Here is a 55,605-nt window from a genome sequence, read left to right as displayed (position 1 = left end):
CGGACGGTGCCGAGATCGACCCGAGCACCCTGTTGCAGCCGCGGGTCGAGGCGGAGGTCGCCTTCGTCCTCGGCCGCGACCTGCCCTACGACCAGGTCACCGTCGCCGACGTGGTGCGGGCCACCGACCACCTGCTGCCCGCCATCGAGATCGTCGACTCGCGGATCGCGAACTGGGACATCTCCATCGTGGACACGGTGGCCGACAACGCCTCCAGCGGCAGGTACGTGCTCGGCACCAGTCCGCGCCGGCTGGGCGAGGTCGACCTGCGGCTCTGCGGTGCCGTACTGGAGCAGGGCGGCGAGCCGGTCTCCGTCGGGGCCGGGGCGGCCTGCCTGGGCAATCCGCTGCACGCCGTGGCCTGGCTGGCGGGGACCCTCGCCGCGAACGGTCGACCGCTGCGGGCCGGGGACACCGTGTTGTCCGGCGCGCTCGGACCGATGGTGGCGGTGACCCCGGGCGCGGCGTACGAGGCCCGGATCTCCGGCCTGGGCAGCGTCCGGGCCTGCTTCTCCTCGGGCCCCGTGAGCGCGAGGAGTGAGCCGGTTTTGCGAGCCCCGCAGTCGAGAACGAAAGGTGGCTCGGCATGAGCACCGGCGTGGCGGTGATCGGTTCCGGCAACATCGGTACCGATCTGATGATCAAAGTGCTGCGGCTCAGCGAGAGCCTGCGGATGGTGGCGATGGTCGGCATCGACCCGGCCTCCGACGGTCTGGCCCGGGCCCGCCGGCTCCGGGTGGCCACCACCGCCGAGGGGGTCGAAGGGCTCGTCGCGATGCCGGAGTTCTCCGACGTCGGGATCGTCTTCGATGCCACCAGCGCGGGCGCGCACCGGCACAACGACGCGGTGCTGCGCGCCCACGGCCGTCGGGTGGTGGACCTGACCCCGGCCGCCATCGGCCCGTACGTCGTACCGCCGGTGAATCTCGACGCCCACCTGGGCGAGCGCAACGTCAACATGGTGACCTGCGGCGGTCAGGCGACCGTGCCGATCGTCGCGGCCGTCGCCGCCGTCTCGCCGGTGGCGTACGGCGAGATCGTGGCCTCGATCTCCTCCCGTTCGGCCGGTCCGGGCACCCGCGCCAACATCGACGAGTTCACCGAGACCACCGCCCGGGCCATCGAGGTGGTCGGCGGGGCGGGCCGGGGCAAGGCGGTGATCGTGCTGAATCCGGCGGAGCCGCCGCTGCTGATGCGCGACACGGTCTACTGTCTGTGCCCTGATCCGGACGCCGACCGGGCCGCGATCGCCGCCTCGGTGGAGGCGATGGTGGCCACGGTGCAGCAGTACGTGCCCGGCTACCGGCTCAAGCAGCAGGTGCAGTTCACCGAGGTGGACACGTACGTGCCGGCGCTTGGCGGGTCGTTTGTCGGCCTGCAGGTCTCCGTGTTCCTGGAGGTCTCCGGTGCCGGGCACTACCTGCCCGCGTACGCCGGAAACCTTGACATCATGACCAGCGCCGCGCTGCGTACGGCCGAACGGATGGTCTCGTCGTGACCGATCTCTACATCCAGGACGTGACCCTGCGCGACGGCATGCACGCCATCGCCCACCGCTACACGGTCGACCAGGTGCGGACCATCGCCGCCGCCCTGGACGCCGCCGGGGTGGCCGCCATCGAGGTGGCCCACGGCGACGGGCTGGCCGGATCCAGTGTCAACTACGGCCACGGCGCGGCCAGTGACGCCGAGTGGATCGCGGCGGCGGCCGAGGTGATGACGAACGCCAAACTGACCACCCTGCTGCTGCCCGGCATCGGCACCATCGCCGACCTGAAGGCGGCCAAGGCCCTCGGGGTGACCAGTGTGCGCATCGCCACCCACTGCACCGAGGCCGACATCTCCGCCCAGCACATCTCCTGGGCCCGGGACAACGACATGGACGTGTCCGGGTTCCTGATGATGTCCCACATGAACGACGCGGCCGGGCTCGCCGCGCAGGCCAAACTGATGGAGTCCTACGGGGCACACTGCGTCTACATCACCGACTCCGGTGGCCGGTTGACCATGGCGGACGTGGCGCAGCGGGCGGACGCGTACCGGCAGGTCCTCGATCCGACGACGGAGATCGGCATCCACGCCCACCACAACCTGTCCCTCGGGGTGGCCAACAGCCTCGTCGCGGTCGAACACGGGGTGCGCCGGGTGGACGCCTCGCTGGCCGGGATGGGCGCCGGGGCGGGCAACGCCCCGCTGGAGGTCTTCATCGCGGTGGCCGAGCTGAACGGCTGGCAGCACGGCTGTGACGTGTTCGCGCTGATGGACGCCGCCGAGGATCTGGTGCGTCCGTTGCAGGACCGGCCGGTGCGGGTGGACCGGGAAACCTTGTCGCTCGGCTTCGCCGGGGTCTACTCGTCGTTCCTGCGGCACGCCGAGAGCGCCGCCGGGCGGTACGGCGTGGACGTGCGCACCATCCTGCTGGAGTTGGGCCGCCGCAAGATGGTCGGCGGCCAGGAGGACATGATCGTCGACGTGGCGCTGGACCTGGTCCGGGACGCCGGGAAGGACCCGCAGTGATCGACACCCTCGCCGCCCGCCTGGACGAGGCCGCCGTGACGCGGACCGCGCTCGCCCAGTTCGGTGCCGACGCCGGACTCGACGTGGCCACCGCGTACCAGGTGCAGGACGCCCTGGTGGCCCGCCGGGTGGGCCGTGGCGAGGCGGTGGTCGGGGTGAAGCTGGGCCTGACCAGCCGCGCGAAGATGACCCAGATGGGCGTCGACGAGGTGATCTGGGGTCGGCTCACCGACGCGATGCACATTCCCGACGGCGGCACGGTCGACCTGTCCGGACACATCCATCCGAAGGTCGAGCCGGAGGTGGCGTTCCTCATCGAGGGCGGCGCGATCGCCGCCGTCGCCCCCGCCGTCGAGCTCATCGACTCCCGGTACCGGGACTTCCGGTTCACCCTGCCGGAGGTGATCGCCGACAACACCTCCGCGTCCGGATTCGTCGTCGGGCCGTGGCGTCCGGTGCCCGACAACCTGGACAACCTCGGTGTGCTGATGGAGGTCGACGGTCGGGTCGCGCAGGTCGGCTCCACCGCGGCGATCCTCGGCGACCCGCGCCGCGCCCTGCCCGAGGCGGCCCGCCTCGCCGGGGATCTGCGCGACGGTTGGGTGCTGCTGGCCGGCGCGGCGACCGCCGCGGTGCCCCTGACGGCGGGCGCGCACATCCGGGTCACGGTCGAGCAGCTCGGCACCGTCTCGCTGCGGGCGTCGGCATGAGCGGGGCCCGGGTAGTCGCCGGCAAGGCCGTGCCGCGTGGCCGGTTCCCGCACGTCAAGGTCGCCGGCGGGTTCGCCTTCGTCTCCGGTACGAGCAGCCGCCGCCCCGACAACACGATCGCCGGTGCGACAGTGGACGCCCTGGGCACCACCTCGTTGGACATCGAGGTGCAGACCCGCGCGGTGATCGAGAACATGCGCGACATCCTGCGCGAGGTCGGCGCGGAGCTGTCCGACCTGGTGCAGGTGACCACCTACCTGGTCAGCATGAACGACTTCGGCGGCTACAACCGGGTGTACGCCGAGTGCTTCGACGAGGCCGGGCCGACGCGCACCACCGTGGCGGTGCACCAGCTGCCGCACCCGCACCTGTTGATCGAGATGCAGGGGATAGCGCTGCTGCCGCCGCGCTGAGGCAGCCGGCCTCGCCTCAGTCCTCCGGCAGCGAGTCGACCAGGAACACCTGGTCGGCGCCGCCGGTGCACGGCTCCGCCGCCGCCTCGGCCGGCACCTCGGTGTGGTCGTCGCGGATGCCGACGCACAGGTCACTGCCCGCCGGTCGCAGCCGGTACTCCGTCGGCGCCGCCCCGGTCGGCTCGAAGCGGAACAGTTGCGGCCAGAAGTCGGTGCGGCAGTCCTGCCAGGGCTCGATCAGGTTGCGGCCGGGATCCTCCCGCCGGACGGTGAGACAGCCGGGTCCGTGCACCGGATGGTGCCACTTGATGAAGTACAGGTCGTCCGCCACCGGCTGGAGATAGGTGTCCGGTGGGGTGGCCTCCGCGCAGGGGCGCTGGGCCGCCACCTCGTGGGGGTACCCGCCGGTGCGGTCGCGCCCTTCGGTGAGGCACAGGTGCGGGGCGCGGGCGGGCCGGAGCTGGCTCCGCCCGCCGCTGGGCGCGGCCGACGAACCACTGCCCGGCGAGGTGACCGCGCCGATCTGCTCCGTTGCGGTCCGCTGCTCGTCGTCGGGCCACCAGAACCAGGCGCCGAGGACGAGGGCGGCCAGCAGGGTACCGACGAGGAGCAGCGTCGACGCAGGTCGGGCGAACCAGCCCGAACGCGCCGGGCGGACCGGTTGCGTCACGAAGCCGTCCTCGTCGGGGCCTGCCCCGGCCGGCGGAAGGTCCTCCGGCACAGACGTGGTCGAGATCAGCTCGGGCCCGGCGTACGGGCCGGCGGCCAACCGATCCCGTGCCCGCAACCACCGTTCCACCTGATCCTGCGCCCCGCAGGCGCGGACGAATGCGGCCAGCACCTCCGGTCGCGGCAGGGTGGACCGGCGCAGCAGATCGGCAGCGGTGCTGCGGGCCAGCACGTCGCCGGCTGCGGCCGCGCGCTGTTCCAGTTGCCGGTAGGTCAGTCCGGACCGATCCTTCAGCCGGCGTAACAGGTCGACGAACCCGGCCGGGTCGGTCGCCTCCTCCGGTCGTAACTCCCCCGTGGTCATCGCCTGATTCTCCCGAGCCGTCGAAGGCCGGGCAACCCGCCCCCGCACGACTGTCCGAGGTGGTCGGACAAGACCCGGACAAGCCGCGCTGAGCTGCGCGGACACCGCACCGAGGCGAGCCGGGCATTGTCTCGGACAGCCCGGATACCTAGCGTCTTGTTCGACAGCCGACGCAGGGCCGAGGGGGCCGGCGCAGGGCCGAGGGGCTCGTGCCGAGCCCGATCACATCAATCACCACGGGGGTGGAAGCGATGCATGAGGCTGCCCGGGATCCGGTGCCGCAGACCGCCACGGCGGGCGAGTACGTCGGGTTGCTGCGGGACATCCGGCGACGCTCCGGCCTGACCTATCGGGAGATCTCCCGCCGCGCCTCAGCGGCCGGGCACTGGCTGCCGCCGAGCACCCTGGCCACCATGCTGGGGCGTACCACCCTGCCCCGCGAACAGACCGTCGTGGCCCTGCTGACCGCCTGCGGAATGCCGCCGGCCACCATCGAGCAGTGGATCGAACTGCGGCACGAGATCGACGTACGCCTCAGCCGGTCGACCCGACCGGTCGCGGGTCCGGCCCTCTCGGCGTGCTGTGGGGTGCGGCACCCCCAACGCGAACCGGAGCCGCCGGTCACCTCGTACCCCCGGCGGCTGCACCCGGCGGTGATCGCCGTGGCGGGCGCGCTCCTCGGGGCGTACGGGATGCGGCTGGCGCACCGTCGGGACGCCGCTCCCCGCCCGGTCGACGGACCGGACGGGGAGCCCTCTCACCCCGACTGACGACTCACGGTCGGAGCCGGTTGGCGTAGACGTAGGCGCCCACGGACCCGCCGACGGCCAGACCGGCCTCGGCGTCGAAGCGGTAGTGCACACCCAGGTAGATCCGGCTGAGGGCGTTCTCCTGGGCAGCCTGGTCGAAGCCCGGCATCCGCCGCACGACCCCCCGGGCGAAGGGGTCGTCCGTGGTGGCGTCGAAGGCGATGTCGTTGGTGCCGAAGTATCCCTTCATCACCGCCGCCCACGCCCCGGCGAAGGTGGCGTGTCCGGAGATGTAGGCCGGGAAGGCCGGTGAGAAGGAGACCCCGTCCACCTGCCGCGACAACGGCTCCCACCCGTTGCCGATCGCGCTCTCCGGCCGCCACAGATCGATCGGGGTCAGATACTTGGCGTCCCAGGCGGCGATGGCGGAGTCGGCCAACGCCAGGCCGACCAGCCCGAACAGCCGGGCGTTGGCCAGGATGCCGAGCTGCCGCTGCTTAGCCACGATCTGGGTGTGCGCGAACAGCTGACCCGGCGGCTTGTAGGTACCGGCCACGTCGTTGGCCCAGAAGTGGGCCAGCTGGGTCTGGTCGGCGGTGCGCAGCGTCGAGGTCCGGCTGCCGAGATCGCGTACCTCCTGCACCTGGTCGAGATACTCCTGCGTGTCGAGCAGGTCCTCGTAGTCGTCCGCGCCGGCCGGCAGCTCAGGCCGGAACTGTCGGCCGGAGGTCAGCACGAACGGGGTGACCCGACCCCAGTGCGGGGTGACCGCCGGGGTGCCGTCGGTCGGTCGCCACGCCCCGTCGACCCCGTCGGGTTGGTACTGGGTGGCGTCGCCGGACCCGTCGTTGGCGCGAGCCTGGAGGTTGGCGGCGGCGGCTGCGGCACCGACCGTCGTACCCCGAGTGGCTTCGGCGGGGTTCACCCCGGAGGGTCGGCGGGCGACCGCGGTGGCCAGGGCCGTCTCCAGGTCCGTTCGGCGCTGCGGGAAGCGGGCGACCAGTACGTCGAAGGCGGCCTGGTCGACGGCCGCGTGCAGGGACGGGGCCACCACGTCGTCCATGGTGCCCGGGTAGTTGACCGGTACCCGCACCCGGTAGGGGTTGCCGACACCGGTGACCGAGACGGCGGCGTCGTGCATGGCCGCGTGCAGGATCGCCGCGTCCCGGGCGGCGACGGTGGGTGCCGGCGTCGAATCTCGGTAGCTGTCCAGCAGCACCTCGTTCCAGTACAGGATCGGGTCGCTGACCGCGTCCACGGCCAACGGGGTCAGCGAGATGTTGTCCAGCCGGACGGTGGAGGCCGCCCGCCCACCGAAGTGGAACAGGAGCACCGCCTTCGGGTCACCGAACGGGGCGACGAAGTCGAAGGTGAACCGGCGCATCGTGGCGGTGAGGGCTACCTCCCGGTCGAACGCGGAGGTGAAGGGGGTGTCGACCCGGGAGACCGAGACCCGCACGTTGCGGCTGACCTCGGCGGAGGCGTCGAACTGCAACCGGTACGGCGTCGCCGCCGTCACCCCGAACTCGAAGTGCCCGACCAGGTCCTCCCAGACGGGCTTGCCGACCGTGTTGGCGGTGCGGATGCGCAACTGCCCGGCGTTGACGGTCGTGCTGGTCGCGGCCAGTCGGGTCCACCAGGGATCGGTGCTGCCGTTGTCGAAGGTGCCGTTGCGGATGAGGTTGCCGGATGCGGCGGCGGCCGGTTCGGAACGGACTAGGGCCGGGAGGGTGCCGGCCAGCACGACCGCCAGCACCAGGCTTAGCAGACGACGCAGTCGCCGTTCAGGGTTGATCGATCGGGTCATGGAGAGCCTTTCCGGGAATCGGCGGCGATCAGTTCCTCCGCCGGGGATTTCGGCTCACCGTATGAGCGTTTTCCCTGTTCGCAGCCATCGAACAGGCTTCGGAACAGTGCCGAACACCGGTCGTACGCCGGTGCCAGGGTGTGCCGCACCCTGGGTGGCCGGAGCCCGGGTGGCTACCGTGGCTGGCATGTCGACAACCGCGCTCGGAGCCTTCCTGACCGCCCGACGTGCCCGGTTGACCCGGGCGATGTCGGTCTGGTCTCTGCCGGATGTGCCCGTCGGCGGTCACCCACATCCCGACGTACGGATGCGGGGCCTGCTCGCCGGTGGATGCGGTCGGGGCGGGCGCGGATCGCGGTGGCCGTGCCCCCGCCGCCCGGGCCGGCGGAACACGCCGCCAGCAGCAGGAGAAGGCAGGTCCCGGTGAATACGGCCAGGTACGGCTGCCCGGAGCCGGTCGATCGGTGCGAGGTTCGGAAAAGGCGTCGCGGTCGGTGCTGGTGGCCATCTAGTCTCGGATTCGCCATGTCGACCACGGTAGGTATCCCGCCGGCAAAGAGCCTGGTCCTGGTACTCCCAGGAAGGTCGCGGCCGGGCAGGTAGCCGGACCGCGCACCCGGGCCGCAGGGTACGTGGCACTCCCCCTACGAGGTGGTTGCCTGATGTCCGATTCCTTTGTCGTCTGCTCGAACCTGAGCTTCTCCTGGCCGGACGACACTCCGGTGTTCCAGGATCTGTCCTTCACCCTCGGTGGGGGTCGCACCGGGCTGGTCGCGCCGAACGGTGCCGGCAAGAGCACCCTGCTCAAGTTGATCGCCGGTGAGTACCGCCCCGCCGCCGGGTCGGTGTCGGTGCAGGGGGTGCTGGGCTACCTGGCGCAGGATCTGCCGCTGGTCGGGGACCGCACGGTGGCCGAGGTCCTGGAGATCGCTCCCCTGGTCGCCGCGCTGCACGCCATCGAGTCCGGGGACGCCGGCGAGGAACACTTCACCACCATCGGCAACGACTGGGATGTCGAGGAACGCACCCGCGCCCAGTTGGACCGGCTGGGCCTCGGTGACCTGGCCTTCGACCGGCCCCTGCACACCCTCAGCGGTGGTCAGATCGTCTCCCTGGGGGTGGCGGGCCAGTTGTTGAAGCGGCCCGAGGTGCTGCTGTTGGACGAGCCGACGAACAATCTCGACCTGGCCGCCCGGCATCGGCTCTCCGAGGTGCTGGAGCAGTGGACCGGCTGCCTGCTGCTGGTCAGCCACGACCGGGCGCTGCTGGACCGGATGGACCGCATCGCCGAACTGGACCGTGGCGAGCTGCGGTTGCACGGCGGGAACTTCACCGCGTACGAGGCGGCGGTGCGCGCCGCGCAGGAGGTGGCGGAGAGGAAGGTCCGCACCGCCGAGCAGGACCTCAAGCGGGAGAAGCGGGAGTTGCAGGAGGCCCGGGAACGGGCCGCCCGCCGGGCCGGTACGGCCGCCCGCAACCTGAAGAACGCCGGCCTGCCGAAGATTCTCGCCGGCACCCTGAAACGCAACGCCCAGGAGTCCGCCGGCCGGGCCGACGAGGTGCACTCCGCCCGGGTCGACGAGGCCAGGGCCCGCCTGGACGAGGCGGGACGGGCGGTACGCAACGAGCAGAAGCTGATGGTGGACCTGCCGGACACCCGGGTACCGGCCGGACGCACCCTGGTGGCCGGGGAAGGGATGCAGGTCCGCTACGGCGGGCGGGCGGTGTTCGCCGGGGACGGGGTGGACCTGACCATCCGGGGCCCGGAACGGATCGCCCTGCTGGGCGCCAACGGTGCCGGCAAGTCCACCCTGCTGCGCCTGATCACCGGTGACCTGGCACCGGAGGGTGGTCGGATCAGGCGGGCCGAGGGCCGGATCGCGTACCTGTCGCAGCGGTTGGACCTGCTGGACGCCGACCGTACGGTGGCGGAGAACCTGGCCGCGTTCGCACCCCAGGCACCGCAGGAGCAGCGGATGAATCTGCTGGCCCGGTTCCTGTTCCGTGGCCCCCGGGCCCACCTGCCGGTCGGGGCCCTCTCCGGTGGAGAGCGGCTGCGGGCCACCCTGGCCTGCATTCTGGGCGGGGAGCCGGCACCCCAGCTTCTGCTGCTCGACGAGCCGACCAACAACCTGGACCTGGTCAGTGTCGGTCAGTTGGAGAGCGCGCTACACGCCTATCAGGGTGCGCTGCTGGTGGTCAGCCACGACGAGCGGTTCCTCGCGGAGATCGAGGTCAGCCGCTGGCTGCGACTCACCGAAGGACATCTGTTGGAGACCGGTCCCCCACAGGTCGACTGACGTCGTCGATCGGCAGCCTTCCCTGCCGCTGCAGGCGAATCAGCCGGTGCCGCCGCGGCAGATAATGACGATGATGATGATGCCTGCTTCCTCTCCGCCCGCCGTGCAGCCCCCGGTGATGTACCAGCAGTGGAACCTGATCACCTTCATCCACTGGCGCTACCCACCCGCTCTCATTCAGTCCCTGCTTCCGGCCGGGCTGAGAGTGGAGACCTTCGACGAATCAGCCTGGATCAGCCTGATTCCGTTCCTCATGCAGGGGGTCAGGCCACCGGGGGTGCCACGACTGCCCTGGCTGTCGGAATTCCCGGAGACGAATGTCCGGACCTACGTCCGGGATCAGCACGATCGCAGCGGCATCTGGTTCCTGTCCCTGGACGCGGCCCGGCTGCCCGCGGTCCTAGCAGCGCGGGCCAGCTACGGACTGCCCTACTTCTGGGCCGACATGACGGTACGCCGTAGCGCGGATCTGATCTCCTATCGATCCTCCCGTCGCTGGCCCGGACCCCGCGGAGCCCGCTGCGATGTGGACGTCCGCTTCGGTCCGCCGCTGGATGAGCGGGAGCGAGACGAGCTGGCTCACTTCCTCACCGCCCGCTACCGACTCTTCACGGTCGTCTTCGGTCGGCTTGCCGCCGCCGAGGCCGAACATGTCGAGTGGCCCCTGCACCGCGCCGAGTTGCTGCACCTCGACCAGACCCTGCTGGCTGCGGCGGGTCTGCCGGCGCCCGACGGACAACCCCTGCTGCATGCATCACCGGGGGTGCCGGTCAGGGTGGGAATGTGGCACCGCTGATCCTCGACGGCTCGGCGTCGATGGTTCGGGTGGTGCCGACAGCGCCGTCACCGGCGGTGCCGGCACCACCAGTGCCGTCGCCACCCACCGCCGCCTCGCGACTTCTCCTCGGCCACCTCGACCTGGGTGGCGAAGAGGGTCGTAAAGCGCTCGCCCAGCGACGGCGGCAGGGGTGTCCTGCTGACGCAGCTACGCAGCCGGGGCAGGGCGGGTCGGTCCCGGGCCGCGTCGAGCAGGGCCGCGTACATCGCCGAGGTGCCGTGGAAGACGGTGACCTCCTCACGGAGCATGAGGTCCAGTGCCGCCGGGCCGGTGAATCGGCTCAGCAGCACCAGGGTCGCCCCGGCGGCGACCGTGCCGGTCAGCGCCACCCCCTGACCGAACCGACCCCCCAACGGCAGACAACTGAGCACCACCTCGCCGTCCTCCGGTTCGCCGTCGGCCCAGGCGACCGGATCGCCGTCGGGCTCGGCGAAGAGGGCGGTGCCGCCGGGTGCGGGGTCCCCCAGGTCCTCGAGCCGGGGTACGTCGGACGGGCCCCGGGTCGGGCCGACGGAGAGCAGGGGTACCCCGGCTCGGGCGCTGACCCGCCGCCCGGCGGCCAGTTGAGAGGTGTGGCAGACCAGCAGCCGGGCGCCATGGGCCAGGTGCAGGGCCTGCGGGTCGGCCGGCACCGTGATCGGCACGGGGTTCGCACCGGCGGCCAGGGTGCCGTAGTAGACCCGGGGAAAGTCGACCACGTTCGGGGCCAACAGGGCCACCGGGTCACCCGGGCGTACCCCTGCGGCGCGGAGCCCGGCGCCGTAGCAGCGGGCCTCCCACCACAGTTCGGCGTAGGTGACCCGGACCCGGCCGTCGACCACGGCCACCGTGTCGGCGTGCCGGCGGGCGGCCCCGGCCAGCAGGGTCGCCGGGGACAGGGTGGTCATCGGGGCGGTGCGGTGTACAGCCGGCTCACCGTCTCGGCCACACAGACCGGCTTGCCGCCACCCTCACCCTCCACGGTCGCGGTCGCGACCAACTGCACCCCACCCTCGAACGAGGTGACCTGGTCGATGGTGGCGACGACCCGGATCGAGGTGCCGACCCGTACCGGGGCGGGGAACCGGACCCGGTTGAGGCCGTAGTTGATCCCCATCCGTACCCCTTCCACCCGGTACAGCCGACCGACCAGGGCCGGCAGCAGGGAGAGGGTCAGGAAGCCGTGGGCGATGGTGCCGCCGTACGGCCCGGCTGCCGCCCGTTCCTGGTCGAGGTGGATCCACTGGTGGTCGTCGGTGGCGTCGGCGAACAGGGCGACCCGGCTCTGGTCGATGGGAAACCACGGGCCGGGGCCGAGGGTCTCGCCGATCGCCCCGGCCAGTTCCTCGATGCTGGCGAAGGTCCTCATCCCAGGTGCCCTCCGATCTTGGTGTAGCCGCGCAGCAGGTCGCGGGAGATGATCAGGCGCTGCATCTCGTCGGTGCCCTCGAAGATCCGGTACAGCCGCACCTGCCGGTACCAGCGTTCGATCGGCAGTTCGCGGGTGTAGCCCATGCCGCCGTGGATCTGCATGACCCGGTCGACCACCCGGTTGACCATGCCCGCGCCGTAGAGCTTCGCCATGGAGGAGGAGTGCCGGGGGTCCAGACCGGCGTCGACCGTCCAGGCGGCCCGCAGGATCAGCCAGCGGGCGGCCTCCAGCTCGGTCTCCGAGTCGGCGATCATCCACTGGATGGCCTGGTTGGTGCCGATCTTGGCACCGAAGGTCTCCCGGGTGTTGGCGTGCTCGATGGCCATCTGGAGGGCCCGTTCGGCGATGCCGATGGCGTGCGAGGGGATGATGTAGCGCCCCTTGCCGATCCACTTCATACCCAGGGCGAAGCCCTGGCCCGGCTCGCCGAGGATGTTGCGGTGCGGCACCCGTACGTCGTCGAAGATCAGTGAGGCCGGACCCCCCTCGCCCATGGTGGGGATGAACTCCGACCGCCAGCCCATCGACCGGTCCACCAGGAAGGCGGTGGCCCCGCCGTTGCGGACGTCCCGGTCGGGGTCGGTGACCGCGATGACGATGGCGAAGTCGGCCTCGTTGCCGCCGGTGATGAAGGTCTTCTCGCCGTTGAGGATCCAGTCGTCGCCCTCGCGGCGGGCCCGGAACCGGATGTTGGCCGCGTCGGAGCCGGCGCCCGGCTCGGTGATGGCGAAGCAGGAGATCCGGTCACCGGCGATGGTGGGCAGCAGGAACTCCTCCCGCTGCTCCTCGGTGGCGTGGAACAGGATGTTGTCCGCCTCGCCACCGAAGCGGAACGGCACGAAGGTGCGGCCGATCTCCGTCCAGATCAGGGACTGGACCACGGCGGGCAGGTCCATGCCGCCGTACTCCTGCGGGGTGGCCAGGCCCCAGAAGCCGAACTTCTTCGCCTTGAGCTGCAACTCGCGCAGCTCGGAGCGGTCCAGGCCGGGCTGGTGGGCCCGTTCCCGGCGCAGCAGCTCCTGCTCCAGCGGCATGACCTCCCGGGTGATGAAGTCGCGGGCGGTGTCGCGGATGGCCCGTTGTTCGTCGGACAGCCCGAAATCCATGTGCTCACGGTTCCTCTCGGTCAGAAGGCGTTGACGCCGGTGAGCGCCCGCCCGATGAGTAGCTGCTGGATCTGGCTGGTGCCCTCGTAGAGGGTGGCGACGCGGGCGTCGCGCAGGTACTTGCCGACCGGGTACTCGTCGATGTAGCCGTACCCGCCGAAGACCTGGATGGCGTCGTTGGCCGCGCGGACGGCGGCCTCGCTGGCGAACAGTTTGGCCATCGAGGCCTCGGTGGCGAACGGCTGCCCCCGGTCGATCAGGTCGGCCACCTGCCAGACCAGCAGCCGCGCCGCGGCGGTGTCGACCGCTATCCCGGCGAGCAGTTGCTGCACGAGTTGGTGCCCGGCGATGGGTTTGCCGAACTGGGTGCGGGTGCCGGCGTAGTCGACGGCGGCGTTCAGGCAGCCCTGGGCGATGCCGACACATCCGGCGGCGACCGACATGCGTCCCTTGGCCAGGGTGCCCAGGGCCAGCCGGAAACCGGCCCCGCACTCGCCGAGCCGGGCCGAGTCGGGCACCCGTACCCCGTCCAGGGCCAGTTCGGCGGTGGCCTGTCCGCGCAGGCCCAGCTTGCCCTTGATCTCCGATCGGGACAGTCCCGGGCTGTCGGTCGGCACCAGGAAGGCCGTGATGCCCCGGTGCCCGGGGCCGCCGGTGCGGGCGAAGACGATCGCCACGTCGGCCGTGGTGCCGTTGGTGATGAAGGTCTTGCGGCCGGTGAGCAGCCAGTCGTCGCCGTCGCGGACCGCCCGGGTGGCCAGGGCCGCCGCGTCCGAGCCGCTGTCCGGTTCGGTCAGGGCGAAGCAGCCGAGCGCAGCGCCCGAGCAGAGCGCGGGCAGCCACTGTTCGCGTTGCTCTCGCGTGCCGTGGGCGGCGATCGACTTGGCGACCAGGCCGAGGGAGACCGACACGATGCCGCGTACGGCGGAGTCACCCCGGCCGAGTTCCTCCAGCACCAGGCAGTACGCGAGATGGTCGCCGCCGGATCCGCCGTGCTTCTCGTCGATGGTCAGGCCGAGGAAGCCGAGGTCGCCGAGCTTGCCGACGATGTCGGGGTCGACCGCCTCACGCCGGTCCCAGGCCGCCGCGTGCGGCACCACCTCGCGGTTGACGAAGTCGGCGGCGAGTTCCCGGACCGCGACCTGCTCGGCGGAGAGGTGAAGGTCCATGCGATTAAACTAGCGCTGCAAGTTTTATGCTGTCCAGACCCCGGTGTGGCACAGTTCCCGCGAACCACCCATCCGAAGGAGGACGCCCATGCCCCGGCCGCGACAGGCGCTGCTCAGCCGGGAGCGGATCGTCGAGACCGCCGCCGCGTTGATCGACGCCGACGGACTCGACGCGTTCTCCACCCGCCGGCTCGCCGCCGCCCTCGGCGTACGCGGGCCCTCGCTCTACAACCACTTCGCCACCAAGGACGAGATCCTCGACGCGGTAGCGGACAGCATCACCGGCCAGGTGGACGTGTCGTTCTTCGGCCAGGTCGACTGGCGCGAGGCCCTACGTCGCTGGGGGTACGCCTTCCGGGCCGCCCTGGCGGCCCACCCGAACATCGTGCCCCACCTGGCGCAGGGCCCCGGTCGACGTCCGGCGGCCCTGGCCATGGCCGACGCCGTCTACGGCGGACTGGTCGCGGCCGGCTGGCCGCCCGCCCGCGCCACCCACATCGGCGCCCTCATGCGCTACTTCGTGACGGGTTCGGCCCTCGGGTCCTTCGCCCGGGGCTTCGTGGAGGACCCTGGCCTGTACGCCGCGCAGTACCCCCACCTGAGCCAGGCCCACCGCTTGGCCGAACACCAGCAGCGGGTCGACGAGGGCGCCTTCGCGCTGGGCCTGGAGGCGCTGATCGAGGGGCTGTCGCACACCTACGAACGGCTCGTAGGTCCACTTGCCCCCCTCCCGCCGGAGGGCGGGACGCACTAGAGTCCAAACTTGCACCGCTAGTTTTAGGTCGAGGTGGAGGCTCATGGAATCCGTACGGACCGATTTCTACCTCGACGGAGGCTGGGTTCCCGCCGATGGCCGGCAGTCGCTGGAGGTGCACAACCCCAGCACCGAGGAGGTCATCGGCACGGTTCCGGCCGGCACGGCAGACGACGTCGACCGGGCGGTGGCCGCCGCCCGGGCCGCCTTCGAGGGCTGGGCCGCGACCGACCCCGTCGACCGGGCCGCCCACCTCGACCGGCTGCACGCCGAGCTGACCGCCCGGGCCGAGGACATCGCCCGCACGGTCGCCACCGAACTCGGCACCCCGCTCAAGGTCGCCACCCGGGTCCAGGCAGGACTGCCACTGACCGTGCTGCGCAGCTACGTCGACCTGGCCGCCCAGCCGCCGGCACCGCAGACCGTGGGCAACTCCCTGGTGGTACGCGAACCCGTCGGGGTGGTCGGGGCGATCACCCCGTGGAACTACCCCCTGCACCAGATCGTCGCCAAGCTCGCCCCCGCCCTCGCGGCCGGCTGCACAGTGGTGCTCAAGCCCAGCGAGCTGACCCCGCTGACGGCGTACCTGCTCTTCGACGCCATCCACGCCGCCGATCTGCCACCCGGCGTGGTCAACCTGGTAGCCGGCACCGGGCCGGTGGTCGGTGAGGCCCTCGCCGGACACCCCGACGTGGACCTGGTCTCCTTCACCGGCTCCACCGCCACCGGCCGACGCATCGCCCACCTGGCCGCCGACCGGATCGCCCGGGTGGCCCTGGAACTCGGCGGTAAGTCGGCGAACATCATCCTCGACGACGCCGACCTGGCCGCCGCGGTCAAGGTCGGGGTCGGCAACGCGATGCTCAACTCCGGACAGACCTGCACCGCGTGGACCAGGATGCTGGTGCACCGCGACCGCTACGACGAAGCCCTCGAACTGGCCGCCAAGGCGGTCGCCGGCTACCGGCTCGGTGACCCCTTCGACCCGGCCACCCGACTCGGCCCCCTGGTCTCCGCGCAGCAACGCGACCGGGTACGCGAACACATCACCCGGGGCCTGGCCGACGGTGGCCGGCTCGTCGCCGGCGGCCCCGAGGCCCCGGTGCCGCAGCGCGGCTGGTTCGTCGCCCCGACGATCATCGCCGACGTCGACCCGGACAGCGCCCTGGCCCAGGAAGAGGTCTTCGGCCCGGTCCTGGCGGTCATCCCGGTCGACGACGACGACCACGCCGTACGGGTGGCCAACAACTCCCGCTACGGGCTGGCCGGTGCGGTCTGGTCCACCGACGAGGAACGCGCGGTGCAGGTGGCACGCCGGTTGCGCACCGGGGCGGTCGACATCAACGGGGCACCCTTCAACCCCCTCGCGCCGTTCGGCGGCTACAAGCAGTCCGGCCTCGGCCGCGAGCTGGGCGCACACGGGCTGGCGGAGTTCTGCGAACTGAAGGCGATCCAGCGATGAGGGGCCTCGTGGCCAGGGCCGCTGGCACTCCCCCGCGCGTCGAGCAGGTAGACCTGCCCGACATCGACACCGGGCAGGTACGGGTGGCGATCCGGGCCGCCGGCGTCTGCCACTCCGACCTGTCCATGGTGGACGGCACCATCGCCGCCCCGTACCCGCTGCTGCTCGGCCACGAGGCCGCCGGTGTGGTGGTCGAGATCGGTGACGGCGTCGACCGGGTAACGGTCGGCGACCACGTCGTGCTCAACTGGGCGCCACCCTGCCGGGCCTGCTGGTCCTGCACCCACGGCGAACCCTGGCTGTGCGAACACACCGGCACCCCGGCCACCGACGCCGGGCACACCATCGACGGCGAGCCGCTGCACGTCACCCTCGGCCTCGGCGCGCTCGCCGAACAAGTGGTGGTGCCGCAGCACGCGATGGTGGTCGTACCGGCCGACTTGCCCTTCCCCACCGCGGCGCTGCTCGGCTGCGCGGTGCTCACCGGCGTCGGCGCGATCCGGCGTACCGCCCAGGTACGCCCCGGCGACTCGGTAGCCGTCATCGGCCTCGGTGGCGTCGGCCTGTCCGCGGTCGCCGCCGCCCGCGCGGCCGGGGCCGCCACCGTCATCGCGGTCGACGTCTCCCCCGCCAAGGCCGACCTGGCCCGCGCCGCCGGTGCCACCGACTTCCTACTAGCCGACGACACCCTCAGCCGCGCGGTACGGAAGTTGACCGGCGGTCGCGGCGTCGATCACGCAGTGGAGTGCGTCGGTCGGGCCGCCACCATCCGCACCGCCTGGCGGGCCACCCGTCGCGGCGGGCAGGTCATCGTGGTCGGCATGGGCGGCAAGGACGACATGGTCGGTCTCAGCGCGTTGGAGATCTTCCACTCGGCCCGGACGCTGCGCTCCTCGGTGTACGGCTCCTCCGACCCGGACCGGGACCTGCCGGCGCTGGCCCGCGCGGTGCTCGACGGAAGCTTCGACCTCGACTTCCTGGTCACCGACCGGATCACCCTCGACGAGGCACCCGAGGCGCTCGCCCGGATGGCCCGCGGCGAGGGCGCCCGTACGGTGGTCCTGTTCGACTGACGCCCGGCGGCTGAGATGACCTGACATTCGATGCTGTCCCCGCCACGCGACCGCGATCGTGCAGGCCATCCTCGTCCTGCACTGCGTCGAGAACCGGCCTGCGCAGGACAGTTGAAGTCATTGTTTCAGGGACGGGTCCCAGGCGATGAGCTGATCGAAGATGTGACGGTCGCCTTCGAGCTTCAGGGAATCCAGCGGTATGCGGCCGTAGAACATCAAGACGAGGTCACTGGCCGTGCCCTGGGCGGAGGCGTCGGCCGTGTCCGGGGCCTCGCCGGCAGCGGGCTCGCCGAGGCGAGTGACCCGTGCCCCGTCGTCCGACAGCCGCAGGCGCCAGGAGCGGCCCTCGGTGGCGTGGTAATCGACGACGGCGGGCTGGTGTGGCCAGGCGACCGTCGTTGCGCAGAGGGTGAACTGGCAGTCGTCGAAACCGTCGAGGGCGACCTCGTCTGGTAGCGGCTGCGGGGCACCCACGGTGAGCTGGGCGTCGTACGTGTACACCGCGATCTCGGGGACCTGGCGTCGCGCCCATGCGCCGGAGGTCTGTGGTGACGGCGAGTCGTCCCACCACGTCCAACAACCGCGGTCCGGGCCAGCCTCGCGCAGCGTGCTCGTCAGTTGCTCGATGGACTCGGTCCACCAGGCCAGCAGTGCCTCGCGTTCCCGAGGCGCACCCATGCCGTCGTCCCAAGCCGACTTTTCCGGGGGCGCGTCTGCGGGCCCTGCGGCGACGACGGCGGCTGATTTGCGGCGGGCCATGCCCACGTGTTGCACGAGCTCGAACAGCGTCCGCCCGGGAGAGGCATGCGGATCGCTGGTCAGAACCGGCACGTCGAGGCTGGGCGCTGCGGCGACCGCAGCGCGGAAGGCGGTCGACCGTTCGTCAATGAGCCGCAGATGATCAGAGAACGTCAGAATCGTCTGCACTCCGGCTTTCTACCAGTGCGCTCCAACAACCGGACAGCGATTTTCGCAGCCGACGCGGCGGGCGGCGTTCTCATGCCGATGACAGTGTGTCTGGACTCGACTGAGAATCGCTTTGCGGCAGTCGTGAGTGATAGGGCGTGGCTACGCGTGGGGCGGGATGTTCTCGGCGGATGCCTGGTCGAACTCGTGGCGGTTGTGGAGGATGTCGCTCTGGTGCCCACGGACCCAGTGCACGAGTCCGTCCACGGCCTCGCTCAGTGAGCGGCCGAGCGGCGTCAGGGCATATTCAACCCTCGGGGGTACTTCCGGGTATGCGGTCCTGGTCACCAACCCGTCGCGGGTGAGTGCGCGCAGCGTCTGGCTGAGCATCCGCTGCGAGATGCCGGTGACCTGCTCGTGCAGCGCGGTGAAGCGCAGTGGGCCGGAGGCCAGGACCGTGATGGTCAGCAGGGTCCATTTGTCGCCCACCCGCGCCAGCACGTCGCGGACGAGTTCGATCGTCTGGATGCAGTCCGGCGGGACCTCACGCTGTGCGAGTTCGGCACCAAGGCGGCTTGTCACGACTCTCTGTTCCTCGTGCGTCAGTAGCTGACTTCAAAGTGCGTATGGGCGAGCCGGACTAAATCCGCCGGCCGCACGTTTCTTACTGATCGTAACGGACGTGCGGCCAACCCTTTGGTGGCCGTCGCACGCCCACTGAGAACAGTTCGTCGGGTGGCGCGTCGAATGCCTGCTCGGTGAAGTCCACGCCGGCGAACCGGCGCCGCACCGCCGGGGTCAGGTCCGGAGAACTACGTGTCCGGGTCCAGATCACCGTGGCTCCTGGCGCGCACAGCCTCGGCAGTGAGCTGATCGTCGCTCGGGCGTGCTGGTCACTGATGTTGGGACTCCGGCCGCTGGTGTTGCGTGGATTGCTTGGATCGCCCGCCGTAGAGGGCTACGAAGACGCGGTCCCGCAGGATCTCGTACTGCTGACGACATCGCCGAGGTGGGCCCGGCGGGCGTTGCTGGACCTGACCGCCGACAACGACTTCCGGTGGCTGGAACTGGTCAGCCGTCAGGTCGATCTCGCGGCCGTCGGCCAATCGATTCCAGTAGTGGTAGCCGACCCTGACGTCTCCGGCGAGGACCTCGCCGAGGATCAGCTCTCCGCCGAGCAGGTCCTGGATGATCAAGGCAGTCACCCCGCATTGACCACGGGCCGGGTTGCCGGTGTGCCAATCCTGCACATCGTGCGGGTCGCAGGTATCCGCTCCCCAGGCGCCACGTAGTACCGGCCGCAGCATCTCCAGGTCAATCGCGAGCGGGACTGATCGTCGGTCGCGCTCTTCAGACATCACCCAGGAAGGATCATCCTTCGACCGGGTCGAGAGTCAAGGAATACCCCGCCTCGGGTACTGGTCAGGACGCCGGCAAAGTCGTGACGGCGTCTGACTTGTGAGGCTTGGGGTGGAAGCGCCGTTGGCGGTGGCAGCAAGACGGCCGATTCAGAAGATCATCAAGGTTCTCTACGCCATGCTGATCGCCCGAAGTGCGTCATGCCCACGCTGCCATCATCGCTGATATCTTCCCTGTCCTGTGCACCGACTCTGACCGTTGCCGACTTATCACCGAGTGGAGTACCGGCATGCCAGAAGGCTGGCAGTGGGATCAGAGTCTGTTCCGAGGTAGCGCCGGGTATTACGACCAAGGGCGGCTGCCGTACGCGCCGGGCTACACCGACCGACTCGCCGAGACTCTGGGACTCGATGGTCACGGCCGGCTGTTGGACGTGGGCTGCGGCCCAGGCACCGTGACACTGCCATTCGCGCGGTACTTCGTCGAGGCGGTGGGCATGGATCCGGATCCGGAGATGCTGGCCGAGGCGGCGCGGCATGCCGACTCCCTCGGCGTGCGGAACGTGACCTGGGTCGAGGCCCGGGCGGAGGATCTTCCCCGTGGGCTGGGAATCTTCCAGGTGGTGCTGTTCGCGCAGTCGTTCCATTGGACCGACCGGGACCGCGTCGCGGCGACGGTCTTGGAGATGCTGGAACCAGGCGGCTGGATCGTGCACCTCAGCGACCTGAAGACGCCTCGCGCCGATCCCGCCCCTCTGCCGTATCCGGCGCCGCCGTACGACCGGATCGCCTCGCTGACCCGAAAGTACCTGGGCGACGTGCGCCGTGCTGGACAGGGCGTCCTGGTGAACGGAACGCCCAGCGGCGAGCGAGAAGTCCTGGCTCGGGCCGGCTTCACGGCTCTCAGCCGTCTCGTCGTCCCGTCAGGGGCGGTGGTCGAACGCAGCGAGGACGATGTCGTCGCCTGGGCATTCTCGCGGTCGGACATGGCGCCGCACCTGTTCGGGGAGCGGCTGAAAAACTTCGAGCGGGACCTACGCGAGTTGCTGCGGGAGATTTCTCCCGATGGCGTCTTCGCCGAGCAACTGCCGGACACCGAGATTCTGTACGGACACAAGCCCGCCCAGGCGTAAGTGGGCCGCCTTCCGGTCCCATGGAAACGGAGGGCGGCCCGACGCAAGCTCACTCGGCGCGGCGCATCGCAGTCGCGATCTCAGCAGGCCGCCGAAGTCGAAGATGAGCGCCTTGACCGTCATCGCGGCGGTAGCCCAATCCAGCCACCGCGGCCAGCGGCTGCCGCAGTCAGGCCAGGCGGTGAGCTCTAGTCAAAGCACATGACCGGCCCGGAGCTTGGGAAAGGACAATCCGCGTGCTGCATAAGACCTCGACGGAACTATCCGCTCAGAACCGCGCTCGCTGACCGGGCTGACGGTAGGCACGAGGACCTGCTCCTACATCTCCGGCACCTGTCTGGCCCAGCCGATGAACCGGCGGTGCAGTGCCCCTGCCGGTGCCCAAGGCATGTCCTCGGCCGCCTGCACGAGACAGACCCCGAGGTAGAGCGCCAACGACACCGGCGCGCCCGCGTACTCCGCGCGCAGCTCACGCCGCCGCGTCGGACAAGGCCAGGGCAGGTCACAGCCACCACAGCTCCAGATCGGCATGACCGGGCCGTGGGTGGTCACCGCACACCGCCCAGAAACCGGGCCACGCTCGCGCGAGCCTGCCGACTGGTCGCCCACTCCACCTGCCAACACGGGTACGGCACCAACAGCGACCACCACACCCGGCAACCAGCACACATCCCATCAAGCCCACGAACGTGTACGGCGAGAATCGTCCGTTCCGGCCCGCCGGTCACTGCTCACCCTCCCCAGGCCAGTGACCACGATTGATCGGAATGCGATGTCGAGCACGGCAGGGCAGGTCGGCTCCGCACCGACAGACCCGCCGCCACCGCCGCCAACACCACACCGGTCGATGCCGCCGGGCGAAGGTCATCGCGGTAGCCGACAGGTACTCGTCGTACGAGACGCGCCGCTTCAGCGGCACAGAAGAATCCCCACCCGCCGAAGGCTGTTGTGCGCCTCGCGCCTGATCCAACAGCCGCTGCCTGGCGGCCTCCTGCTCCATGGTCTGGATGCGCTGTCCGAAGCCGGAGACCACCGGCGGCGGGAGGTACCGGCTGACGATCCGCCGCAGGAGTCCGATGCCCACTGTCATGTGTCCGGCCCTCCGTCTCGAGGGCGCGGAGGGACACCTGCTGATGTGTCTCGTTCCGCGCCCGGGTGCAGTGAGGTCCAGCCTCACGCCGTGCGCGGCAACGATCCAGAAGGTGACTGTCCGCTAACCAGGTGTGCTGTCCGCTGATGGTCGACGTCCGGGTGCGTACTCGATGCACAGATCACGCAATGTCGCGGCCTCTGGTGCCCCCGACTGCTCCACCTTCGTCAGTAGTTCCGCAGCCCGCCACCAGTTCGACGGCACCACCCGCCCGGACTCCACAGCCTGCGCCCCAAGAGCGACCGCCTCATCCGGCTGCCCGGCGGCGACCAGGGCAAGGCCGAGGTCGAGACGGGCCGACGCGGACCGGCGGGGCCGCGCTCCCCCATCGCCGTACGGGTCCAAATCGGCCAACACAGCCCGCGCCACCTGCTCGGCACCGGGGTCACCCGCCCACGCCAGAGTCGTGGCCGTGTACGCGGCAGCCTTGGCCGGGTCGTACCGATAGTGGTGCTCGGCTCGCTCAGGAACCGGCAGATTCGCCGTCAGCCGCTCGACCCGGTCCAATGCCCGCCGCGTCGCACCGACGTCCCCGATCCGCGCCCACGCACGAGCCTCCTGGGCAGTCGCCTGAATGCGGGCAGAGCTGCCCTTCGGGGCGACCCGCTGAGCTTGTTCGGAGAGATCGAGTGCCGTCCGGTAGTCGCCTTGAGTCAGCATGTCCCAGGCCCGGGTTTCGAGACACCATGCCTGGATCTCGGCATGCTCAGCATGTTCGGCAAGATCACGAGCAGCTCGCAAGTGGGCAGCCGCAGCAGCCCGCTGCCGCAGGTCGATATGCACCGTCGCCCGCAGCACCGCCAACCAGCCACCGGCAACCAACAACCGTCGTTGTTGAGCAAGCGTGACCCGTCCATCCAACAGCCGCCCGACATAGGCGAGGTGCCGCCGTACCAGCGGCAACAGATCCGCCGGGGCCATCGTCGGATAGGCACTGGCGAGGTCGTCAACGCCCTGCTCGATCCGTTCGAGCAGGTCCCTGCTGACATCGCTGGCGGCGACTCTCGCCCGCAGCTCGCCGGCCTCGGCCGCATGGTCGACAGGCGCATCGACCAGTCGGGCAAGCAAACCCCCCGCGTCGAGAACCCGGTCCAAGTGGCGCGCCGTGTCGACCGTCGGAGCCTTGAGCCCTGCCTCCAACTCGTGCAGATGGCTCTTACTCCGATGAGCGAGCTGCCCCAGGGCTCGAAGCGACAAACCACGTCGCTCCCGGAACTCACGCAGAGCTACGCCGAAGCGCGGATCGACGGACGAGGCCATAGCGCCGCTCCAAGCTCAAGATGCCAGGTGAACTCCCCCAGCCACTTCCCCCGTCGACGGTACCCCCAACGCCGAGCATCGTTGACCCCTCGCTTGTAAGTTCCGGGCGCTTCGTCAGAGACGTCCACGCACGTCTCTGACGTCGGGCGGTAGTCCGGCTCGATCCGAGGTCATCCGGCCCGGTGACGCCCGTCCCGGCCTGGTTCGCCTGGCCCGGTTGCTGCACTTCGCTCCTGTATCTCCGGCACCTGCCTGGCCCAGCCGATGAACCGGCGGTGCAGTGCCCCTGCCGGTGCCCAAGGCATGTCCTCGGCCGCCTGCACGAGACAGACCCCGAGGTAGAGCGCCAGCGACACCGGCGCGCCCGCGTACTCCGCGCGCAGCTCACGCCGCCGCGTCGGACAAGGCCAGGGCAGGTCACAGCCACCACAGCTCCAGATCGGCACCACCGGGCCATGGGTGGTCACCGCACACCGCCCAGAAACCGGGCCATGCTCGCGCGAGCCTGCCGACTGGTCGCCCAATCCACCTGCCAGCACGGGTACGGCACCAGCCGCGCCCACCACACCCGACAACCGACGCACATCCCGTCGAGCCCACGCACGTGTACCGCGAGGATCGTCCGTTCCGGCCCGCCGGTCACTGCTCACCCTCCCCAGGCCAGTGACCACGATTGATCGGAATGCGATGTCGAGCACGGCAGGGCAGGTCGGCCCCGCACCGACAGACCCGCCGCCACCGCCGCCAACACCACACCGGTCGATGCCGCCGGGCAAAGGTCAACGCCGTAGCCGACAGGTACTCGTCGTACGAGACTCTCCGGTGGCCTGAGGGAGGTATGGCAGGAAAACCTGCCCGCGCTGGGCTCACCGGTGGCTCCCTGTCGCGTCCCCGGTGCGCTGATCACGCGTCGTCGGCGCGTACGGCGTGGTCTGGATCGGTTCGCGGTGCCAGTGCGTGTCCCGTGACCTCTTCGCCTGGTCCAGCAGCCTCCGCTGCGCTGCGGCCTGCTCGGCGGCCTGGTGGCGTTGACCCGTTCCCGGCGGCGGGGGTGACTCCGCGCGTCGCAGCAGCCACCGCAGAATGTCGCGCAGCTCGGACCGGATCGCCACAGGTTCCGCCTCCCTCGTCGCGGGTGGGCGAGTGGCGACGGCAGCGCGGATGTCAGGTGTCGCGCTCGGGTTCACGTCGCCACCCGGCGGACACGGTCGGCGAAGCGGCTACTTCCTGCCGTCGTGTCCTGATCGGAACGTTATGGACGGCACGGTGTGTGTTGGAACACTTACGCACCACTACTGGGTGGAGACCCCCATGCGCTCGCACAGGCCTCGCAGTTCCGTGGAGACCAGCCCTCGGCGCAGCAGCCCACGTGCGACTTCTCGCGCCGCCGTCGATGACCGGGTGTGCTGCGGACCGACCCGTTCGGCCGCCAGCAACATCCGCACCGCGTCTCGCTCCCGCTCAGCCGCCACCATCGCGCGGGTCATGTCCAGCCAGTAGTACACCTGCCGCACGGCGGGAAGTTCCCCAACCGTCACCCCGGCAGCCGCCTGCAACGCCTCCTGCGGACGTCCGGTGTCGAGCAGGTAGGCCATCCGCCACAGCGCCACGTTGCTCGGCCCCCACAACAGGTCCCAGCTTGTCGTCTCCCCGGTGTGCGCGGCGATCCGCGCCGCCTCGTCGAGGTGATCCTCGGCGGCCGACTGATCCTTCATGCCGGCAAGGTGATGCGCGCGGGCCAGGTGCAGGAATCCGAGCACATCCAGCGCGGTGTCCGCACCGCTACCCTCCAAGTCCGCTCCGGCCCGATCGCAGTACGCCCGCGCAGGGCCGTACGCGCCGGTGTACGCCGACACCCGAGCCCGATTCGCCGCCGCGACCCCCACCGCAACCGGATCATCAAGCAGGTGCGCAGCTACCGCACAACGCTCCGCTGCCAACCAGGCATGGGCCGAGTAACCCACGTTCAGCAACGAACCCATTGCCACCCCGTACACCGGCACCATCAACCCGTACGCCGCCCGCCGGTCGGTCACCCCGTGCAGGGCGGGAAGCAGATCCACCAGCCGGCGCAGGGCTCCGGCGTAGTCGCACCGGCCGTACAGATCCCGCACCAGCGACGACTCCCGGTCCACCTGCTCCACAGTGGCCGCCCCGACGACCGGCGGCCCATCGAACGGATACGCCATCATCGCCCGCCACACCCGCTCGGCGTCGATACGCGCACCATCAAGCTGCCGATCAGCCGGCGTATACGGCTGCCCGGTGAGGTCGAAAACCGAACACTCCAGGGCTGCGGCCAGATCCACCACCATGTACCGATCCGTACGCTGAACACCGCGCTCGATCCGCGACCACGTCGTATGCGAGATACCCGCGCGACTCGCGGCATGCCGGATACTCCAGCCACGCAACTCGCGCCGGGCCCGGATGCGCTCACCCACCGAAGGGTCAGCAGGTATGGCTCGGCGAGGCACAGCAATCCCTCTCGAACAACGACCAGATACGGCAGGGCAGCCAGCGACCACACTGCCACCGACGGTACCCCCGACTGACAGTGCTTTACAGTCCGCCACCAAGCGACAAGCCCCGAGCGCCTATCCCCACAGCACTGAAGCGGAACCATGACCCCGGCTGGTCTACCAGGGGCAACGGCGGCCGACGCCTGCTTATGTCCACGGTTGACGACGTTTGACGGTGTCTTGTGCCTCCGGCGTCCCCACGCAGCTACCACCGGCATACGACGCGATCGAGCCTCACCAGCCTGCCGTCGAGGGACAAGCAGCATTCTCGTCAGCCAGCGTCAGGCTCCAACTGGTCTTCGGTCCTGTTGCTGTGCGTGTGGGTGATATACCCTGCTGTGATGGTGGCGGGCGAGCTACGGCAGCAGACCGGCAGCATTGGCGTAGATAGAGCTAAGCGGTGGCTAAACTATTCGACCCGCGTCGCGTCGATCTACACAAATACTGACAAGGTTTTTAAGGACCTGCTGCATTTTCAGTGGCCCTATGGTGGTCAAGGCTTCAGCTTTGACCTGGAGGGAAAGTTGCGTGGCGGCGATCTGCACGACCAGTCATTTATGGCAGAAGTCAAGGCATATCGCTACGAGATGGACTCAGCGACAGAGTACCGAAAGTTCATCGCCGAATGCTACGTGGCATTCCAAGAAAAGCCCGACCGATGCGATAATCTAATCTGGCTATCCTGGGCCCCATTTCAAGCCCAAAGCTGGCATAAACATCGAAGTCCGGAGTCCATCAAGAAGCACCTCCTTCACGCCGAAAACACCTTTCGAGTTTTTGGAACAGAGTCAGCCGAGGAAGCGCTAGGAAAACTAGACACCCAAGTAATATACGAATTGACCAACCGCTTATGGCTATTGACCCTCTGCGACGAGCAGGAGGGTCTAGTAATCACGAGCGACCACTACCAGCGGATTATGGCGTTCATGGGCATCGGAGAGGAGTCCTAATGAGCGGCGAATTAAGCGCGGCTCTGCGCCATGCGCTAGACTTCGACACACCGGACCGTCGAATCGACTCCTTGAAGACGAGCGTGAGCAACTTCCTGCGATCCGGAGACCCGTCTGCCCGAGTCAGGAAGACCGAATATTTCAATCACACTTTCGCACCAGACCTGGTGCTGACCTGGCCGCAGGAAAACCGGGAAAGACTCGTCTTTCTGCGCACCGATCCAAACCCAGAATGGCTAGCGGCTGACCTGAAGATTATCGCATCCAGCCACCCGATTATGCTCACTCTAGATGACTCCGGATCCGAACGGTACTCAGTCGCTCACGAACGCTTGGAAATGGCCGCGAAAGAGGCTCGTGCCCTGATTACGAATCCGGATGCAATCGAGGAATTTGTGTCCCCTCGTGTCCCGATTACTTCGGTGCTCACGAACGCCGTTATCCGTGGTGGCCTAGGCATAGTCGATGAGCAGGCGGCGAGGGGTGCGACCGAATCCGCCATCGCTGCTTTCTCTGCTGCGGAGCACTTGGAGGCGGAGCCGATCAGATCGGCCCTTGTAGCGGCCGAAGGCATGTTGGACGACGAGCAGGCAAACCGATTCAGTCGTCTTTACCGGGCAGTCTGGGAAGGACAGGGCGGCACCCCTGAGAATTTCCCATCCCATCGCAATCTGACCGGTCCACTAACAGGCAGAGACCTGTCCCTTCTTCTAGCAACCCTCACAACTGCCGACGTGCAATTCTGGCGGAGGATCGGTCGAAACGTCCGACTCGAACAAATAGTAGCCCTAGGGCCAGAATCGGGACCGAACCTAGGTCATCTAGTCGAAGCGAATTTGGATCGATTGCTAGCACGCGGAGCGCGCGTCTTTGGCCAAAGCCGCACGTCGATCCCTGAGGGCCAGAGTGCAAACTGGGGAATACAAAACGACTGTCTAGCACTGCGCGGCGACGGCTGGATTGCTTACTTCGCCACCAGGTCAAACGACTTGCCTCCGCATGAAAGGCGACGCGGCGTGTCGGTTACCACCTTGATTGATGGCGTCCGCCAACTGGGAGTCCGCATGACGGAAGTCAAAGTACAGCAAGCCAACTTCGCCATCTCGATCCAAGCTGTTGGCAATGCTGACGTTGTCGACAGTCCGGACTTCGGGCAGCTAGTGGCTCGTGGTGACTCCTTGGCACAGACGGCTGCAATAGCGATGTCCAGCGGGCGTAATCTAATAGCAGATTTCGTCACTGGAACAGCCATGGGCCATACCAACGCCTCTTACCCACTTGATGAACTAGCCCAAGCCGCAGTTCGGCTCCTACTTGAGTTGAACAATCGGGCTGCGCCCGATGCTGACGTGAGGCTGGTATCTGGCCGTGACCCAGTAGCAATTCAGGACCCGCTTTGGGAGTGAGGCCCTCCTAGCCGCCCGCCATGCCATCCCGATGCTAATTTGTAAGCAAGGGCGAGGGCGGCGAAGTCGGCGCGTAGGGCGCTGTAGACGTCACGGACTATGCAGCGCTTCAAGCCAGCAAGATTTCTTCGTTGCTGAGTTCGGTGGAAAGAAGCCGGCATCACCGAGAGACTTCGGCACAGGCAGGTGCAAGATCAGGATTGTTCTTGCCGCCGCACGATCTTGCCGCTGTGTCGTTGCGATGGTCCGCACAGGCGGAATTGTCGGGACCCCTTCCTATAGTGAAGGCATGCGATGCACAGCACCCAGTCAAGGCCACCGCACCTCCAGCGGTGCCGCCGCATGCCCCGTCCATGGCCGATCGTCGTACCGGTCTTACACGTCCTACTCGCCCCCGTCCAACTACGCTTCGCCCACCCCTTCCCGCAGCGACGGCGGAAGCGGGTCCTCCGGTGGTGGCGGTGGCAGTCGATCGATCCGACCTCGGTGGTCGCCAGCTGGCTCACCCGTTGCTTACACCTCTGACGAAGTCGCGGCGCTGGACCGCTATCGCAGTACGGTCGAGGCGGTAGGACCTCGGGCTAAGACGTACGACCTGTTCCTCTGTCACGCCTGGGACGACCGGCGTGGAACCGCGACGGAACTGCACGATCTCCTTGAAGCCGAGGACGTGTCGGTCTGGTTCAGCGAGAGGGACATCGTGCTCGGCCAGCCGTTCATGAGGGAAATCGACAAGGGTCTAGCCAAGACGCGCATTGGTCTCGTCCTCATCACGCCCGCACTCCTCAGGCGCGTCGAGAGCGGCGGGGTGTCCGAGAAGGAACTCTCGGAACTGCTGTCGCGTGACCTGCTGATCCCTGTCGCGCATGGGGTCACCTACGATGAGATTCGGTCGGTCAGCCCGCTCCTCGGCTCCCGCCACGGACTGAGCACCGAAGAGGACTCCATGGAGGACATCGCCAAGAAGATCGCCGAACTGATCGCCGTGTAATTCCTGGCGCTTCTGGACGGACCTCCGGTACCGGCTCACCGGCTCGACGCCGATTAACGGTCGAACGGGCGCTACTGCCGCGATTCGGGCGACCATCAGCTACCGCCAGGAGTGGTTTTCCAACCTCCTCAAACAGTGTCGGCTGAGCGGGGACCGACTGGTCCTGTCATGGGGATGCGCTGCATGACACCGATCATGGCAGCTTCGCGACAGCCTGCGGAACGGGTGCGGCTTGAGCAGGTGGAACGTGCTGCGGTCGCGGCCTCAGCCCAAGGCGCGGGCCAGTTCGGTGCGGGAGCGGATGCCGAGTCGGTGGTAGATGTTGCGCAGGTGGTGGTCGATGGTCCGGGTGGACAGGAACATCTGCGTGGCGACTTCCCGGTTGGTGGCTCCGGCGGCGACCAGTTGGGCGATGCGCAATTGCTGGCCGGTGAGCAGCCGCACCGCCTGGCGATCCGGCGTACCGACGGACTCCCCCGCCGCGCGTAGCTCCACGGTGGTCTGCCGCGCCCACACGTCGGCACCGAGCAGGACGAAGGTCTGCCGGGCCCGGTGCAGGTGGTCGCGGGCGTCGCGGGGCCGCCGGTTGCGGCGTAGTTCCCGGCCGAAGAGCAGTTCGGTGCGGGCCCGTTCGAAGGCGGCGGCGTCGGCCGGGTGCAGGCACAACGCCCGGTCGAAGTGTTCCTCGGCTTCGATGCTGCCGCGCGGGGCCAGCAGCGCGTGGCAGCGGGCCGACAGCGCCCGGCGCAGCGGGCTGGCGGTGCTGCCGGCCCAGCGGTCGAATACGGCGAGCGCGGCTCGGGCCCGGGCGGTTCTGCCGTCGTGGGCGGCGGCTTCCACCAGGTGGGGTGTGGCCATCACCTGGACGAGCACCTGGCCGCGCCCGGTGCCGGGTCGGGCCAGCGTGGCCAGCCGGTCGGCCGCGTCGGCGTACCGGGCGTCGACCAGGTCCAGCACCCCGAGGGCCCACTGGGCGAGGGCGTACGGGCGGCTGCCGGGTGCGGCGGTGTCGCCCAGTTCGGCGACGTGGCCGAGGCAGGCGTCGTGGTCGGCCCGCACGGCCGCCAGCACGGCGAGCAGACCCAGGTGTACGCCGGCGGTGGCGTGCTGTCCGGCGGCCCGGGCCACCCGCAGTCCTTCCTGGCAGCTCTTCGCTGCGGCGTCGTGCCGGCCCAGCCAGTATTCGCTCATCGCGCGTAGTTCCAGCGCCCTGGGCAGCAGCGACACCTCACCACGGTCGGTGGCCAGGTCGACGGCGTCCTCGGCTAGCCGGTACGCCGCGGCGTCGACCGCGACCAGTAGGCCGGCTGCAGCCGCACCGGTCAACGCGGTCGGGGTGACTGCGGCACCGGTCAGCCGGCCGCCGAGGGCCACCGCCCGACGTAGCAGCGGGCCGCCGTGGGCGTGCTCGCCGCGCAGGGTGGCGGCGACCCCGGCGACCAGGGTGGTCAGCAGGTCCGCCCACGGTGGATCCTGGTCGCGGCGGAGTGCCTGCACCCGGCGGGCCACCTCGGCGTAGCGGTGGTGGTCGCCGGAGAAGCAGACGGCCTCACCGGCGCGGACCAGGGCGACCAGCGCCGACTCGCGGTCGATGTCGGCCAGCGCGGTGGCGGCGGTCAGCAGGGTGGGCAGGGCGGTCGAGGCGCGACCACAGCGCAGGTGCATCTCACCCCGCAGCAGTTCGGCCAGGCCGCCCGTGGCAGCGGTCACCGGCGGGTCAGTGGCGCTGCGCCCGGTCGACGCGGGTGCGGCAATCGGCAGGCCAGGGGCGCTACAGCCGGTCGACGCGGGTCGGGGAATCGGCAGGCCGACAGCGCTGCGGCCGGTCGGCGCGGCCGGGGTCATCGGCAGGCCAGCGGTGCGGCAACCGATCGGCTGGGGTGGCGGTGCGCCGGTCGCGTCGGCGACCCGGTGCAGTAGCGCCTGGGCGCGTTCGGGTTGTCCCGCCTGCCAGGCGTAGCGGGCCGCGGTGACCTGCCGGGCGGTGGCGAGCACCGGTTCGTCGCTGAGTTCGGCGGCTCGGGTCAGCGCGGTCGCGGCGACGGACCGGTCCTGGTGGGCTGCCGCCGCGACCTCCAACTCGGCCGCCAACGCCGGATCATCTCCGTCGATCACGGCGGCCCGGTGCAGGGCCCGACGCAGCCGCGAGCCGGGGCCGTCGAGGACGGCGGCGAGCAGCAGGTGGGCGTCGCGGCGGGCGGCGACGGAGGCGGTAGCCTCGATCATGCTGCGGGCCAGGCGTCGGGGAAAGTCGGCACCACCGGGTGTGGTGATCCGGATCAGCCCGGCGGCCTCGGCGGGCGCCAGTGCCTCGACGCCGCTGCCGGCGGCGCGCAACGCCCGGCCCAGGGTTAGCGGGTCCACGGCGGCGGCCCGGCCGGTCGGGGTCGGGTTGGCGAGGTCGGCCGCGGCGATCGCGGCCAGCAGCAACGCGCCTCGGGTGTCGCGTGGCAGGCGAGCCAGCAGGGCGCGGTAGGTCCGGCCCAGGACCCCGTCGGCCGGGGGCATCGTCGGCAGGGGTTCCGCGCCGCACCACTGGCCGGGGGTGAGTGAGTCCGCCAGGTCGACCAGGGCCTGGGGGTTGCCGCAGGCCAGGCCGCCCAGGGCGGCCAGCACCGGCTCGGGCGGGGGTGGCCCCGGGCAGCGGGCGGCCAGCAGGGCGAGGCTGTCGGTACGGTCCAGCGGCAGCAGGCGGTGGCCGGGTACCGCCTGCGCCGCCGTGTCGGTGGCGGAGGTGAGCAGCAGCACCACCGGCAGGTGTGCGAGCCGCCGGGCCACGAAGGTCAGCACCTGGGCGGTCGGCACATCCCCGGCGTCGAGGTCGTCCATGGTGCACAGCAGCGGACCGGCGTGGGCAGCGCTGGCCAGCAGTCCGAGTACGGCGGTGGAGAGGATGAGCCGGTCTTCCTCGGGGCAGCCCTCCCCGGCCAGGGCGCGGCACAGCACCTGCCGCTGCCGTTCGGGCAGCGCCTCGGCGTGGTCGAGCACGGGGTCGAGCAGGCGTTGCAGTCCGGCGTAGGGCAGCGTCGCCTCGTCGGCCAGGCCGGCGGCGGCGAGCAGGCGGCGGCCTGCGCGGTGGCGGTGGGCGTACGCCAGCAGGGCGGTGCGCCCGGCGCCGGGTTCGCCGTGCAGCAGGAGCGCTCCCCCGGCCGGTGCGGCGAGCAGCGACCGGATCTCCCGGCACTCCCCCTGCCGGCCCCGTAGCACTTCTATTTGCACTGCTGATGCACTAACCATGCATCGAGTCTCGCCTATTGGGCAGCGCTTGAAAAGAGGCAAACTGCAACACTGCGGAAACCAACCCGTCAGGACACCCTGCGGGCCGGCGTCCCCCTCAGCCCTCGCCCACCTGCATCAGCAGTGCGCCGACGGTACGGGCCATCACCGCCCGGGCGGCGTCCACCCCCAGCCCTAGGCTGTCGCGCAGGGTGGACCAGACCGGCCAGGTGCTGGCCGCCACCACCGCGTTGATCACCTGCTCCCGGGCCGGCCCGGCCCGGTCGAGTTCCTCGGCGAACAACTGCTCGACCTCGTCGCGTACCCGGGCGATGTGCTTGAGCCGGTTGCGGCGCAACTGGGCGGAGTGGGGTTCGCGCAGTTGGGCCGCCCGCGCCGAGGGGGCGATCAGTTGCAGCAGCTTGGCCCGTTGCCGACAGAAGGCGTCGACCCGCTTGGCCAGGGGCAGGGTGGGCGAGATCGGCCGCCAGGCGGCGTCCTGCTGGCGGAGCAGTTCCGCGCCGCTGGCCTCGAAGAGGGTCTCCATGTCCTTGAAGTTGGTCCAGAGCGTACGCAGGGAGATGCCGGCCCGTTCGGCGATGCGCTCCCCGGTCGGCCGCAGGTCACCCTCGGTGATGAGCGCCAGATGGGCCTCCACGATCGCCGCCCGGGTACGCTCCGCCCGCGCGGTACGCCCGTCGATCCGACCGGCCGCCTCGGCACTGACCATCCGCGCCCGTCTCCTCACCGCTGTGTTCCTCGTGCCAGCCGAGTCTAGACGCGCGCCGGTTCGGCATCCGCGTCCCGATACCGGCGCAGTTCCCGGCGGGCCAGGGACTGCCGGTGCACCTCGTCGGGGCCGTCGGCGATGCGTACCGCCCGGGCCCGGGTCCAGAGCCGGGCCAGCGGGGTGTCCTGACTGACCCCGGCCGCCCCGTGGGCCTGCACCGCCCGGTCGATGATCCATTCGACCGTCTCCGGCACCGCGATCTTGATGGCCTGGATCTCGGTGTGGGCGGCCCGGTTACCGACGGTGTCCATCAGCCAGGCGGTCTTGAGCACCAGCAGGCGGGCCTGTTCCAGGCGGACCCGGGCCTGGGCGATCCAGTCCCGCACCACCCCCTGCTCGGCCAGGGGCGCGCCGAAGGCGTGCCGCTGGCTGACCCGTCGGCACATCAACTCGACGGCCCGTTCCGCCATGCCCAGCAGCCGCATGCAGTGGTGCACCCGGCCCGGACCGAGCCGGGCCTGCGAGATGGCGAAGCCGGAACCCTCCGCCCCGATCAGATTGGTCACCGGCACCCGTACGTCGACGAAGTCGATCTCCGCGTGGCCGCCGTGGTCGCCGTCGTCGTACCCGAAGGCCGTCATACCTCGGCGGACGGTGACCCCCGGGGTGTCCCGGGGGATCAGGATCTGGCTGTGCTGTTGGTGCCGGGGGGCGCAGGGGTCGGTCCGGCCCATCACGATGAAGATCGCGCACTGCGGGTCCATCGCCCCGGTGACGAACCATTTGCGGCCGTTGACGACGTACTCGTCCCCGTCACGTTCGATGCGGGTGGCGATGTTCGTGGCGTCCGAGGAGGCCACGGCCGGTTCGGTCATCGCGAAGGCGGACCGGATCCGGGCGTCGAGCAGCGGGGTGAGCCACTGCTCGCGTTGCTGCGCGGAGCCGAACTGGGCCAGCAGTTCCATGTTGCCGGTGTCCGGGGCGGCGCAGTTGAGGGCCACCGGGGCCAGCCAGGGGCAGTGTCCGGTGATCTCCGCCAGGGGCGCGTACTGGAGGTTGGTCAGGCCGGCGCCGTGCTCGCCGGGCAGGAAGAGGTTCCACAGCCCGCGTCGCCGCGCCTCGGTCTGGAGTTCGGCCACCACCGGGGGCACCCGCCACGGCTCGCCCGGCTCCCGGGCCTGGGCCTCGAAGACCGGCTCGGCCGGGTAGACGCATTCGGTCATGAAGTCGCTCAGCCGCTCCCGCAGCCGCTCGGTGGTGTCGTCGTAGCGGAAGTCCACCTCAGACCTCTCCGTCCGGTTCGCCTTCGGTCTGTTGCTGGAGCCGGTTCATCCCGCGCAGCCAGCGGTCCGGGTCGGCGGCCCGATTGGCGTACCAGGCGGCTACCTCCGGGTGCGGCAGGACGAGGAACCGTTCGTCGGTCAGGGCCGCCAGCACGCAGTCGGCCACCTGGTCGACCGTGACGGCGGTGGCCTCCAGCAGGGCGCTGCCCATGGCGTCCGCCCCGGCCAGCATCGGGGTACGCACCCCCTGGGGGCAGAGCACCTGCACCACCAGGCCCCGGTGGGCGTAGGTGGCCCGCAGCCACTCGGCGAAGCTGACGGCGGCGTGTTTGGTCACCGCGTACGGCGCGTTGCCGAGCATGGTCAGCAGGCCGGCGGCCGAGGCGGTGACCAGCAGCCGCCCTCGCCCGGCGGCCAGCCAGGAGGGCAGCAGTTCCCGGGCGGCGTACACGTGGGACATCAGGTTGACCCGCCAGGCCCGCTCCCAGCCGGCCTCGGTGTCGTCGGCGGGCACCACTCCGGCGTTGGCGCAGTACAGGTCTACCCGGCCTAGCCGTCGGCGGGCCAGGTTCACCAGGTCGGCCACCCCGGCCGGGTCGGCGGCGTCACCGGGGCAGGCGTACCCCCCGATGCGCTCGGCCACCCGCTGCGCCGCCTCGGCGTCCAGGTCGTTGACGATCACCTCGGCACCGGCGGCGGCGAACCGCTCGGCGAGGGCCGCCCCGATGCCGGAGCCCGCGCCGGTCACCACCACGGCCGCCCCGGGCAGCCGCAGTCCGCCGGTGGTGGGGTCGGGGGGTCTGTCGCCGGTGGGCATGGTCCTCCGTCCCGGGTAGGGCCTGGCCCGCACCCCCCGTTGGAGTGCGGACCAGGCGGGCGGCTCAGGCGGTCGGTACCCCGTTGGCCGGTGGGGTCACCGGCGCGACGGTGTACTCCTGGACCGGTCCGTCGTTCTCGTCGGTCTCGTAGGTGGGTCCGAAGAAGCTCTGCTTGCCCTCGGTGACCCGGGTCAGCCGGCCACCGCCGTAGCCGGAGTGGTCGGTGGCGGAGAAGCGCAGCGGCGCCACCCCCGGACCCTGGTAGCCGCCCTTGCGTACGGCCTCGATCAACGACTGGCGGGTCAGGTCCTTGCCGGCGGCCTGGAGCGCCTGCACGAACAGGTAACCCACCGCCATCCCGTAGACGGTGTTGCCGTCGAACTCCGCCCCGCTGTTGTGCTCAGTGTTGATCTTGTTGAACAGTTGGATCCAGGGGTTCTCGGTGTCGGTCTGCATCGGCAGGTAGTTCAGGCCGACCATCCCCTCCAGCAGCCCGGCGGCGTCGCCGAGTTGCCGGGCCAGGGTCGGGTGGTCACTGCCGACGTTCGACACCACCCACTGGGGGCGGTAGCCGAGCCGGGCAGCGGTGCCGACGGACAGGGCGGTGAAGCCGGGCACGGTGGCGAGGATGACGACCTCGCAGCCGGCCTCCTTGAAGGCGCCGATCTGCGGGGCGACATTGGTGTTGCTGGTCACGTAGGTTTGCTTGGCGGTCACCCCGCCGGCACCGAGCACCTTCTCCACCCCGACCAGGGCGTCGCGTCCGAAGTCGTCGTCCTGGCCGAGGAAGCAGACCTTGCTACCCGGCATGGTGCTCTTGACGTGGGTGGCCAGGATCTTGCCCTCGACGGTGTAGTCCGGGTTGAAGCCGAAGGTGTTCGGATACTTGTCGGGCTGGTCCCAGCTGCGGCTGCCGGAGGCCACGAAGAGGTCCGGCACCCGGTTGCTGTGCAGGAAGTCCAGCACACCGGTGTGGGTCGGGGTGCCGAGCCCGTTGATCACGGCGAAGACCTTGTCCTGGAGGACCAGCTGCCGCACCACCTGCTGGGTGGTGGCGGGGTTGTAGCCGTCATCCATGATCTTGTAAGTGATCTTGCGGCCGTGCACTCCCCCGTTGGCGTTGACGTAGTCGAAGTACGCCTTCGTCGCCGGGGCGATCTTCGAGTAGCCGGCGGAGGCCGGTCCGGTCAGCGGCATGTGGGTGCCGACGACGATCTCCGTGTCGGTGACCCCGGGAACCGGCTCCCCGGAGCCGGGAGCGTCGTCCGCGCCGCAGGCGGTGAGGCCGAGCAGCAGGGTGAGGGTGGTGGCGATCACGAGACCGCGCCGTGCCGTGGTTCGCATGGGACACCGACCTTTCATCGGTCCGGTTGTGCGAGATGGGTGGGTGGGGGTGGGACGGTCACGACCGCCCGACCGGCCGGCGGGTGCGTAGCCGGTGGGTCAGCCGGGACAACAGACCCTGCACACCGCCGGGTGCGGCGATCATGACCACGATCAAGGTGGCCCCGAAGATCGCCAGCGGAAGGTTGCCCTCCAGCCGCTGCGCCGCCGCCGGTGACAGGGTGAACAGGTTCGTAAGCGAGTGGGTCAGGTCGGGCAGGGCGACCAGCAGGAGGGCGCCCCACACCGCACCGGCGAGTCGACCCAGACCGCCGATGACGACCGCCATCAGCAGGAACAGCGACAGGGTCAGACCGAAGGCGCCGGGTGACACGCTCTGGGCGAGCACCGCCAGCAGGGCACCACCCAGGCCGGCACCGGCCGCGCTGACCACGAAGGCGATGACCTGGGTACGGGCCACATGGATGCCGGCCAGGCGAGCGGCCACCTCGTCGTCGCGGACCGCCCGGAACAGGCGGCCGTACCGGCTGCGGACCAGGTTGGCCAGCACCACCAGGCAGAGCAGGGTGGTCCCGGCGGCCACCCAGAGCTGCCACCGCTCGTGCGGGAAGTAGAGCCCCAGGCTCTCCGGTGCGGGCGCCACCGGCACCGGCAGGCCCTGCTCGCCGTTGAAGACCCCGTCCAGGGTGACCGTCAGGGCCGGCACCACCACCGCCACGGCCAGGGTGAGCCCGGCCAGGTAGGGCCCGCGTAGCCGGGCGGCGGCCACCCCGACGACCAGCCCCACCACGACGGTGACCAGCACCGCCGCCGCCAGCGACCCGATCAGGGTCAGCCCGGAGGTGACCCCCCGGTCGAAGAAGGCGGCCTGGCACAGGGCCACCGTGTACGCCCCGGTGGCCATCAGCGCCCCGTGCCCCAGCGACAGCTGTCCGCAGAGTCCGGTCAGGATGGTCAGCCCGGCGGTGGCGCAGAGGTAGGCGGCCACCGTGGCCAGTTGGAAGTTGCGGTACGAGTCGAGCTGGTAGCTGACCATCAGCACCGCCAGCCCCACCCCCGCCGCGACGAGGAGATGCCGGAGCAGGGTGGGCATCGTACGGCCGGAACGGAGGGCTTCGGAGGCACGGACTCGGCGGGGCGGGGCCGAGGCCCGGGTGGCGCTCACACCTGCCTCGCGGTGACCGGGGCGAACAGCCCACCGGGGCGGACCAGCAGCACCGTCAGCAGCAGGGCGAGCACCGCCAGCGGGATGAGGTCGCCCCCGGCGTACCCGCTGACGTAGGAGAGCAGCAGGCCGACCCCCAGGCCACCGACGACCGCGCCGGGTGGGCTGTCCAGCCCGCCGAGCACCGCGGCGGTGAAGGCGGAGACGAAGACCAGGTCCATCGCGTGCGGGTGCAGGCCCAGCTCGGTGGGGATGACCAGCATCCCGGCCAGCGCCCCGACCCCGGAGGCCAGGGCCCAGCCGAGGGTGAGCATCCCGCCGACGTTCACCCCGAGCAGCCGGGACACCTCCGGGGCGAAGGCCGCCGCCCGCATCCGTAATCCGATCGCGGTCCGGGTGAAGACCCAGACCAGGGCCGCCCCGACCACCCCCACGGCCGCGAAGACGAACAGGTCGTACGGGGACAGCACGGCCGTCCCGCCCACCGTCAGTGCGGTACGACTGAACGGGGTCTGGGCGGGCAGGTACTCGTTGCCGTAGACCATGCCGAGGATCGCCTGGATCAACAGGACCAGGCCGAGGGAGACGATCACCGGGTTGAGGGGTGAGCGGTGGTCAACCAGCCGCATCACCGCCACGTCGACCAGGGCCCCGAGCAGCAGTCCGGCCAGCAGTGCCGCGGCGAACCCCAGCCAGTAGGAGCCGGTCGCGGCGGTGACGCTGTAGGCGACATAGGCGGCGGCGACCGCCATGGCGCCCTGGGCGAAGTTGACGATCCGACCGGCGCGCCAGATGAGCACCAGGGCCAGTGCGAACGCGGCGTAGACCGCGCCCCTCGACAAACCGTCGAGGGTGAGGAAGAGGAAGCGGTCCACGGTCCTCCCAGCCTTCTTTCAGAATCCGAGGTAGGCGTGGCGCAGGTCGGTGTCGTCACGCAGCCGCTCGGCCGGGGCGGCCAGGACGACCCGGCCCAGCGACATCACGATGCCCTGGTCGGCCACGGCCAGGGCGCTGCGCACGTTTTGCTCCACCAGCAGCACGGTCAGCCCGGTGTCGTCGCGCAGTTGGCGCAGCAACGCCATGGTCTGCGCCACCACCCGGGGGGCCAGGCCGAGGGAGGGTTCGTCCAGCAGCAGCAGGCGAGGGCGGCCGACCAGGGCCCGCCCGAGGGCCAGCATCTGCCGTTCGCCACCGGAGAGCTGGTGGCCGAGGTGTCGCCGCCGTCGGGCCAGTGGCTCGAACAGCTGGTAGACCTCGTCCAGGGCGCGGGCGGCGTCGCTGCGATCGCGCCGCCACAGGGCACCCAGGCGCAGGTTCTCCGCGACGGTGAGTTCGCCGATCACGCCGCGCCCCTCCGGCACGTGGGCCACCCCACGGCGGACCAGCTGCTCCACCGGGGTGCCGCGCAGGTCCCGCCCGTCGAACAGGATCCGGCCGGCGGTCGGGCGCAACATGCCCGACAGGGTGCGCAGCAGGGTGGTCTTGCCGGCGCCGTTGGCACCGATCACGGCGGCGATGGTGCCGGCGGGCACCTGCAGGCCCACCTCGTGCAGCACCGGCACCGGGCCGTAGCCGGCGGCCAGGGCTTCGACGGCGAGCAGGTCGGCGGCCACTACGCGGCCTCGTCCACGGTCGCGCCGAGGTAGGCGTCGACCACGGCCGGGTCCTCCCGGACCGCCTCGGGTGGCCCGGCGGCGACCACCCGTCCGAAGTCGAGCACCACGATGCGGTCGCAGACCGCCATGACCAGGTCCATGTGGTGCTCCACCAGCAGCACGGCACAGGGGTCGTCGGCCCGGTGCGGCAAGCTCCGGATCAGCTCCGCCAGGGAGTCCACGTCCTCGGCTCCCAGGCCGCCGGCCGGTTCGTCGAGCAGCAGCAGGCGGGGTCGGGCGGCCAGCGCGCGGGCGAGCCCCACCCGCTGGCGTACGGCGAAGGGCAGGGTGCCCGGCATGGCGTCGGCGTACTTCTCGATGCCCAGCTCCGCCAGGACGGTGCGGGCGTGTTCGCGCAGCCGGTGCTCCTCGCGGTCGCTGCGGGGCAGGCCCAGCAGGGCCGGCAGCAGGCCGGTGCGGGCGGTGTGGGTGGCCCCGGTCATCACGTTCTCCAGCACGGTGAGCCCACCGAAGAGGCCGGTGGCCTGGAGGGTGCGAGCGATGCCCAGCCGGGTCAGCCGGTGCGGTCGGGGCCGCAGGGGTCGACCGTCGAGGGTCAGGGTGCCGGTGTTAGCGGCGACGAAGCCGCACACCACGTTGAACAGGGTGGTCTTGCCGGCCCCGTTGGGACCGATCACCCCGACCACCTCACCCGGACCGACCTCCAGGGAGACCTCGTCGAGGGCGGTGAGGCCGCCGAAACGGACGCCGACCTGGTGCAGTGCGAGACCCGCCGCCATCTACCCGCCCCTCACCGCGCGGCCAAACTTATTACACTGGGAGTGTACGTTTCTCGCGTGTTTCGTCAACACCTTCAATGTCGTTGTTCAACCGTCGGGGCGGGCAGATCGACCATTCGGGCCAGGGCGGCCCGGTGCCGGTCGGCGGTACCGAAGGCGATCGCGCTGCTCTTGGCCCGCTTGAGGTACAGGTGCGCCGGGTGTTCCCAGGTGAAGCCGAGCCCACCGTGCAACTGGACGCAGACCTCCGCCGCCCGCACCGCCATCGGCCCGCAGTACGCCTGGGCCAACGCGGCGGCCAGGGAGGCCTCCGCATCGTCCGCGCCTAGTCGGTCGGCCGCATACCGGGCCACCGCCCGGGCCTCGGTCAACTCCACCCAGAGGTCGGCCAGCCGGTGCTTGACCGCCTGGAAGGAGCCCACGGGGCGGCCGAACTGGTGACGTTGCCGCACGTAGGCCACCGTCGTGTCCAGACACCACTGGGCCAGGCCCACCTGCTCGGAGGCGAGCAGGGCCGCCCCGGCGGTCAGCGCCGCCGTCACCGCCTCGGCGGCGGCCACCCCGGTGGCGACCGGTCGGGCCGGGGCCCCGGTGAACTCGATGTCGACAAGCGGCCGGGTGGCGTCCAGCGACACCACCGGGGTCAGCCGCACCGCCGGATCGGCGGCCTCGACGACGTACAACCCCTCACCGGCCGGAACCAGCAGCAGGCCCTCCGGCACAGCGTCGACCACCCCGGACACCCGGCCGGACAGGGTGGGTCCGGAACCGACCCGCACCGGGTCGCACCGGGTGGTCGAAGTCGGCGCCGTCGCCGCCGGGGTCCGGTCGGGGGCGGTCGCGAACCCGACCGCCAGGGTCACCTCGCATTCGGCGGTGGCCACCTGACGCAGCAGGGTGTGCTCCCCGCAGGCCAGCAACGCTCGGGTGGCCACGACCGTGCCCAGGAAGGGCACCGGGGCCACCGTCCTACCCAACTCCTCCAGCACCACCGCGACCTCGCGGAAACCCGCACCGGCCCCCTCGTACTCGGTGGGCACGGCCAGGCCGGTGATCCCCGTCTGGTCGACCAGCCGCCGCCACAACTCCAGGTCGTACCGGTCCTCGCCGTCCACGGCGGCCAGGGTTCGCTGCCAGGGGGCGTACGCGGTCAGCAGGGCCCGTACGCTGTCGCGCAGGGCCTCCTCGTCGGCGTCGTAGAGCAGGTCGGTCAACGGTCCCTCCGGGGTTCGGTGGGCAGCCCGAGCACCCGCTCGGCGATGATGGTGCGCAGGATCTCCGAGGTGCCGCCCTCGATGGAGTTGCCCCGGGCGCGCAGGTAGCGGTAGGTCGCGGTGCGGCCCAGCAGGTCGGGCTCGACCGGGCGGTGCATCGTCCAGTCGTCGTGCCGCAGCCCCTCGGCGCCGCGCAGCTCCACCTCCAGCCCGCTGATCTGCTGGCTCAGTTCGGCGAAGGAGAGCTTCACGGCCGAACCCTCCGGGCCGGGTTCACCGGCGGCGATCAGTTGGCGCAGCCGCAGCGCGCCCAGCCGGGCGGCTTCGGCGCGTACCCAGGCGTGCAGGACCTCCGCGTGCAGACCGGCGGTACGCAGGTCCGGTCGCTGTCGCCACAGCCGGGTCAGCACCCCGACCATGCCGCCCTCCCGGGGCAGGGGTCGCCCGCCGATGGCCACCCGTTCGTTCATCAGGGTGGTGCGGGCGATCGGCCAGCCCTGCCCGACCGCGCCGATGCGGTGGGCGTCCGGTATCCGGACCCCGGTCAGGAAGACCTCGTTGAACTCCGCCTCCCCGGTGATCTGCCGCAGGGGGCGTACCTGCACCCCGGGTGCGGTCATGTCGCAGACGAAGTAGGTCAGGCCGTGGTGCTTGGGCGCGGCGGGATCGGTACGGGCCAGCAGGATCGCCCAGCGCGCCTGATGGGCCAGGGAGGTCCACACCTTCTGCCCGTCGACCACCCAGTCCTCCCCCTCGGGCACTGCCCGGGTGCGCAGGCTGGCCAGGTCGGAGCCCGCCTCGGGCTCGCTGAACAGTTGGCACCACACCTCCTCACCGGTCCACAGGGGTCGTAGCCAGCGCCGGCACTGGGCCTCGGTGGCGTGCCGCAGCAGGGTGGGGGCGGCCATGCCGAGCCCGATGCTGTTGCGCCGGGGCCGGTTGTCCGGTGCGCCGGCCGCGGCGAAGGCCTCGTCCACCACGGGTTGCAGGTGCGCCGGGGCGCCCAGACCACCGCGACCGGGCGGGTGGTGCACCCAGGCCAGCCCGGCGTCGAAGCGGGCGCGCAGGAAGCCGGTGCGATCACCGGCCGGGTCGTGCGTCCGCAGGAACGCGGCGACCAGCCCGCGCAGCCCGTCAGCGGTATGGTCGGACACTCACCACCTCCAGCATTTCTGCACTGTCGATGCAATATACGGCCGCCGGTCCTCGGGACGGAAGACCGGCGGCCGAAGGATCCGGGGCGGCCTGCGTCACGGCCGCCCCGGAAAGACCCGTCAGTGCGGGCAGGTGTTGCGGTACTCCTCCACCGCCGAGCCGCTCGGGCCCGGGCAGAGGAACTGGTCGTAGCGGGTGTCGTCGTCGACGAACCGCTTCAGCCAGGACACCATCTGCTTGGCGGTGGGGGTGTTGACCGTGTTCGGGAAGAAGTGGCCCTCGTTGTTGAGTTCCAGGTACGCCTTCTCCGCCGAGGCCGGGATGCTGTTGTAGAACGGCTCGGAGTGCGAGGCGACCGAGGCGACCGAGTCGCTCTCCCCACCGATGATCAGGGTGGGCACCCGCAGGTTCGACCAGTTCTTGGTCAGGTTCCACGGTGCCAGCGGCACGGCGGCCTGCAACGACGGCCGGCTGGCCGCGGCCTCCAGGCTGCCGCCGCCGCCCATCGAGTGACCGGCCACGGCCAGCCGACTGGAGTCGATGCGGCTGCGCACCGAACTGCGCTCGGTCAGGTAGTCCAGGGCGGCCAGCAGTTGCCGACCCCGGCTGCTCGGCTGGTCCAGCCGGGTGATGGTGTCGATGCCGATGACCACGAAGCCGTGCGAGGCGATTCGCGGGCCCAGCCAGTCCAGACTCGACCAGGAGGCGGTGTAGCCGGGCGAGATGGCCACCGCGCCGAAGGTGCCCGCGGTGGTGGTCGTCGGGTAGTAGATGACGCCGCCGCCGAAGCCGCTCACCAGCGAGGAGACGTTCGTCGACGAGGTCGCGAAGGGGCCGCGGGTGGCCTCCAGGATCGCGTGGGTCGGCGCCGGGCCCCGCTCGTACGGGTTGGCGGCCTGGGCGGTGGAGGAGGTGGCGACGACGCCACCGGCGGCCATGACGGCGACCATCGCCAGCCGGGCCAGGAGGGTGAGGGAACGGGGACGGGTGGTGGTGGTGGTGGATCGCACGTCGGATACTCCCTTGGGTTTGGAGTGGTATCGACTGCGATCAGTGTTTGGGGCGTTGCGCCGACCCCGCATCGGTAGAATCACCAGTCACCCGCCCCGCGCGGGCTAACCGCCCCCCACCATCCGGTAGGCCGCACCCGCCTCGGTGAGGGTGCCGTCCTCCCGGTACAGACCGTGCGCCGCGTGCTCCCCGGCGGCCGGCAGGGCGAACCAGGCGTACCGCTCGACGTACGGGGTGGCCTGCAACGCGGCCGCCGCCTTGTCGATGAAGGTGACAAGTTGCTGCGGGGAGGGGTGGCGGGGTGCCCCCTGGCTGAAATCGATCAGGCCGAACTCGGTGATCCAGATCGGCAGCCGGTAGCGTTCGTAGACCGCGTGCACGTACTGCATCAGGTGGTTCGCCGCCTCGTCGCCGAAGTCCGAGCCGTACCAGTGCAGGGCGATGAAGTCCACCCGCAGTCCGCGTTCCCGAGTGCCGGCCAGGAAGCGGTCCAGCCAGCCGCCCGGGGTGTCGGCGCCGAAGGCGACCGCCGGGCTACCCAGCCGCATCCCGGTGTCCTGAAGCCGGGGCCACAGGTCCAGAGCGTGCTCCACGGACATGTTCGCCTGCCCCGGCAGGTCCGGCTCGTTGAAGCCCAGCAGGGTACGCCCAGAACGTTGGACGGTGGCCAGGTCGGCCTCGGTGACGAAGGTGGCACCCCAGATCATCGGCACGAACTCGGCCCCCGCCGGCACGTCATCGTCCGAGGTGGACCAGTCGTAGTACCAGGTGGCACCCACCTGACGGATGCCCTCGCCGCCAGGCGGGAAGGCCCAGGTGGCCACCCCCTTCTTCGCGGCCGGCCCGGTGACCTCCGGCCGTCCGCCCGCCGCCCAGGCCTGGGTGACCGCCCCGGAACACTCGCGGATCCGCAGCGCCGTCCCGGTGGCCGCGCCACCGGAGGCGTCCAGGCACTTGCCGGACCCGGTGTTGATCACCTTCCCCTGGTCCAGCAGCCAACTCTGCGCCGGCGTGCCGTTGCAGTCCCACAGTTGCACCCGGGTGCCGTCGTCATGAAGGCCGCCGGCCACGTCCAGACACTTGCCGAGCGCGCGCAGGGTGCCCTGACGCCCCACCCCCACCCAGTTCTGGGCGGCCGTGCCGTTGCAGTCCCACAGTTGGACCGTGGTGCCGTTCTCCGTCTGGGACCACTGGACGTCGACACATTTGCCGGCCACCCCGACGATCGGCGCGCTGCGGTCGGCCCGCGCCGAGGGTACGGCCGTCAGGCCCACCAGGATCGCCCCGCAGGTAAGGATCGCGCCTACCCACACGAGCCGTCTGCGGCTCACCCAACGTGAGGTCATGAACAGTGCTCCTAGAAATCCGTGGCTGGTCGCGGGTACCACGACGGGCACCCCGCCCCGGTTCACCGATACGCGCCACGTTTTCCAGGGACACCTCAGCGGCCGTACGCCTCCAGCAGCCGCAGCCACACCTCGCTGACGGTCGGGTACGCCGGCACCGCGTGCCACAGCCGGTCCAGCGGGACCTCGCCGACGACGGCGACGGTAGCGGCGTGGATCAGCTCCGCCACGTCCGGCCCGACGAGGGTGACCCCGACGATCACCTTCCGGTCCTCGTCGACGACCATCCGGGCCTGCCCCTGGTAGCCGTCCGCGTGCAGGGTGGCCCCGGCCACCCGGCCCAGGTCGTAGTCCACCACCCGGATGCGCAGCCCGGCCGCCTCGGCCGCCGCCGCCGTCAGGCCCACCGCCGCGACCTCCGGCTCGGTGAACACCACCTGGGGTACCGCGCTCTCGTCGGCCGTGGCAACGTGCCGGCCCCACCGGCCGTCCTCGACCTTCTCCCCCTTGGCCCGGGCCACGATCACATCGCCGACCGCGCGGGCCTGGTACTTGCCCTGGTGGGTCAGCAGGACCCGCCGGTTGACGTCACCGGCGGCGTACAGCCAGCCTCCGCCGTCGAGGACCCGCATGGTGTCGTCGACCGGCAGCCAGTCGCCGGGGGTCAGACCCACCGTGTCGAGGCCGATGTCCTTGGTGTTCGGGGTACGGCCGATCGCGACGAGCACCTCGTCGGCCTCGACCCGCTCGCCCCGGGTGGTGTCGATGTGGACGGTTCCGCTGTCGTCACGGTGGACGGCCACGGCCTCCGCGTCGAGCTGAACGGTGACCCCGGCCTGGCGCAACGACTCCACGACCCGGTCGGCGGCGAACCGTTCCACCGACGGCAACACCCCGCTGCGGGCCAGCACGGTCACCGAGGACCCCAGGGCGGCGTACGCGGTCGCCATCTCCGTGGCCACCACCCCGCCGCCGATGATGGCAAGTCGACGGGGCACCGACCTGGCCGAGGCGGCTTCGCGGCTGGACCAGGGTGCCGCCGCAGCCAGACCCGGGAGGTCCGCCATCCGGGAGCTGCTGCCGGTGGCCACCACCACGGCGTGCCGGGCGGTCAGCCTGGTCGTGGCACCGTCGGCCCCGGTCACCTCGACCACCTTGGCGGAACTGATCCGGCCATGCCCTCGGTGCAGCACGATCCCGGCCGACTCCAACCAGGACACCTGGCCGTCGTCGCGCCAGTGCGCGGCAACGGAGTCCCGCCGGGCCAGCACGGCCGCCGGGTCCAGGTCCCCCGTCACCGCCTCCCGGGCACCGGGCACCTGGCGGGCCGCACGCAGCGCGGAACCGCTGCGCAGCAAGGCCTTGGTCGGCATGCAGGCCCAGTAGGAGCACTCCCCGCCGACCAGCTCCCGTTCGACGATGGCGGCGGTCAGTCCGCCCTGCACGACCCGGTCGGCGACGTTCTCCCCCACCGGCCCCGCACCGATCACGACGACGTCGTACTCCCACTCGGTCATGTCAGCTCCCCTTCGCGGCACGGCCGAGGCGGATCGCCGCGACGAGGAAGAAGATAGCGCCGGGGACGGCGTACGGAGGAACGCCGAACGGCGGCCTGCTGAACCAGTCAGGCCGCCGTTCGGTGAAGCGTGGATCAGAGTGCGCGGATGTCCGCCGCCTGCGGGCCCTTCGGGCCCTGGGTGATCTCGAACTCGACGCGCTGGTTCTCATCGAGGCTCCGGAAGCCGCTGGCCGAGATCGCCGAGAAATGGGCGAAAACGTCGGCGCCGCCGCCATCCTGGCTGATGAAACCGAAACCCTTGTCACCGTTGAACCACTTCACGGTACCAGTAGCCATGTCTGCTCCTTCGCAGGCTGGTGGAGACCACACTGTGCGGCCTCACGTGCCGCTGCGTTGATAACCCGCGTCGGGAACGACACGAAAACGAAAAAAGCACCTGAACGGGTTTTGGTTAACCCATCAGGCGCCGAAACGTCAAACGGAAATCAAAACTGCAACGAGGCAACCGTAGCACAGAATTTGACGAGGTGCGGGCCACTCGCCGCTGGAGCCCGCGGGGTGAGGGCGGCTGACAGCACAGCGACAGCGGGTGGTGGGCGTAGAGTGGAGGGGTAGACGACCACCGGCACCTCGGACGAACTGCCGGGTAACGCCACGTTGCGGGCGACGACCAGCGATGTCGTGAGGCAACCCATCGGAGGTCTGGCTGACCTCCAGTTGCGGGTCCCGCCATTTTCGGGCGGCCCTCCGGCACAGGAGCAGGAAATGACGTTCGCATTGGCCCCATCGGCGGTCTCTTCCCCGGAGCCGCGCAGGCCCGTCAAAAACCTCCGCGAAAAGGGGGCGGAAAGTTTTCACTCCGCACTTACCAAAGTGTTGACCGCCGCCCTGGAGGATGCCCTGGAAGCGGGCGATCACCCGAAGGCAATCAGCCTGATCAACCGGGGCTTCGCGGAGGGCAGCGCCCAACTGGGCTGCGATCTGCTCTGCCGGGCGATCGCGGTCGTCGGAACGGCCCGGACCTGGACCGTGCAGCTCGCACCCCTGCGGTCACCGTAGTTTCCGAACAGCAGGACCCCCCGCCCGCCGGCCAGGGATCCTCGGTCGGCATTCCTTCGATCTGACCGACCAGTGCGACGGCGGGAAGAGCTTGACGCGGGAACACTGATCGAGCATCGTCGATTAAAATCGACCCTATGGATACTCGACACGGGGAGAACCGATGAAGACCCTCGTCACTCTCGCTTCTGCTGCCGCCCTGCTCCTGCTGACCACCGGCAGCGCCAACCACCGCCCGCCGACCGCCGAGACGCCCTGCCGCGGGCAGATCCACACGAATCCGGGCTTCGAGCGCGGCACCACCGGCTGGACAGCCGGCCCCCGCATGGTCGTGCTCGGCGACGCGGCGCGGCCCGCCCACACCGGACGGGCGTACGCCACCCTCGCCGGGTTGGACGTCAGCCGGTACGAGCTGCTCCGAACCGAGGTGACCGTGCCGGCCAACTGCAGCCTGACGGTCCAGTTCTGGGTCCGGACCCTGACCACGGAGACCAGCCGCGGCGACTACGTGAACGTCGGGCTGGCGGTCACCGGGGAGCCCCCGAAGACCCGGTTCTCGCTGGCCTACGACGGCGGGCCGCAGTGGCGGCAGTACAGCATGGGCAGCGGGGCGGCGGCGACCGAGCGCACCGCGTGGGTCACCTTCGGCGCCGTCGAGACGGCCGGCAACGGTGTCACCGCCTTCGACATCGACGACGTGACCTTCGTCGTGAGCTGACCGCCGCCGACAGCACGGACCGAAACCGGCCGGGGAATGGGGGCACGAACTGCGAAGCATCGCTTCAGAGGCGGGTTCCGGAAGTCGCACCGGAGTCCCGCCGCCGGCCCGGCCACGATACCGGTCACGATCATCCCGATTCGATACTGATGGACGTCGCGCAGGCCCATGAGGGACAGTCACACCCATGGAGAACTCTGTCGCCGTACGGCATCGCTCGATGGACGAGATCATGGCAGGGCTGCACCTGGTGCGGCAGTCCCCCCGCGACGGCGGCACCCTGGCCCTGGCGGTACGCCGTCCAGCCGTCGATGGCCGGGAGGTGCTGTCGGAGGCCGAACTGGACCTCGACGCCGGGCTGCTCGGCGACAGTTGGAGTCAACGACCCAGCAAGCGTACGCCCGACCGGTCACCGCACCCCGACATGCAGTTGAACGTCATCAACTCCCGTTTCGTGGAGCTGATCGCCGGTGCCGATCCGCAGGCCTGGGCGCTGGCCGGGGATCAGCTCTATGTCGATCTGGACCTGAGCGTGGAGGCCCTGCCGGCCGGTACCCGCCTGGCGATCGGCGACCGGGCGGTCATCGAGGTGACCGACCAGCCGCACAACGGCTGCGCCAAGTTCGCGGCCCGTTTCGGACGGGACGCCCACAAGGTCGTTTGGACGGAGGAGGGTCAGCGACTGCGGTTGCGCGGCCTCAACGCCCGGGTGGTCGTCGGTGCGACCATCCGGGTGGGCGACGCCATCCGGCAGCTACCGCCCGGCCAGCCGCTGCCATGACCTCGGGAAACGGCTGCGGAAGGTGACCCGCCATCTTGTCGTGCCCGGTCGAGGTGTGCCGTTACCCGACCACTGGTCGCGCAGGTGGGTCAGGGACCGTCCGGGGTTCCAGTGGGCGCCGGAGCCGCCCGGGCCGCCGTACGTCGCCACCGAACGGGTCGCCGCGCTGCACGCTGCCATCAGCGCTGATCGTGAGCCGGTGATCCTGGTGGCACACAGCGCGGGATGTCTGACCGTGGCCATCTGGGCCCGTCAGCACATCGGTCCCGTTCGGGCGGCCCTGCTGGTCACGCCGCCGTACCTGGATCCGGACTGGCGACCCGGCCCGGGCGAGAGCGTCGATGTCGTCATCGACCATGTGCCACGCGAGCCCCTGCCCTTCCCCTCGGTCCTGGTAGCCAGCCGCACCGACCCGAACGCCACCTTCGCGCAGTTCGAGGCGTACGCGCGGGACTGGGGCTCGGAGCTGTTCGACGCCGGCGCGGTCGGGCACCTGGACTCCAAGACCGGGTTCGGTCCCTGGCCCGACGGCGAGGATCTGCTCCGGTCCCTGACCTCACCCTCCTCGCGGTGACAGGCTGGCCCGGGCTGGTCAGGGTTACGCTGCCGGGATGCGGATCGCGGTGGTGCACGAGACCGGTCCGGCCACCGGCCGGGAGGGTCGCTGCACGGCCCGCTTTTCGGGCACTCCCACATCCCCTGGGACAGCGAGGCCCCGGGCGGTCTGCGGCTGCTCAATCCCGGCTCGCCGACCGATCGGCGGCGTCAGCCGTACGCGACGTATCTGACCGCCGAGTTGGCCGACGGCCGGCTGGAGGCCGTCACCCTGCACGAGGTGATGCCGTCCAGCCGGCCGCAACGCCGGGTGACGCCCTAGGGCGCGGTCACCGCCGCCGCGTTGCCCGGCATCCGGGTCACGCCGGGCAGCTGCGGCGCGGGCTGCACCGAGCGGCTGTTCATCTCGCCGGCCGGGCAGATCGCGGTGAGCAGGAAGGTCTGCCAGGCGATGTCGAACGGGTGCGGATCGGGCAGGCCTACCTGGTAGTGGCTGATGTTGATGCCGGAGGACACCTGGCGGGTGCCGTCGCGGCTGTGCAGTGAGTAGGTCAGGTGACCGAACACCGCACCGTCATGCCCCCAGAACTCCCCGCACGGGGTGGGCAGCGAGTAGATGCCGAGGCCGTAGGTGCCGGCCTCCGGCAGCTCCGGCAGCATCGGCACCCCGTCGAGCATCTGCTTGAGGGTGGCGGGGCTGAGTAGGTCTCCGTCGAGCAGCGCGCGGAAGAAGGTGTTCAGGTCCGCCATGGTGGAGATCATCTCGCCGGCCGTCCATCCCCAGCTCATGTTGAACTCGCTGAGGTCACGGACCCCGAAGGGGGCGAAGTAGGCGCCGCTGTGCGGGCCGCGGATCGTCGGATCGGTGCCCGGGAAGCTCGTTCCGGTGAGCTTCAGCGGCCGCAGGATGCGCCGCTGCACCTCGGCCGGGGCGTCGTTGCCGGTGACCGCCTCGATCAGCAGTCCGGCCAGGACGTAGTTGGTGTTGGAGTAGCTGAACCTCGCGCCGGGCTCGCCGGTCGGGGGCATGGCCAGGCCGATGGCGACCAGGTCCGCCGGGGGGTACGTGGTGACCTGCATCCGGTTGAGCGAGGCGTACGAGTCGATCATCGCGTTGGTGTAGTTGCCGATGCCGCTGGTGTGGTTCAGCAGCATCCGGACGGTGACCTGGTCGCCGCGCTCCCCCGGCACGGTGTCGGGGAGCCACTTGCCGATCGGGTCGTCCAGACCCAACCGTCCCTCGTCGACGAGTTGCAGCACGGTGGTGGCGACGAAGGTCTTGGTGATGCTGCCGATGCGGTGGCGCATCTGTGGCTGCATCGGTCGAGGTCTGGTCAGATAGGCCTGACCGGCGGCGCCGCGCCAGTCATGTCGGCCCTCGCGCACCTCGGCCAGAACGCCGGGCACCCCGGCCTCGGGTACTGCGGTGAGCGCGGCGCGTAACTCGGCACGGTCCGGTCTGTCGGGCTGCGCTGCGGCGGATGCGGGTAGAACAGCGATCGTGGCCGCCAGCATCACGCCGGCGGCCACGATCTTGCGTGTCCGAAGAGTACTGAACATAGCTACATAGTCGTCGTGTCCCCGACGAATCGCACCCTTCGCCGGGAAATCACCGACCGACTCGTACCGCCAACCGGTCCAGGTACTTCACCTGTAGCAACACGAACACGGCCAGGAAGATCAGCATCATCGGTAGCGGCAGAACCGCGCCGAGGGCCAGCCCGTCGCCGTCGCCGCGCATCCCCCAACTGGCGAACATCAGGAGGACCTCCAGCGGCGCCGGTCGAGACGTCGGGTTCGACGCCACGAGCATCGGCCAGAGCACCTGCGCGGCGGCTACCAGCCAGGTGACCAGCCCGACCAGCACGACCATCGGCGCCGCCGGGGCGAGCATGGTGGACCAGAACCCACCGCCCGCCCGCCACCGGGGTTCCAGTCCGCGGAACAGCACGGTGAACAGGAACAACGCCGGAATGCTGACCCAACCCGGCGGCACCAGCCCGAGGAAGGTGTTGAGCTGCTCGAGGTCGCGGGCCCGCAGGAAGGACTCGATGGCCAGCGGCCCGGTGCCGACGAACAGCCACGGCGCGAAGGGCAGCAGGAGCAACTCGCTGAACCGACCGAGGGGACGCAGGCCCCCGATGGCGAAGCCGGCCGCCGCCGCGACCGCGACCGTGACCACCGCCGACAGCAGGGTCGGCAGCCAGGTCGCCGTCAACATGCCGCCCAGGTTGGGGGAGGACATCGGCATGGTCTCGTTGGTGAACCGCAGGCTGCGGCGCAGCCACGGCCAGGCCACCCACAGCATGACGACGAACACGAGCGCCCCCGCGACCGCCAGCCCGATCCGGGCCTGCCGGTTACCGGGCGACTCGGTGATCGGACCGGACTTGCTGACCGCGCCGTGCGGCTGCTCGCGGTGGGTGACGGCCTCGTCGACCACCTCGATGCGAGCCCTGGTGAACAGCAGCAGGGCCGTCGCCGCCAGGCCCAGCAGGGCCAGCGGGATCAGCAGCAGCACCGCTGCGGCCGAGCCGCCACCGAGGTTCATCTGCTGCAGGGATTCGGTGACCGCGTACGTCAGGGGGGTGCGGATTCTGCCCGTCAGCAGCGGCGCGGTGTAGGTCTGGAGGGCGGCCGCGATGATGCCGAGCACCAGCAGACCGGCGACGGTCAGCGCCGCCGGCAGGGCGTCGCGACGCTGCCCCCGGCCGCGCAGGGTGCTGAGGAAGGCCGTGGTGGCGACCGCCACGACCAGCCCGGCGCCGGTGACTGCGGTGAGCTCCGCGAGGGTCGCCACGGGACGGTCCAGCATGGTGCCGGGTTCCATCCGGTCGAGGCGCCAACCGATGAGCAGCGCCACGGGCGCGTACCCGGCGACCGGGAGCACGACCAGGGCCCGCAGCGCCAGCCGGGCCCGGCGCCCGGCGCGATCGGCGAGCAGCGCCAGCGCCGGTGCGACCAGCAGCGCCAAGGCCAGTGGCACCAGCGCCAGGAGCAGGGCCGAGCCCATGTCACCGAGGAATCCCTGGGCGAAGAGGCCCTCGTAGTTGGCAGAGCCCACAGGCTCCACCGGGCCGATCAGTCGATCACGCTTCGTCGAGCGCGACACCGCCTGCACGGTGGGGAGCAGATACGACCAGGCGAGGGCGATCAACGCGGGCAACAGCAGGACGATTCCGACACCGATCCGGGTACCCCGGTCCGGTCCGGTACGGGCCGCCGTCATCGTGGGTGCTGCCATGCTCATGGTGCTCCTCGCCTCTTCGGACCGTTGGCCGGTCCCGACGATAGGTCCAGTGATCACGCCGCGCCACTCGTCCCGACGGCATATCTCGTCGATGTGGTCGCCGTTGAGTACCGGCACGTCGGCATCGCTGAGTACGGATACTCAGGGGCGGGCAGATCGCGTCCTCAGGTCCCGCCCGGCGCGTCATCCAGACGGCGGAACGGCCCGTCGGGCGTCGCTCGGGGAGTGGGGAGAACAAGCTCCGGCGGGGGTCGTCGCGTCGCGGGGAGTGACGGCCGCCGCTGATCGGGCCACTGGCCGAAAGCCCCGGCCCGGACTCCGTAGCCTGGGCGGGTGACATCGGTGCGGGAGCGGATCAGGGCGGTTCTCGCCGGGGCGATCGACTACGAAGCGGGGCTGGACGCCCTGGCCGTGGCCCGGTCGACCGAGGTCGATCCGGAACTGGTGGCCGCGAAGGACGAGGCGTGCGCGCGGCTGTGGCGGGGCGGTTGGCAGCCGACCGAGTTGCACCGGGTCGTCGCCCGACGGGGTCAGCCGCGCCAGGCCGACCTGGTGACCGACGCGGTCGCCGGGTACCTGCGACAGTTTCCCGCTAACACGGTCGACCAGCGGTGGCGGGCACAGGCGGAGAGCCTCAGCGCGCAGGTCTGGTGGTCCAGCGACGCCAGATACCTCGACGAACTCGCGGCCCGCTGGCGGCTGGACCGGGTGGCCGTACTCGATCTGGTGTTGGGTCTGCTCGTCATCCTGTCCACCCTCCCGCCGATCGAGGTGCTCCTCCCCCCGCCCGGGACCCCCGCCCCCGGGGACCGCCCGGGTCCGGCGGGGTCGTCCCGGGTCGACGCCCGGCTGCTGGACCGGGTACGCGCCCTGCTGGCGAAGGCGGAGTCCACGACCTTCCCGGCCGAGGCCGAGACGTACACCGCCAAGGCCCAGGAACTGGCCACCCGGCACAGTCTGGACGAGGCGCTGCTGGCCGCCCGAAGCGCCGACCCGGCGCCGGTGGTGCCGTACGCGCGGCGCATCGGGGTGGACCACCCGCACGAGAAGGAGAAGGCCTCCCTGCTGGACGCGGTCGCCCGGGCCAACCGCTGCCACACGGTCTCCTCACCGGAGTTGGCCTTCAGCACCGTCTTCGGCTTCGACACCGACATCGAGGCGGTCGACCTGCTCTACACCTCCCTGCTCGTGCAGGCCCACCGGGCGATGGCCCGGGCCGAACCGCCCGGCGGCAAGGCGGGGCGGCGCCGCCTGAAGGCGTTCCGACAGTCCTTCCTGGTGGCCTTCACCGTCCGCATCGACGAACGGCTGGCCGAGGCTGCTCAGCTGGCCCTGGCGCAGGTCACCGGTCCGGGCGAGGGCACGGGCAGGGCCGACCCGGCCGATCTGCTGCCGGTGCTGGCCGCCCGGGACGAACAGATCCGCGACACCATGCGGCGGGTCTTCCCGCACACCGTGCGGGCCCGAGGCAGCCGGGTCGACAGCCGCGAAGGCTGGGAGTCCGGCCGGCAGGCCGCCGACCGGGCCACCCTGCCCACGGACACCGGCCGGCACTCCTAGTGCCCCGCGCCTACTCCCGCCAGCCGGTCAGCTCCACCCCCTTGGCCAGTTCCACCCGGAAGCCCAGCGAGATCTCGCCGCTGTCACCCGGGGCCAGAGACAACCGCCAGGTCAACTCCCCCAACTCCGTACGCTCGACCGGCGGCGGCACCAGGGTGGTCTCCCGCACCACCACGGCCTCGTCACGGGAGACCGGGAGCTGATCACGCACCTCGACGGTGGCCGGGCGGGGGGTGTGGTTGGCGACCGTGATCAGGTATTCCACCTCTCGTCGCCGGGTCGACCCCAGGGTGGCCTTGGTCTCGGTACGCCGGTGCAGCTTCCGCTGCACCCGGAGCCGGTCGTCCACCCCGAGGGCCAACTCGGTCTCCTCACCGACCCGTGACGGTACGGTCCGGTTCAGCGTCGGCGCAGCACGGCGTAGACCACCCGGTTGCTGGTGAACTCAGAGAGGGTCACCAGTTCCCAGCCGTACGCCTCCAGCACCTCCGCCGCCGCGACGGCCTGGGTCACCTGGTCACCGCCGATGCCGTGGTGGGCCACCACGCACAGCAGCCGATAGGGGTAGCCGCGAAGATCCGCCCGGTTGCCGAGGATGGTGCCGGCGGACACGGTGCGGGTGCGGGCGATGTCCTCGGGGGTTTCTCGGGGGGCCACATCGGCACCCTAGCGGTGGCCGACAGGCCTGTCCCGCTGGTGGGAAACCGGTACCGTCGAGGTCGTGCCTGACTCCTTGTGTGGTCGCCGGGTGGGCGTGGCCCTCGTCGTTGTCGCCGCACTCGCCGGTTGTGACGCGCAGACCCCGGTCGCCGCCCCCTCGGCCCCGGCGCAGACCTCGGCCACCGTCCCGAGCGCCACCCCCTCGCCTGCCGGCCCCTCCTACTCGGCCGCCGAGTTGGACCTGTGTGCGCGCACCGACCTGGCGCCGCTGGAGGACCTGGCGTTGACGGTTACCCGGACCGACCCGAAGCCACCGCCGGGACGGCCCGGGGCAGCCTGTCTGTTCGAGATGCGCACCAGGTCAGGCCATGAGGCGAACCTGCTGGTGGAGGCCTCGACTCCAGCCACCGCCGAGGAGGCCCGGCTGCTCTACCTGGGCACCCGGGAGGCTACCGGGATGACCCCGGCGGGCCCGGTGGCCCAGGTGGGTGAGGAGGCGGAGGCCTTCACCAAACGCTCCACCCCGGGCTTCCGGTACGCCGAGTACATGGTGCATTCCCGCACCGGCAACCTGGTGGTGAAGGTGTGGCTGGCCGTCGGCGGCGAGTCCTACCTTCCGACGGAGACCCTGGCCTCGGCCTCCCGGGTGATCCTCACCGCTACCCGGTCCGCCGTGCCGAGGATCTGATCAGCCCCGCACGGCCTGCGGCCACTGCCCGCCGGGCAGCTTCGAGTGGTCACCCACCTGGGTGGCGATGTCCCGCACGTTGCCCAGCGCGTCGACGAACCGCTGCCCGATGGTGAGCAG

54 protein-coding genes and 2 pseudogenes (2 of these 56 running past the window's edge) are annotated in these 55,605 nt (G+C 70.5%); 22 read left to right on the top strand and 34 right to left on the bottom strand.

All coding sequences use genetic code 11. From position 1 onward, the window contains the following. The 5 genes in view from ACGFIK_RS15230 to ACGFIK_RS15210 are tightly spaced (each overlapping or abutting the next) and all read left to right on the top strand, a layout consistent with a single transcriptional unit that may run on beyond the window. A protein-coding gene (locus ACGFIK_RS15230; protein WP_393339790.1) for a 2-keto-4-pentenoate hydratase crosses the window boundary here: on the top strand, positions 1-590 show its 3' portion. Its footprint begins 265 nt before the window's first position; only the last 590 of its 855 coding nucleotides appear in the window; its start codon lies off the left edge, out of view; the stop codon is at positions 588-590. After that, complete coding sequence (locus ACGFIK_RS15225; RefSeq protein ID WP_393339788.1) at positions 587-1,498, top strand: acetaldehyde dehydrogenase (acetylating); 912 nt, start codon at positions 587-589, stop codon at positions 1,496-1,498. The genes ACGFIK_RS15230 and ACGFIK_RS15225 overlap by 4 nt, the downstream gene beginning before the upstream one ends. After that, positions 1,495-2,517, top strand: a complete 1,023-nt coding sequence (gene dmpG, locus ACGFIK_RS15220) for a 4-hydroxy-2-oxovalerate aldolase (protein ID WP_393339785.1) — start codon at positions 1,495-1,497, stop codon at positions 2,515-2,517. The genes ACGFIK_RS15225 and dmpG overlap by 4 nt, the downstream gene beginning before the upstream one ends. Continuing rightward, the gene (locus ACGFIK_RS15215) at positions 2,514-3,227 is read left to right on the top strand and encodes a 2-keto-4-pentenoate hydratase (protein ID WP_393339783.1); all 714 of its coding nucleotides are present in this window, start codon (positions 2,514-2,516) and stop codon (positions 3,225-3,227) included. The genes dmpG and ACGFIK_RS15215 overlap by 4 nt, the downstream gene beginning before the upstream one ends. Further along, positions 3,224-3,640 carry a RidA family protein gene (locus ACGFIK_RS15210; RefSeq protein WP_393339780.1) on the top strand — a complete coding sequence of 139 codons (417 nt, stop codon included), beginning with the start codon at positions 3,224-3,226 and terminating at the stop codon, positions 3,638-3,640. The genes ACGFIK_RS15215 and ACGFIK_RS15210 overlap by 4 nt, the downstream gene beginning before the upstream one ends. 16 nt (positions 3,641-3,656) lie before the next feature. On the opposite strand, the gene ACGFIK_RS15205 is transcribed toward ACGFIK_RS15210, so the two are convergent. Continuing rightward, positions 3,657-4,673 carry a helix-turn-helix domain-containing protein gene (locus tag ACGFIK_RS15205; protein WP_393339777.1) on the bottom strand — a complete coding sequence of 339 codons (1,017 nt, stop codon included), beginning with the start codon at positions 4,671-4,673 and terminating at the stop codon, positions 3,657-3,659. Positions 4,674-4,924: 251 nt separating this feature from the next. On the opposite strand from ACGFIK_RS15205, the gene ACGFIK_RS15200 reads away from it, so the two are divergent. Beyond that, a complete protein-coding gene (locus ACGFIK_RS15200) occupies positions 4,925-5,443 on the top strand; it encodes a helix-turn-helix domain-containing protein (protein ID WP_393339774.1) in 519 nt (172 codons plus the stop codon). Between the two features lie 4 nt (positions 5,444-5,447). On the opposite strand, the gene ACGFIK_RS15195 is transcribed toward ACGFIK_RS15200, so the two are convergent. Continuing rightward, positions 5,448-7,229, bottom strand: a complete 1,782-nt coding sequence (locus tag ACGFIK_RS15195; RefSeq protein ID WP_393339771.1) for a carbohydrate binding domain-containing protein — start codon at positions 7,227-7,229, stop codon at positions 5,448-5,450. Positions 7,230-7,891: 662 nt separating this feature from the next. Here ACGFIK_RS15195 and ACGFIK_RS15190 point away from each other — a divergent pair. Further along, positions 7,892-9,529, top strand: a complete 1,638-nt coding sequence (locus tag ACGFIK_RS15190) for an ABC-F family ATP-binding cassette domain-containing protein (protein WP_393339768.1) — start codon at positions 7,892-7,894, stop codon at positions 9,527-9,529. A 79-nt stretch (positions 9,530-9,608) separates the two neighbouring features. Beyond that, the gene (locus ACGFIK_RS15185; RefSeq protein ID WP_393339765.1) at positions 9,609-10,325 is read left to right on the top strand and encodes a YqjF family protein; all 717 of its coding nucleotides are present in this window, start codon (positions 9,609-9,611) and stop codon (positions 10,323-10,325) included. Between the two features lie 47 nt (positions 10,326-10,372). On the opposite strand, the gene ACGFIK_RS15180 is transcribed toward ACGFIK_RS15185, so the two are convergent. The 4 genes from ACGFIK_RS15180 to ACGFIK_RS15165 are packed head-to-tail and all read right to left on the bottom strand — an operon-like array spanning position 10,373 to position 14,053. Continuing rightward, positions 10,373-11,254, bottom strand: coding sequence for an AMP-binding protein (locus ACGFIK_RS15180; RefSeq protein ID WP_393339762.1), 882 nt, complete (start codon positions 11,252-11,254; stop codon positions 10,373-10,375). Continuing rightward, the gene (locus ACGFIK_RS15175) at positions 11,251-11,715 is read right to left on the bottom strand and encodes a MaoC family dehydratase (protein ID WP_327026419.1); all 465 of its coding nucleotides are present in this window, start codon (positions 11,713-11,715) and stop codon (positions 11,251-11,253) included. The genes ACGFIK_RS15180 and ACGFIK_RS15175 overlap by 4 nt, the downstream gene beginning before the upstream one ends. Next, the gene (locus ACGFIK_RS15170; RefSeq protein WP_327026420.1) at positions 11,712-12,884 is read right to left on the bottom strand and encodes an acyl-CoA dehydrogenase family protein; all 1,173 of its coding nucleotides are present in this window, start codon (positions 12,882-12,884) and stop codon (positions 11,712-11,714) included. Before ACGFIK_RS15170 ends, ACGFIK_RS15175 begins: the two co-directional genes overlap by 4 nt. Before the next feature lie 20 nt (positions 12,885-12,904). Next, positions 12,905-14,053 (bottom strand): acyl-CoA dehydrogenase family protein, encoded by a 1,149-nt coding sequence (locus ACGFIK_RS15165; RefSeq protein ID WP_393339759.1) that lies wholly within the window; start codon positions 14,051-14,053, stop codon positions 12,905-12,907. 88 nt (positions 14,054-14,141) lie between these two features. On the opposite strand from ACGFIK_RS15165, the gene ACGFIK_RS15160 reads away from it, so the two are divergent. From ACGFIK_RS15160 to ACGFIK_RS15150, 3 genes are read left to right on the top strand one after another with little or no spacing between them, the layout of a single operon-like run. Then, positions 14,142-14,807: a TetR/AcrR family transcriptional regulator gene (locus ACGFIK_RS15160; protein ID WP_327026422.1), complete on the top strand. Its 666-nt coding sequence runs from the start codon at positions 14,142-14,144 to the stop codon at positions 14,805-14,807. Between the two features lie 43 nt (positions 14,808-14,850). Beyond that, positions 14,851-16,269: an aldehyde dehydrogenase family protein gene (locus ACGFIK_RS15155; RefSeq protein WP_393339756.1), complete on the top strand. Its 1,419-nt coding sequence runs from the start codon at positions 14,851-14,853 to the stop codon at positions 16,267-16,269. Continuing rightward, positions 16,266-17,342: a Zn-dependent alcohol dehydrogenase gene (locus ACGFIK_RS15150; protein ID WP_327026424.1), complete on the top strand. Its 1,077-nt coding sequence runs from the start codon at positions 16,266-16,268 to the stop codon at positions 17,340-17,342. Before ACGFIK_RS15155 ends, ACGFIK_RS15150 begins: the two co-directional genes overlap by 4 nt. A 117-nt stretch (positions 17,343-17,459) precedes the next feature. Here ACGFIK_RS15150 and ACGFIK_RS15145 read toward each other — a convergent pair whose 3' ends face one another. The 3 genes from ACGFIK_RS15145 to ACGFIK_RS15135 all read right to left on the bottom strand — a co-directional run bounded on the left by ACGFIK_RS15145 (position 17,460) and on the right by ACGFIK_RS15135 (position 19,606). Then, a complete protein-coding gene (locus ACGFIK_RS15145; protein ID WP_327026425.1) occupies positions 17,460-18,269 on the bottom strand; it encodes a maleylpyruvate isomerase N-terminal domain-containing protein in 810 nt (269 codons plus the stop codon). A gap of 141 nt (positions 18,270-18,410) precedes the next feature. Then, positions 18,411-18,830: a helix-turn-helix domain-containing protein gene (locus ACGFIK_RS15140; RefSeq protein ID WP_327026427.1), complete on the bottom strand. Its 420-nt coding sequence runs from the start codon at positions 18,828-18,830 to the stop codon at positions 18,411-18,413. A 311-nt stretch (positions 18,831-19,141) separates the two neighbouring features. Continuing rightward, positions 19,142-19,606: a hypothetical protein gene (locus ACGFIK_RS15135; RefSeq protein WP_327027147.1), complete on the bottom strand. Its 465-nt coding sequence runs from the start codon at positions 19,604-19,606 to the stop codon at positions 19,142-19,144. Between the two features lie 290 nt (positions 19,607-19,896). Between ACGFIK_RS15135 and ACGFIK_RS15130 the strand changes: the two genes are divergently transcribed. Then, entirely contained in the window at positions 19,897-20,739 is an 843-nt protein-coding gene (locus ACGFIK_RS15130) for a class I SAM-dependent methyltransferase (RefSeq protein WP_327026428.1), read from the top strand. A gap of 318 nt (positions 20,740-21,057) precedes the next feature. Here ACGFIK_RS15130 and ACGFIK_RS15125 read toward each other — a convergent pair whose 3' ends face one another. The 5 genes and pseudogenes from ACGFIK_RS15125 to ACGFIK_RS15105 all read right to left on the bottom strand — a co-directional run bounded on the left by ACGFIK_RS15125 (position 21,058) and on the right by ACGFIK_RS15105 (position 25,593). Beyond that, positions 21,058-21,291: a hypothetical protein gene (locus tag ACGFIK_RS15125; RefSeq protein WP_013733301.1), complete on the bottom strand. Its 234-nt coding sequence runs from the start codon at positions 21,289-21,291 to the stop codon at positions 21,058-21,060. Between the two features lie 661 nt (positions 21,292-21,952). After that, positions 21,953-23,149, bottom strand: coding sequence for a helix-turn-helix transcriptional regulator (locus tag ACGFIK_RS15120; RefSeq protein ID WP_327026429.1), 1,197 nt, complete (start codon positions 23,147-23,149; stop codon positions 21,953-21,955). 463 nt (positions 23,150-23,612) lie between these two features. After that, a pseudogene (locus ACGFIK_RS15115) lies at positions 23,613-24,056 on the bottom strand (hypothetical protein). Further along, positions 24,016-24,261: a hypothetical protein gene (locus ACGFIK_RS15110; RefSeq protein WP_327026430.1), complete on the bottom strand. Its 246-nt coding sequence runs from the start codon at positions 24,259-24,261 to the stop codon at positions 24,016-24,018. Before ACGFIK_RS15110 ends, ACGFIK_RS15115 begins: the two are co-directional and overlap by 41 nt. 180 nt (positions 24,262-24,441) lie before the next feature. Then, a complete protein-coding gene (locus ACGFIK_RS15105) occupies positions 24,442-25,593 on the bottom strand; it encodes a helix-turn-helix transcriptional regulator (RefSeq protein ID WP_327026431.1) in 1,152 nt (383 codons plus the stop codon). Between the two features lie 419 nt (positions 25,594-26,012). Here ACGFIK_RS15105 and ACGFIK_RS15100 point away from each other — a divergent pair, with 419 nt between their 5' ends. Genes ACGFIK_RS15100 through ACGFIK_RS15090 form a run of 3 tightly spaced genes read left to right on the top strand, consistent with a single transcriptional unit; the run spans position 26,013 to position 29,018 of the window. Then, positions 26,013-26,621: a hypothetical protein gene (locus ACGFIK_RS15100; protein ID WP_327026432.1), complete on the top strand. Its 609-nt coding sequence runs from the start codon at positions 26,013-26,015 to the stop codon at positions 26,619-26,621. Further along, complete coding sequence (locus ACGFIK_RS15095; protein WP_327026433.1) at positions 26,621-28,027, top strand: hypothetical protein; 1,407 nt, start codon at positions 26,621-26,623, stop codon at positions 28,025-28,027. The genes ACGFIK_RS15100 and ACGFIK_RS15095 overlap by 1 nt, the downstream gene beginning before the upstream one ends. A 31-nt stretch (positions 28,028-28,058) precedes the next feature. Then, a complete protein-coding gene (locus ACGFIK_RS15090; RefSeq protein ID WP_393339748.1) occupies positions 28,059-29,018 on the top strand; it encodes a toll/interleukin-1 receptor domain-containing protein in 960 nt (319 codons plus the stop codon). A gap of 264 nt (positions 29,019-29,282) precedes the next feature. Here the strand turns inward: ACGFIK_RS15090 and ACGFIK_RS15085 are convergent, their stop codons facing one another. The 15 genes from ACGFIK_RS15085 to ACGFIK_RS15015 all read right to left on the bottom strand — a co-directional run bounded on the left by ACGFIK_RS15085 (position 29,283) and on the right by ACGFIK_RS15015 (position 46,550). Continuing rightward, on the bottom strand, positions 29,283-32,255 hold the full coding sequence (locus tag ACGFIK_RS15085; RefSeq protein WP_393339745.1) for a LuxR C-terminal-related transcriptional regulator: 2,973 nt from the start codon (positions 32,253-32,255) through the stop codon (positions 29,283-29,285). A 97-nt stretch (positions 32,256-32,352) separates the two neighbouring features. Next, positions 32,353-32,964 carry a TetR/AcrR family transcriptional regulator gene (locus ACGFIK_RS15080; protein WP_393339842.1) on the bottom strand — a complete coding sequence of 204 codons (612 nt, stop codon included), beginning with the start codon at positions 32,962-32,964 and terminating at the stop codon, positions 32,353-32,355. Between the two features lie 44 nt (positions 32,965-33,008). Next, positions 33,009-34,244 (bottom strand): acyl-CoA dehydrogenase family protein, encoded by a 1,236-nt coding sequence (locus ACGFIK_RS15075; protein ID WP_393339742.1) that lies wholly within the window; start codon positions 34,242-34,244, stop codon positions 33,009-33,011. 1 nt (position 34,245) lies between these two features. Beyond that, positions 34,246-35,022 carry an SDR family oxidoreductase gene (locus tag ACGFIK_RS15070; RefSeq protein WP_393339839.1) on the bottom strand — a complete coding sequence of 259 codons (777 nt, stop codon included), beginning with the start codon at positions 35,020-35,022 and terminating at the stop codon, positions 34,246-34,248. Positions 35,023-35,128: 106 nt separating this feature from the next. Then, a complete protein-coding gene (locus ACGFIK_RS15065; protein ID WP_393339739.1) occupies positions 35,129-36,409 on the bottom strand; it encodes an ABC transporter substrate-binding protein in 1,281 nt (426 codons plus the stop codon). Positions 36,410-36,467: 58 nt separating this feature from the next. After that, on the bottom strand, positions 36,468-37,502 hold the full coding sequence (locus ACGFIK_RS15060) for a branched-chain amino acid ABC transporter permease (protein ID WP_327026439.1): 1,035 nt from the start codon (positions 37,500-37,502) through the stop codon (positions 36,468-36,470). A gap of 68 nt (positions 37,503-37,570) precedes the next feature. After that, positions 37,571-38,449 (bottom strand): branched-chain amino acid ABC transporter permease, encoded by an 879-nt coding sequence (locus ACGFIK_RS15055; protein ID WP_327026440.1) that lies wholly within the window; start codon positions 38,447-38,449, stop codon positions 37,571-37,573. Between the two features lie 18 nt (positions 38,450-38,467). After that, entirely contained in the window at positions 38,468-39,187 is a 720-nt protein-coding gene (locus tag ACGFIK_RS15050; RefSeq protein ID WP_327026441.1) for an ABC transporter ATP-binding protein, read from the bottom strand. Next, a complete protein-coding gene (locus tag ACGFIK_RS15045) occupies positions 39,187-39,969 on the bottom strand; it encodes an ATP-binding cassette domain-containing protein (RefSeq protein WP_327026442.1) in 783 nt (260 codons plus the stop codon). The genes ACGFIK_RS15050 and ACGFIK_RS15045 overlap by 1 nt, the downstream gene beginning before the upstream one ends. Positions 39,970-40,043: 74 nt before the next feature. After that, the gene (locus tag ACGFIK_RS15040; RefSeq protein WP_327026443.1) at positions 40,044-41,183 is read right to left on the bottom strand and encodes an acyl-CoA dehydrogenase family protein; all 1,140 of its coding nucleotides are present in this window, start codon (positions 41,181-41,183) and stop codon (positions 40,044-40,046) included. Next, positions 41,180-42,337, bottom strand: coding sequence for an acyl-CoA dehydrogenase family protein (locus tag ACGFIK_RS15035; RefSeq protein WP_393339732.1), 1,158 nt, complete (start codon positions 42,335-42,337; stop codon positions 41,180-41,182). Before ACGFIK_RS15035 ends, ACGFIK_RS15040 begins: the two co-directional genes overlap by 4 nt. 120 nt (positions 42,338-42,457) lie before the next feature. Next, positions 42,458-43,288 (bottom strand): alpha/beta hydrolase family protein, encoded by an 831-nt coding sequence (locus tag ACGFIK_RS15030; RefSeq protein WP_393339836.1) that lies wholly within the window; start codon positions 43,286-43,288, stop codon positions 42,458-42,460. A gap of 165 nt (positions 43,289-43,453) precedes the next feature. Continuing rightward, positions 43,454-44,695 carry a glycoside hydrolase family protein gene (locus ACGFIK_RS15025; RefSeq protein WP_393339729.1) on the bottom strand — a complete coding sequence of 414 codons (1,242 nt, stop codon included), beginning with the start codon at positions 44,693-44,695 and terminating at the stop codon, positions 43,454-43,456. A gap of 95 nt (positions 44,696-44,790) precedes the next feature. Next, positions 44,791-46,212 (bottom strand): NAD(P)/FAD-dependent oxidoreductase, encoded by a 1,422-nt coding sequence (locus ACGFIK_RS15020; protein ID WP_327026446.1) that lies wholly within the window; start codon positions 46,210-46,212, stop codon positions 44,791-44,793. A 134-nt stretch (positions 46,213-46,346) separates the two neighbouring features. Beyond that, positions 46,347-46,550, bottom strand: coding sequence for a cold-shock protein (locus ACGFIK_RS15015; protein WP_327026447.1), 204 nt, complete (start codon positions 46,548-46,550; stop codon positions 46,347-46,349). 429 nt (positions 46,551-46,979) lie between these two features. Between ACGFIK_RS15015 and ACGFIK_RS15010 the strand changes: the two genes are divergently transcribed. The 5 genes and pseudogenes from ACGFIK_RS15010 to ACGFIK_RS14990 form a co-directional block, all read left to right on the top strand. Continuing rightward, positions 46,980-47,273 carry a hypothetical protein gene (locus ACGFIK_RS15010; RefSeq protein ID WP_327026448.1) on the top strand — a complete coding sequence of 98 codons (294 nt, stop codon included), beginning with the start codon at positions 46,980-46,982 and terminating at the stop codon, positions 47,271-47,273. Between the two features lie 163 nt (positions 47,274-47,436). Continuing rightward, positions 47,437-47,991 (top strand): hypothetical protein, encoded by a 555-nt coding sequence (locus ACGFIK_RS15005; protein WP_327026449.1) that lies wholly within the window; start codon positions 47,437-47,439, stop codon positions 47,989-47,991. A gap of 187 nt (positions 47,992-48,178) precedes the next feature. Then, entirely contained in the window at positions 48,179-48,772 is a 594-nt protein-coding gene (locus ACGFIK_RS15000) for an MOSC domain-containing protein (protein ID WP_327026450.1), read from the top strand. Between the two features lie 55 nt (positions 48,773-48,827). Next, a complete protein-coding gene (locus ACGFIK_RS14995) occupies positions 48,828-49,346 on the top strand; it encodes an RBBP9/YdeN family alpha/beta hydrolase (RefSeq protein ID WP_393339723.1) in 519 nt (172 codons plus the stop codon). Position 49,347: 1 nt separating this feature from the next. Continuing rightward, positions 49,348-49,649 (top strand): annotated as a pseudogene (locus ACGFIK_RS14990) (metallophosphoesterase family protein); the annotation flags it as partial. Here ACGFIK_RS14990 and ACGFIK_RS14985 read toward each other — a convergent pair. Both ACGFIK_RS14985 and ACGFIK_RS14980 read right to left on the bottom strand, forming a co-directional pair. After that, positions 49,646-50,857: a serine hydrolase domain-containing protein gene (locus tag ACGFIK_RS14985; protein ID WP_327027150.1), complete on the bottom strand. Its 1,212-nt coding sequence runs from the start codon at positions 50,855-50,857 to the stop codon at positions 49,646-49,648. The pseudogene ACGFIK_RS14990 and the gene ACGFIK_RS14985 overlap by 4 nt on opposite strands. A 79-nt stretch (positions 50,858-50,936) precedes the next feature. Next, positions 50,937-52,571, bottom strand: a complete 1,635-nt coding sequence (locus ACGFIK_RS14980; RefSeq protein ID WP_327026452.1) for a sugar ABC transporter permease — start codon at positions 52,569-52,571, stop codon at positions 50,937-50,939. Between the two features lie 339 nt (positions 52,572-52,910). Here ACGFIK_RS14980 and ACGFIK_RS14975 point away from each other — a divergent pair, with 339 nt between their 5' ends. Further along, the gene (locus ACGFIK_RS14975) at positions 52,911-54,137 is read left to right on the top strand and encodes a DUF2786 domain-containing protein (protein WP_327026453.1); all 1,227 of its coding nucleotides are present in this window, start codon (positions 52,911-52,913) and stop codon (positions 54,135-54,137) included. A gap of 10 nt (positions 54,138-54,147) precedes the next feature. On the opposite strand, the gene ACGFIK_RS14970 is transcribed toward ACGFIK_RS14975, so the two are convergent. Both ACGFIK_RS14970 and ACGFIK_RS14965 read right to left on the bottom strand, forming a co-directional pair. Beyond that, a complete protein-coding gene (locus tag ACGFIK_RS14970) occupies positions 54,148-54,540 on the bottom strand; it encodes a DUF4139 domain-containing protein (RefSeq protein ID WP_327027151.1) in 393 nt (130 codons plus the stop codon). Further along, positions 54,537-54,794, bottom strand: a complete 258-nt coding sequence (locus tag ACGFIK_RS14965; protein WP_327026454.1) for a transcriptional regulator — start codon at positions 54,792-54,794, stop codon at positions 54,537-54,539. The genes ACGFIK_RS14970 and ACGFIK_RS14965 overlap by 4 nt, the downstream gene beginning before the upstream one ends. Positions 54,795-54,858: 64 nt before the next feature. On the opposite strand from ACGFIK_RS14965, the gene ACGFIK_RS14960 reads away from it, so the two are divergent. Then, positions 54,859-55,485 (top strand): hypothetical protein, encoded by a 627-nt coding sequence (locus tag ACGFIK_RS14960; RefSeq protein ID WP_327026455.1) that lies wholly within the window; start codon positions 54,859-54,861, stop codon positions 55,483-55,485. Here ACGFIK_RS14960 and ACGFIK_RS14955 read toward each other — a convergent pair whose 3' ends face one another. Next, positions 55,486-55,605, bottom strand: partial view of a hypothetical protein gene (locus tag ACGFIK_RS14955; RefSeq protein WP_327026456.1) — the final stretch only. It continues 630 nt past the right edge of the window; only the last 120 of its 750 coding nucleotides appear in the window; its start codon lies off the right edge, out of view; its stop codon occupies positions 55,486-55,488. It lies immediately after the preceding gene.

Origin of the sequence: Micromonospora sp. NPDC048871 (assembly GCF_043198155.1) — a bacterium.
In the GTDB taxonomy this organism is placed as follows: Bacteria; Actinomycetota; Actinomycetes; order Mycobacteriales; family Micromonosporaceae; genus Micromonospora.
The sequence above is the reverse complement of the archived record's forward strand: the minus strand, read 5'-3'. Positions and strand labels throughout refer to the sequence as shown.

Bases quoted from the DNA above. Each gene is read 5' to 3' on its own strand.
- ACGFIK_RS15225 (WP_393339788.1), top strand. From the start codon at position 587: ATGAGCACCGGCGTGGCGGTGATCGGTTCCGGCAACATCGGTACCGAT.
- ACGFIK_RS15210 (WP_393339780.1), top strand. From the start codon at position 3,224: ATGAGCGGGGCCCGGGTAGTCGCCGGCAAGGCCGTGCCGCGTGGCCGG.
- ACGFIK_RS15205 (WP_393339777.1), bottom strand. From the start codon at position 4,673: ATGACCACGGGGGAGTTACGACCGGAGGAGGCGACCGACCCGGCCGGG.
- ACGFIK_RS15200 (WP_393339774.1), top strand. From the start codon at position 4,925: ATGCATGAGGCTGCCCGGGATCCGGTGCCGCAGACCGCCACGGCGGGC.
- ACGFIK_RS15195 (WP_393339771.1), bottom strand. From the start codon at position 7,229: ATGACCCGATCGATCAACCCTGAACGGCGACTGCGTCGTCTGCTAAGC.
- ACGFIK_RS15190 (WP_393339768.1), top strand. From the start codon at position 7,892: ATGTCCGATTCCTTTGTCGTCTGCTCGAACCTGAGCTTCTCCTGGCCG.
- ACGFIK_RS15185 (WP_393339765.1), top strand. From the start codon at position 9,609: ATGCCTGCTTCCTCTCCGCCCGCCGTGCAGCCCCCGGTGATGTACCAG.
- ACGFIK_RS15180 (WP_393339762.1), bottom strand. From the start codon at position 11,254: ATGACCACCCTGTCCCCGGCGACCCTGCTGGCCGGGGCCGCCCGCCGG.
- ACGFIK_RS15175 (WP_327026419.1), bottom strand. From the start codon at position 11,715: ATGAGGACCTTCGCCAGCATCGAGGAACTGGCCGGGGCGATCGGCGAG.
- ACGFIK_RS15170 (WP_327026420.1), bottom strand. From the start codon at position 12,884: ATGGATTTCGGGCTGTCCGACGAACAACGGGCCATCCGCGACACCGCC.
- ACGFIK_RS15165 (WP_393339759.1), bottom strand. From the start codon at position 14,053: ATGGACCTTCACCTCTCCGCCGAGCAGGTCGCGGTCCGGGAACTCGCC.
- ACGFIK_RS15160 (WP_327026422.1), top strand. From the start codon at position 14,142: ATGCCCCGGCCGCGACAGGCGCTGCTCAGCCGGGAGCGGATCGTCGAG.
- ACGFIK_RS15155 (WP_393339756.1), top strand. From the start codon at position 14,851: ATGGAATCCGTACGGACCGATTTCTACCTCGACGGAGGCTGGGTTCCC.
- ACGFIK_RS15150 (WP_327026424.1), top strand. From the start codon at position 16,266: ATGAGGGGCCTCGTGGCCAGGGCCGCTGGCACTCCCCCGCGCGTCGAG.
- ACGFIK_RS15135 (WP_327027147.1), bottom strand. From the start codon at position 19,606: ATGTCTGAAGAGCGCGACCGACGATCAGTCCCGCTCGCGATTGACCTG.
- ACGFIK_RS15130 (WP_327026428.1), top strand. From the start codon at position 19,897: ATGCCAGAAGGCTGGCAGTGGGATCAGAGTCTGTTCCGAGGTAGCGCC.
- ACGFIK_RS15120 (WP_327026429.1), bottom strand. From the start codon at position 23,149: ATGGCCTCGTCCGTCGATCCGCGCTTCGGCGTAGCTCTGCGTGAGTTC.
- ACGFIK_RS15100 (WP_327026432.1), top strand. From the start codon at position 26,013: ATGGTGGCGGGCGAGCTACGGCAGCAGACCGGCAGCATTGGCGTAGAT.
- ACGFIK_RS15095 (WP_327026433.1), top strand. From the start codon at position 26,621: ATGAGCGGCGAATTAAGCGCGGCTCTGCGCCATGCGCTAGACTTCGAC.
- ACGFIK_RS15090 (WP_393339748.1), top strand. From the start codon at position 28,059: ATGCTAATTTGTAAGCAAGGGCGAGGGCGGCGAAGTCGGCGCGTAGGG.
- ACGFIK_RS15085 (WP_393339745.1), bottom strand. From the start codon at position 32,255: ATGGTTAGTGCATCAGCAGTGCAAATAGAAGTGCTACGGGGCCGGCAG.
- ACGFIK_RS15080 (WP_393339842.1), bottom strand. From the start codon at position 32,964: ATGGTCAGTGCCGAGGCGGCCGGTCGGATCGACGGGCGTACCGCGCGG.
- ACGFIK_RS15065 (WP_393339739.1), bottom strand. From the start codon at position 36,409: ATGCGAACCACGGCACGGCGCGGTCTCGTGATCGCCACCACCCTCACC.
- ACGFIK_RS15060 (WP_327026439.1), bottom strand. From the start codon at position 37,502: ATGCCCACCCTGCTCCGGCATCTCCTCGTCGCGGCGGGGGTGGGGCTG.
- ACGFIK_RS15045 (WP_327026442.1), bottom strand. From the start codon at position 39,969: ATGGCGGCGGGTCTCGCACTGCACCAGGTCGGCGTCCGTTTCGGCGGC.
- ACGFIK_RS15030 (WP_393339836.1), bottom strand. From the start codon at position 43,288: ATGGTCGCCGTCATGGCCGCCGGTGGCGTCGTCGCCACCTCCTCCACC.
- ACGFIK_RS15025 (WP_393339729.1), bottom strand. From the start codon at position 44,695: ATGACCTCACGTTGGGTGAGCCGCAGACGGCTCGTGTGGGTAGGCGCG.
- ACGFIK_RS15020 (WP_327026446.1), bottom strand. From the start codon at position 46,212: ATGACCGAGTGGGAGTACGACGTCGTCGTGATCGGTGCGGGGCCGGTG.
- ACGFIK_RS15015 (WP_327026447.1), bottom strand. From the start codon at position 46,550: ATGGCTACTGGTACCGTGAAGTGGTTCAACGGTGACAAGGGTTTCGGT.
- ACGFIK_RS15010 (WP_327026448.1), top strand. From the start codon at position 46,980: ATGACGTTCGCATTGGCCCCATCGGCGGTCTCTTCCCCGGAGCCGCGC.
- ACGFIK_RS15005 (WP_327026449.1), top strand. From the start codon at position 47,437: ATGAAGACCCTCGTCACTCTCGCTTCTGCTGCCGCCCTGCTCCTGCTG.
- ACGFIK_RS15000 (WP_327026450.1), top strand. From the start codon at position 48,179: ATGGAGAACTCTGTCGCCGTACGGCATCGCTCGATGGACGAGATCATG.
- ACGFIK_RS14980 (WP_327026452.1), bottom strand. From the start codon at position 52,571: ATGGCAGCACCCACGATGACGGCGGCCCGTACCGGACCGGACCGGGGT.